This window comes from Sediminicola luteus (assembly GCF_002514735.1).
Lineage (GTDB): Bacteria > Bacteroidota > Bacteroidia > Flavobacteriales > Flavobacteriaceae > HQA918.
Map to the genome: position 1 here is coordinate 519044 of NZ_NBWU01000001.1, position 57671 is coordinate 576714.

Sequence of the window (57671 nt, forward strand, 5' to 3'; positions counted from 1 at the left end):
AGCCTTTGAAAGAACCACCATCTCTTCTGATCAAGCAGATGCCAGCGATATATTCAACAGTTGGAACAAAATGGATTTTGATGGTACCGAACCTCCGAATCGCGCTCGAAATAGTGGAAATTATACCGGGGATTTCTTTTCCTTTGATTCCAACACCAACCAAGTATCAGCAGATTATGTTAGTCGGAGGGGAAGTGTTTATGGCGTAGCCATGTACGACCCAACCGGAAACATCTCCAATGGTATTATTTCATCGACTTTCGGACTTAACGGGGCTCCAGGACAACATGCCGAGGTGGGGTTTATTTTCCGTAAAAAAGACAATGATAATTTCTATGCGTATATCATAGACAACCATACGTACTGTGGAAACCTTCAAAACTATGCCAATGGCGATGGCTACCCAGCCGAAGCCATTATTAAGGTCGAGAATGGGGTAAAAACCATCATGGCCGTTAACACCAATAGTACTAGAAGCGGCACGGCCCCTTACGGTTGGGATGGCAACCGTGGCGATATGTTCGCAGCCTATTACGACGGTCAGGTTATCGACTTTAAAATTGAAATGAACGATGACACCATAAAAATTTCCAGAAAAGGTGGTGGTGGCGATGCCGGAACCGATTGGATTGAAGTGTTCAATATTACCGATACCACCCATGATTCTGGAAGTTATGGTTTTTATGTTCATGAGCAATCTGGTGCCTATTTCCAAAATATTGCTATTGAAAAAAGAAAGCTAAGAGCTTTTAAAAACGTACTTCAAGAACCGCAATGGCGTAATAGTGCCATGCGATTTAACGTAAATCTAGATGATCTTGAAGTAGCAGATTTTAACAATGACACGGATCTTTCGGAAATTTTGACCCGTACGATCAACGAAGACATTCACTACATTGGCTGGGGTACCAATACCAATCAGGCCCAGTTCGAACGTTTTGTATCTCAGAACAACAATAAGGGAACCTTTGTAAATCGAAGCCAAGACAATTATTCGTCATGGATCAATGCCTTGGCCCAGTACATAGCCAGCCAGTATCAAACCGGTACCGTAACCGCCGGAGACTATTTTATCGCAGGCACCTCGGTTGAGATCAATGTTACCCCGCCAGAAATGAAAACCAATACGGCAAACGCAAGTTATCCGAATGGGCGCTGGAAAATCGATCACAATGAAAGCTTCTTCCCCAACGATGCCGGCAAAGTATCTTGGCACGACCAATACTTGGAAGATGTTCCCACTTTGTACGAAAAACCGGGGGAATACACCTTTAGTTTTCAAGACCAGCCAACCACACCGACCAAGCTGTTCTTTCACAGAAGACCTATGGCGCGCTTTACGTTTAATGCCGGTACAGGAGCCATAACCAATGAGTCCTTCGATTTAGACGGAGGAGCAAACAATGGTATTGCCCAATCGGTTTGGAAATGGAAACAAGTCGATGCCAATTCAGAAAACAATTGGAATACGGGGGCTTTTAACTACGCCAGTGCACCAAATGGAGAGTATTTGGTTATGTTGGAAGTACAGGATCATCAAGGTGTTTGGAGTGCCCCCTATTCTATTTTTGTCGAAAAAACGGGCGCTGCACCAACCGGTTCAGATCTTCCCGTGGCTCAATTTACCATGCAACCCGATGAAATGAAAACCTATACGGGCGACAGTATGACCGCTTCCATAATAGACAACTCATACGATCCCTATGGTAGAACCATTGACCAAACCGAATGGACCGTTACCAAACAAACCGTAGACAATAATGGCGATTTAATCGAAACCCAAATTTATACCGGGGCCACAGCCATGACCGATTTCTCTGGTCAAAATACGGAAAGTGCCGATTACTTGGTCCAGTTACGGGTTCGGACAAATACCGGTATCTGGTCGGATCCTTATACTAGAACCTTAACGATCAACCACGATCCTACGCCCCCAACCATTACCGCTTTGCCGGCCGATGGCAGCGTAACTACCAACGATGACATTCAAATAACGGTTAAAGACAACTTTGGAGGAAGTGGATTCGACGTGCATCGCTATCATTTGAGTGCTAATAGTTCACCAGCCGCCAACGATTCGGGCGAATGGAGCTCTTGGAACAATACCAGCAACCCAACATACGCTTTCAGATCCGGGGGTAACGGACAATATATCCATATACAAGGAAGGGATATAGCAGGAAATGTAAAAACATCTTCTTTCGGCCCTTTTAACGTAACCCTGATTTTAGGTGCCGAAGACGACCTTGTCTTAACTAATGAAGACACGGTTACGGCACCAGTCAACGTACTTTTCAACGATGCCTATGATACCAGTGGTACACCCACAGTGAGTATTGTAAGCCAAGGCTCCAAAGGTAACGCTATTGTAAATGGAAGTAACGAGGTTGTTTATACCCCCAATGCCAACGAAAACGGCACAGATACCATTACATATAGAATAGAACAAGCAGGCAGTAGTGCCCAGGCCCAGATAACCGTTTCCATCGAAGCCGTAGATGATCCACCGGTAAGTAACGACGATACTTTTAGTGTAGACGAAGGTGCTAGCTTGAACGAAAATGTGGCTACCAACGATGTAGAACCCGATGGAGACACCTTAGTTTATCATTTGGTAAGCAACCCATCTAATGCAGCTAATTTCACCTTTAACAACGATGGTACCTTTAGTTATGAACACGATGACTCGGAAACCCTTTCCGATAGTTTTACCTATAACTTTGAAGATGCCAACAGCTTTTCTTCAAACGCAACGGTAAGCCTTACCATAAACCCATTAAACGATCTGCCAACAGGGGCCGATGCCTCTTTTGATGCGATTGAGAACATCACCTTTACCGTAGGTAGTTCTCCGTTCAACTTTACCGATGTAGATCCTGGCGATACATTAAAAGGTATACGCATCGTAAGTATCCCCGATAGCGGAAACCTAACCGATACCAATACCTTGGGCAATGGTGCCGTTGTAACCAATCTAGCCAACCTTAGATACGTGCCTGCCACCGATGCCTTTGGAGCGGCCCTAACCAGCTTTACCTTTAAGGTTATCGACCAAGTCGACGGCGAAAGCACCGCTACCTATACCATGACCATTAATATATTGGAAGATACTGATGGTGATGGCGATCCAGACACTACCGATACCGATGACGATGATGACGGTACCCCCGATGTAGACGATGCCTTCCCGAAGGATGACCAAGAGGATACCGATACCGATGGCGATGGTACAGGCGATAATGCCGATACCGATGACGATGATGACGGTACTCCAGATGTAGACGATGCTTTCCCGAAGGATGACCAAGAAGATACCGATACCGATGGTGATGGTACAGGCGACAATGCCGATACCGATGACGATGATGACGGTACCCCAGATGTAGACGATGCCTTCCCGAAGGATGACCAAGAGGATACCGATACCGATGGCGATGGAACCGGTGACAATGCCGATACCGATGATGATAACGATGGTACCCCCGATGTAGACGATGCTTTCCCGAAGGATGACCAAGAGGATACCGATACCGATGGTGATGGTACCGGAGACAATGCCGATACCGATGACGATGATGACGGTACTCCAGATGTAGACGATGCCTTCCCGAAGGATGACCAAGAGGATACCGATACCGATGGCGATGGTACAGGCGACAATGCCGATACCGATGACGATAACGACGGAACTCCAGATGTAGACGATGCCTTCCCGAAGGATGACCAAGAGGATACCGATACCGATGGCGATGGCACCGGCGACAATGCCGATACCGATGACGATAACGACGGAACTCCAGATGTAGACGATGCCTTCCCGAAGGATGACCAAGAAGATACCGATACCGATGGCGATGGTACAGGCGACAATGCCGATACCGATGACGATGATGACGGTACCCCGGATAGCGAGGATGCCTTCCCGAAGGACGACCAAGAAGATACCGATACCGATGGCGATGGTACAGGCGACAATGCCGATACCGATGACGATAATGACGGTACGCCGGATAGCGAAGATGCCTTCCCGAAGGATGACCAAGAGGATACCGATACCGATGGCGATGGTACAGGCGATAATGCCGATACAGATGACGATGATGACGGCACTCCCGATGAGGACGATGCCTTCCCGAAGGATGATCAAGAAGATACCGATACCGATGGTGATGGTACAGGCGACAATGCCGATACAGATGACGATAATGACGGTACTCCCGATATAGATGATGCCTTCCCTAAGGATGACCAAGAGGATACCGATACCGATGGCGATGGTACAGGCGATAATGCCGATACAGATGACGATGATGACGGCACTCCCGATGAGGACGATGCCTTCCCGAAGGACGACCAAGAAGATACCGACACCGATGGTGATGGTACCGGCGACAATGCCGATACCGATGATGATAACGACGGTACTCCCGATGTAGATGATGCCTTCCCTAAGGATGACCAAGAAGATACCGATACCGATGGCGATGGAACCGGTGATAATGCCGATACCGATGACGATAATGACGGTACTCCCGATGTAGATGATGCCTTCCCGAAGGATGACCAAGAAGATACCGATACCGATGGTGATGGAACTGGCGATAATGCCGATTCCGACGACGATAACGATGGTACATCGGATAGCGAGGATGCCTTCCCGAAGGATGATCAGGAGGATACCGATACCGATGGCGATGGAACCGGCGACAATGCCGATACCGACGACGATAACGATGGTACATCGGATAGCGAGGATGCCTTCCCGAAGGATGATCAAGAAGATACCGATACCGATGGCGATGGTACTGGCGACAATGCCGATACCGACGACGATAACGATGGCACATCGGATAGCGAGGATGCCTTCCCGAAGGATGATCAGGAGGATACTGATACCGATGGCGATGGCACCGGTGACAATGCCGATAACGATGATGATAACGACGGTACCCCGGATAGCGAAGATGCCTTCCCGAAGGATGACCAAGAAGATACCGATACCGATGGCGATGGAACCGGTGACAATGCCGATACCGATGATGATAACGATGGTACGCCGGACAGCGACGATGCCTTCCCTCTGGATGCCTCTGAAGATGCCGACGCTGACAATGACGGAACCGGTGATAATGCCGATACGGACGACGATAACGATGGTACTACCGATACCGACACCGATGGGGATAATGTAGGGGATAACGTAGATACCGACGATGACAACGATGGGGTTCCGGATGCTGAGGATGCCTTCCCATTGGATCCCAACGAACATCTCGACACCGATGGTGATGGAACCGGTGATAATGCCGATGCCGACGACGATAACGATGGCTATTCCGATGAAATCGAAATTACCCATGGTACCGATTCCAAAGATCCCGACAGTAACCCCTTGGATACCGACAAGGACGGACAACCCGATAGCGTAGACAACGACGATGATAACGATGGTGTGGCAGATAGTTTGGACGATTTCCCCTTACAAAAGGAACCCAGCCTAAAACCGGCCGAGGCCTTTACGCCCAACGGCGATGGGGTAAACGACTTCTGGGTAATCCCTGGGCTAGACAACTATCCCAATGCCAAAGTTTCGGTCTATAACCGATGGGGACATCAAGTGTTCTCCAAGATCAACTATCGTGGCGACTGGAACGGCACCTTTGAAGGCAAATCCGATAAACTGCCCGCTGGGTCCTACCTCTATGTCATTGAACTCGGACAAGGTAAGGCCCCACAACAGGGATGGCTATTCATTAATTACTAAACCATAACCATGAAAACCAAACATTTCGCCTTTGGCATACTCTATATCCTGACCACCTGGATCATCAGGGCGCAGCAGGACACCAACTATAGTTTCTATAACTATAATATGAACCTGGTCAACCCCGCCTATGCCGGGGTAGACCAACAGACCAAACTCGGACTCAACCTACGTAGCCAATGGGCCAGCGTTCAAGGGGCACCGGAGACCCAAAGCCTTTTCTTTGGCATGCCCGTGGGCAACAACCTTGGGGTGGGCGTCAGCCTGATCAACGACAAGACCTTTGTCGAGGACCAACTGAACATCAATGCCGATTTCTCGTACAAATTACAACTAGGGGCCGCCCATGAGATCTATTTCGGGCTCAAGGCCGGTATACACTCCTACGATGTAAATACCGACGGGTTACAGGTATACGACGTGGTACCCGATCCCTCGCTTACCGACCTAAGTGGCAGACTCACCCCCAACGTAGGTGTGGGGGCCCTGTTGAAGCACGACGATTACTTTGTAAGCTTTTCGGTTCCCAAACTGCTTAAACCCGACAGGGTAGAGTTCCAAGACGGTCAGGCCCGTATGGGTATTGATCGAATACATATGTACCTATCGGCAGGTTATGAATTCTACCTTAGCCCCGCGCTTACCCTTAGGCCTACCACCATGGTAAGGCATGTAGAGAACGCACCCCTATCGGTAGATCTGACACCGGTATTGCAGATCAATGAAAAATTCGACCTCGGTCTTTCGTACCGTTGGGACGAGAGCATGGCTTTTCTGTTCGTGTTCAAGACCGACTGGCTACAGGCAGGCTATGCCTACGAATCGGCATTCGAAAGTCCGGTTCGCAATGCCGAGAACGGCACCCATGAACTGTTGTTTAACATCACTTTTTAGATAAGAACCTCTTTAAGTTCTTCAAGACCTATATAATTCTGTGTTTATTTTGGAAGATGGCAGGAATACCCGTTATGCTGTGGGAGCGTAGCGGGGTTCCTCATTTATAACCCTTTTCAAAATTCAAAATGGAAGATTTCTTGGCCCTGATGATTATCACAGCCGGGAAAACCCTAACCTAAGGCCAAAAAAGCCCTGCATTTCATTTAGGCACTGTACCTCGAAACCCCCACGTACACATTACCGGGCATAAATAAAGCCCCTGCCTTTCTTCAAGACCTTGTACCTTGGGCGGCCTAGGGATCTCGGTGAACCCACTTCCCTCGACATAAAAAAAGCCACGCAATTCTGCCGAGCCATGTACCTTGTGTGGCCCCGAAGCATCGGGGGAACCCACACTTTAGTTTAACCCATAAAAAAACCGCAATCCCGCCGAGTCTTGTACCGTGAATGGCCCAAGAATCTCGGGGAATCCAATCCTTTTGACATAAAAAAGCCACAGATAGCCGCGAAGCTTTGTACCTTGGGTGGCCCCGAAACATCGAGGGAACCCTCACTCCAATTTGGCCCATAAAAAAACCTCGCAAAAGCGAGGTTTAAAGTACCTTGGGTGGGAATCGAACCCACACTCCAAAGGAACTGGATTTTGAATCCAGCGCGTCTACCAATTCCGCCACCAAGGCAACTGGGAGTGCAAAAGTAACCATGTTTTTTTATTTGCAAAACAAAAAAGGGAATAAATTGCGACCCCATCCCAAATAAATGTCTACATTTGCACGGCCTTTCAAAGAAAGGATGGTCGTTAAGATACCCAACAACAATCGATTAAGATGTCTTACAGAGTCCCGGAACCTAAATTTTTTGGCTGTACACAGAGTATGGTCTTAGCTGAAAAAATCGCCATGGCCTACGGTGTTACCCTAGGTAAAGTGAAATTTTCCCGCTATAGCGATGGTGAATTCCAGCCTTCTTTTGAAGAGTCGGTTCGTGGGGCCCGTATCTTTATCATCGGGTCTACCAATCCGAGTTCCGAAAACCTTATGGAAATGTTGTTGATGCTCGATGCGGCCAAAAGGGCTTCTGCACGACATATTACCGCCGTTTTACCTTATTTTGGTTGGGCGCGTCAAGACCGTAAAGACAAACCCCGTGTACCGATTGCTGCCAAAATGGTGGCGAAAATGCTGGAAACCGCTGGGGCTACACGTATCATTACCATGGATTTGCATGCCGATCAAATCCAAGGGTTCTTTGAAAAGCCCGTCGATCATTTATTTGCCTCCACCCTTTTTCTTCCCTATTTAAAGAAATTGGAATTGGATAACCTGACCATAGCATCGCCCGATATGGGGGGATCTAAAAGGGCCTATGCTTATGCCAAGGCTCTGGAGTCTGATGTGGTTATCTGTTACAAACAACGCGCCAAGGCCAATGTGATTTCACATATGGAACTGATTGGCGATGTGCAAGGTAAAAATGTGGTTTTGGTAGACGATATGGTAGATACCGCTGGTACCTTGACCAAGGCTGCCGACCTTATGATGGAAAGGGGCGCCTTAAGTGTTAGGGCGATTACCACCCACGCCTTGTTATCGGGTGAGGCCTATGAGCGTATCGAAAATTCACAACTAAAAGAACTGATCGTAACCGACTCCATTCCGTTACGAAAAGAAAGCGATAAAATAGAAGTATTGAGCTGTGCCAACCTCTTTGCCGATGTTATGCATAGGGTACACAACAACACCTCGATCAGCTCTAAATTTTTAATGTAAATTAATTCACATAAATAGACAAATGAAGTCAATTACAATCAAAGGATCCGTAAGAGAAAGCGTGGGCAAAAAGGCAACTAAGGCCCTACGTAATGCTGAAATGGTCCCTTGCGTGTTATACGGAGGGGAAAAGCCAATGCACTTTTCAGCACCTGAACTAGCTTTTAAAAGCTTGGTGTACACCCCAAACGCGCATACCGTTGTCGTTGATTTGGATAATGGCGAAAAGATCAATGCCGTTTTGCAAGACATTCAGTTCCACCCAGTAACCGACCGTATCTTGCACATCGACTTTTACCAATTGTTCGATGACAAGGCCGTTACCATGGATATTCCTGTTATTTTGGAAGGTAACTCTCCAGGGGTTATGAACGGTGGTAACATGATCTTTAGAAAGCGCAAGCTTAGTGTTAAGGCCCTACCAGGTCAATTGCCAGACAATATCAAAGTTGATATTTCCGAGTTAAAGATAGGTGGTAAAGTGTATGTTGCCGATGTAAAAAGCGAAGACTACACTTTCCTTCACCCAGACAACACCGTAATCGTACAGGTGAAAACCTCTAGGAATGCCGTGGCGCAGACCGATGAAGAAGAAGAGGAAACCGAAGCTGCTGCCGAATAAGCAGAAATCGTATAGTTTTAAAAGCATCCCGCCCGAAAGGGTTTTGGGATGCTTTTGTATTTTTGGCCCAAACCGTATGTAACCCCTCCGAAGACCGACCCACTTTTGGGCCCCGGAAGGCAACCAATACCGAAGCTTATGGGCATTTGGAAAAGACTATTTGGCAAACCTAAAACACTACTTACCGAAAACGACCCCATGAAAAAATTCTTGATCGTTGGCCTCGGCAATATCGGGGCCGAATATGCAGAAACCCGACACAATATCGGCTTCAAGGTACTCGACCAATTGGCAAAAAAGGAAGACTTGAGCTTTGCCACCCAAAAACTAGGCGACCTCACCACTTTTAAAATAAAAGGAAGAACCGCATTGTTACTTAAGCCCAGCACCTATATGAACCGTAGCGGCAAGGCCATTAAATTTTGGTTGGACAAGGAGAAAATCCCCATGGAAAACCTCTTAGTCATTACCGACGACATCAACCTACCTTTTGGTACCATTCGCATTAAGGGTAAAGGAAGCGATGGGGGCCATAACGGACTTAAAGACACCCAACTTTTCTTGAACACTACCAAATACAACCGATTTAGGTTTGGCGTGGGGGCCGATTTTAGCCAAGGAAGACAGGTAGACTATGTTTTAGGCGCCTGGAACCCTGAAGAGGAAGCAGCCATTCCAGAACGCCTTGAACGGGCCTCTGAAGTGATAAAATCATTTATGTTGGCCGGTATGGCCCGTACCATGAACCAGTATAACAATACCTGACTTGTAAGGACGAGGTTCGAAGTACGAAGTTGGAGGTACGAGGAATGTATGAGGTTCGAAGTTTGTACTTCACAAAAGAAACCTTAAACATTGTAAACCAGACAACCTATCTAATTCACTCGGAACTCGAAAACAGCCGATTTAGACTTGTTACCTGCCGAGTCTTTGGTCTGTACCTGCCAAAAATAAGTTGTGCCGGTATTAACAACGGCCTTATACTCTACCGCGTTAGGCCCAATGGCAACCAGAAGGTTTTGGGGTGGGTCTTGGGTATCAAGAAACACATCCAACCCTATTATATCGTTATCAACATCCCCAGCTTTCCAACGCAATATAACCTCATTATTGGCATCGCGGCTCACTGCACTACCCGATTTAGGATAAACGGCACTGGCCGGAAATGGTATCCGATTCTCGGTAACCGCTCCTTCATTGAAGAAAAACCATTTTTCACTAATAGCCGTTTCCGTGACCTCTTGATTTTTTGAAGTAACCGTCCACTCGTAGCCAGCCCCTTTTTTAAGATCCAAACTAGCCGAGGTGGTTGAGACCGTGGTTTTCTGGGTATCGAAATTATTTTGAAGGTTGGTAACCACCAACTCGTAAGAATCGGTATTGGCGGCCGTATTCCATTGAAAAGTTACCCTTGAGGTAATGTCGGAAACATCCTCACCCGTAGTACACTCCGAATTAGAAGCCGGAAACACAAGCGTCGCTGCAGATGGTGGTTGTGGCGGTGGTGGGTCGTCTTTACCACACCCAAAGGCCAAAAGCACCAATACCATGTATATTTTTACCTTATGTCTTATCATTGCCTTACCACTTTAAATAGCTTATCAACCAATTCCGATTTAACCTTTACCACATACATCCCTTTGGGTAAATGGCCCATGGGCAAAGGCAAGGCCAGACTTTCTGCCGTCATTTCCTTGGAAAGGACCAACTTGCCCGAAAGTGCATATACCTGAACCATTACCTTACCGGTACCGGAAGGCCCGAACAAGGTTGTGGCATCGGAAACGGGATTGGGTGCCAAAATAGGCTCCGTACCCTTAAAATAGGCCTTTTCAAATATGCCCTGGCAACTTAGGTCGGTATGCACCTTAACCAAGTTATAACCATCTTTTAAAGCCACCACTGCTTCTTTTCCACTGATTTCGGAAACGACCTGGCCATTCAACGAAATATAATAAATACCCGCCCCATCGAGCTGTAGGTCAAGGGTGCCCCCGTCCGCACTTAAATTGGTCAGTACACTTAACTCTTCGGGTTGGGTAACCACCAGTTCGAAACAACTGGCCTCGTAGGTATCGGCCCCATTGGTACCCGTGATACACAAGGTATAGGTACCTGCATTCAATTGATCCAAGTTTACCGTCTGGGTAAAATCGGTCTGGGTCGTATTGCCGTCCAAACTTAGACTGGCCGTATAGGCCATAGCGCTTGCTGCCTGTATACTAATGGCTCCATTATTAGCCGAAAAACAGGTTTCATTAGACACATTGATCGTAAAATGATCGTTGGCATAACGGAAGACCTGACAGCCATTTACATCGACCTCGGCACCATCAGGGGTACCTAAACAAAGATCATCGCCATTATCCAAAACCCCATCGTTATCGGCATCGGGCGCCAATTCGCCTTCTACACAAAACTGCAACCCAAAACCATTCAAGGCACCCCCATCATTGGTTTCTTGATCTTTTACCTCCAGCACCCAAGTACCTTTGGTAAGCTCGCCCTGCAAGACCGATAACAAACCACTCGGTTTTACCTCCCCACTAATGGCCGGGTTGTCAGAACATACGATATCCAACCCACTATCGGTGAATACCGCATTAACATCAGCCGCTTCCGGGCAATTGCCGTTTAACAAGGTTACCTGGGTTCCTATGGGGGATGTAAGGGTTATCAAGAGGTCGGCCACATAGGTGTGATCGAGATCCACGGTTACCTTGATATCGGATATGGGCAGGTTCTGGGCAACATTCACATACGAACGAACCGTTGGGGTTCCGGTGGGCCTTATGGTCAGGGGTAAATCGGAAGCACTGTTCTGAAAACAACTGATTACAATGGTAGTAAACGTATTGGCGGCACCGAAAACCCCTTCCCCACAAGCGTTTTTGGGCTTGACCCGCCAAAAATATTGGGTCTGGGCCTCTAATTCATTGGGGGAATAAAAAGAGACATTAACGGTTTCTTCAGCGACCAAATCGGTAAAGGCCGCATCTTTGGCCAATTGCACCTCGTATTCCGTATAAATGGGATTGGCTTCCCATTCCAATCTTGGCAAAAGGGACACATCGGTGGCATTATCTGCCGGTAATAGTAGGTTAACATCACTAAAATTGGCGTCGAGCACCTTAATTTGTATGGGAATCTCTTCGGTAACCGTTGCCGATACGGCTCTTACGGTAATATCGTATACCCCAGGAGTCACATTTACAGTATTGCCCAAAGTTAGATTTACGGGCGTATTGGTCGTGTTGGCCATGGCCGGACTAAAGACGGCACTCATATTGGCCGGAAGCCCTACTACCTCAAAATTACTGGTCTCCGAAAAACCACTACCGGTTACATAATTGAAAGAAACCACAATATCGTCGGGCTGGCAACTCTCATGTGCCAAGGCATCGAACTCCAGGGTTACCGCTGCTTCGTTTATTACGAAATCGGCGGCATTGACCGCTAAAAATATACCGTTATGCGCCTTGACCATAAATCGGGCCTGGGTAGCGGCCATCCCAGGTAATTGTACTTGGTACGAACCGTTATTGGGCACATTGGAGGCCAATTGGGTATCAAAGGTCTGACCACCATCCAAGGACAAATAAATATCTACCCCACTGGTATTGACCTGACCTTGATCGGTACCGGCCACATCCCATTGTACCACGACCAAATCACCGGTATCAAAGCTTGTGGCCTCTGACTGTGAGCTTACCCGAAACGGACCGGCATTGGCATCTACGGTTACTACGACTTGGTCGCCTACCACCTGACCCCCTCCAGCAGCGTTATCGCGCAAGGTCACGGAGAAATCGAACTCCCGGGCTATGGTTGAAACCGTTTCCCAAGCCGTCCCTACCCCGGGATCGGTTTGGTTGAGTTCGCCCGCCAAGATGCGTTCCATTTTAGGAAAATACCGTTGCGGGGAAGTATTGGGCGGCAGTGATCTGAAATTGGCCCCTGCCGTGTTCTCGGGCCCAAAGGCCGATTTGGGCACCAAACCACTATTGATCTGTTCCCAAGTATAGGTAAGTACATCTCCTGAATCTATATCACTGCCCGTAGCCGTTAACACAAAGGCGGTTCCGGCCGGAATGGTATGATCGGTACCCCCATTGACCAGGGGCGGGTTATTAGTCAAAGGCGTAGTTTGGGCACAACTGGTGGTCGCCAAATAATCGGTCATTTGAGAGATGGAGACATAATGGAAATAGTCGTCGCCATTCGGGGCCACGTCGTGGCCACCGGTAATTCCGGCATAACCCATAATAGTGGAACCACTACCGGGCTCTACCTGAACCCCGGTACCTTCCGAATCGAAAGACCAGGTATGGTTGGCACCGAACTGATGTCCCAGCTCATGGGCAAAGAAATCGATATCGAAAATATCGCCTTGGGGCGAAGAGCCCGAAGTATAGGCACTTCCTTTTTTACCATCTTGACAAATAGAACCGATAAATCCGGCATTACCATCGTCAGAACCTTGAAGCAACACTTGACCTACATCATAATTATCGGCACCGATTTTTTCATCGATCGTGTTTTGGGCCGCATTATTGTAGGGCGAAGTCGTATACGGATCGGTACCCGCATCGGTATAGATCAATTGGTCGTTGTTGGCTACGAGTTCCAAGCGTACGGCCAAATCGGTCTCAAACACCTCGTTTACCCGGGTAAGGGTGGTATTTATGGCCGCCATGGCCCCTGCCACGGTACCCCCATGAAAAGTGGTATATTCCCCAGAGGCAGAAAGTGCGATCCTATAGGTACGTAAGGTTTGGTCATCTACCTTGGCACCACTCTCGCCTTTTTTACGGCCCAAGCTTGCATTTTTTTGAAATGCCTTGGAGGCCGTGGTCTTACACACAAAACCATCGGACCTAAGGCTTTTTGCTTCCCGGTCATAGAGCACATAGGTGCCGGGTACGGAACCCATTTTGGCCACGAAGGTGTTTTTATCTTGGCTAACATCTATGATCATGGCATCCAATCCCGAAGGGGAAACACTGAAGCGTACCCGTTTTCCAGAACCATCCAGAGCCCATCCGGAATAGGATCGGATCTGCGGGAATTTGGCCTGCAATTCGGGGGCCATAACCGAGGTTTCGCGGACAGAAAAACGCTGGAGTACCCCAGCCATATCCGGAAACTCTACAACCGTTGTCGCCTTAGACCCACGGGTGGTCCTTAAATGGGTTACGAATGCTTGTTCGTCGAGCTGATACACTTGCCCTTCGGACAATTGAAGTTTCATTTTTACCGCTTCATCTTGCCCTCCCAAACTGCGTAGGTTCTGCCAAGGCACCGATTGGGCTTGGATCATTAAAACCATAAAAAAGAGAGATGAAAATAATACGGTACGTAATTTTTCTTGCATAAGTCTGGTTTATGACCGGTTCTCAAATGTAATATTAATATACTAGGCTTCCTATTGATAACAATTATTTTAACCATCACCCTACCCCATCGCAAGAATGGGCCCCAGCCCGGTTTAACTCATTTTAGCATCGCTACATACCCGCGAATACGGAAATTGCCATACCTTTGCCCACAAAGACGGTTACTTTAATATAGCCCGGTGAGAACGGTTAACAACATTTCCCAATACGACAAAAAAAAACCTACGGCCATTACCATTGGCACTTTCGACGGGGTACATATTGGACACCAAAAGATATTGGAACGCCTCATAAATGATGCCAAAACTAAAGATAGGGCCTCGGCGGTACTTACCTTCTTTCCGCATCCGCGTATGGTGTTACAGCAAGATTCCGACATTAAATTACTGAATACCTTAGCCGAAAAGCAGCAAATACTGGAGCGTATGGGCTTGGATTTTCTAATCGTTCACCCCTTTACCAAAGCCTTTTCACGACTTACCGCCACCGAATACGTACGCGATGTTTTGGTGAACGGGCTTCAGGCCAAAAAGGTCACCATTGGGTACGACCATAGGTTTGGGCGCAACCGTACGGCGGACATCAATGATCTGGTCGGTTTTGGCGATATGTACGACTTTGAGGTGGAACAGATAGATGCCCAGGAAATCGATGCGGTAAGCATTAGTTCCACCAAAATACGTAGGGCCCTTTCTGAAGGTGATATTCGAACGGCCAACACTTATCTAGGATATCCGTACATGCTTAGCGGCACCATTCGAAAAGGTAAGGGCATAGGCAGGCAACTGGCCTTTCCGACGGCCAATATCGAAATTGCGGAATCCTACAAACTCATTCCGCGCAACGGGGCCTACGTAGTACGTTCCACCATCGATGGCAATACCGTGTTCGGTATGATGAATATCGGTACCAACCCCACGGTAAAGCCCGATAACCCACAGACCATAGAAGTACATTATTTAGACCTGGATCGCGATCTTTACGACTGCGATGTTCAGGTAGAACTACTCCATTGGCTTAGGGAAGAACAAAAATTCGACTCGGTCGATCTTCTAAAGGAACAGTTACATGCCGATAGGGCCAAGGCCCGAAGCCTGATCGCCGACCTATGATCCGAAATTTCCTATTTAAGCCCATAGACAATACCCCCTTGTTGGTTTTCAGGGTGTTTTTTGGCATTTTGGTCGCCTTGGAGTGTTATGGGGCCATCTTAACCGGATGGGTACGCCGCACCTTGGTAGCACCCCAGTTCACCTTTACCTTTATCGGGTTCGAGTGGTTGGCGCCCTTGGCCGGCCCACAGATGTATGTTTATTTTCTTATTATGGGATCGCTTGGGGTCTGTATCGCCTTGGGGTATCGCTATAGGATAACCTCCTTGTTGTTCGCCTTCATGTGGACCGGCGTTTACCTGCTGCAAAAAACCTCATACAACAACCATTATTACCTTTTGGTATTGCTCTCGTTTATGATGGCCTTGGTACCCGCCCACCATGGGCTTTCGCTCGATGCCAAAAGAAACCCGGCCATAAACAAAACCCAAATGTTCGCCTTGTACAAATGGCTTATCGTGGGTCAAGTATTTATTGTGTTTACTTATGGGGCCATTGCAAAAATGTACCCCGATTGGCTAGACCTTACCTTTATCAAAATACTAATGCAGGGCAAGAAAAACCTACCCATAATCGGCGCCTGGTTGCAGTACCCTTGGGCCCATAAGATTATGTGTTGGTATGGTATTTTGTTCGACCTATTGGTGATTCCCGCCTTGCTTTATGGACCCACTCGAAAACTGGCCTTTATCAGCGCGATTTTCTTCCACCTCTTTAACTCCATTGTGTTCCAGGTGGGAATTTTCCCTTACCTCTCGCTGGCCTTTAGCCTGTTCTTTTTCGAACCCCGCACCATTAGAAAACTATTTGCCAAAAACCGGAAGGCCTTTGCCCCCATTGCCGTAGCAGCCCCAAAAAACGCCCAGCTTTTCATGGGCTTCGTTGGACTCTATTTTCTAATTCAGATAGGCCTCCCCTTACGTCACCATTATTGGCCCGGCGATGTACTCTGGACCGAAGAAGGCCATCGTATGAGCTGGCGTATGATGCTACGTAGCAAATACGGTAGTACGCAGTTCAGGATATTTGATAACCAGACCCAAGAAGCCCTAACGCACAAACCGCTAGACCATCTTACCCAAAAACAATGGCGTAGGGTAAAGACCTACCCCGACTTTATGTGGCAATACGCCCAATATCTAAAAAAGCACTACGCCCAACAAGGCCTGGATGTGGCGATATATGTCGATAGTAAACTCAGTGTAAACGGACGTTTGGCCAAGCCCTATATCGATCCTTATACCGATTTGACCGCGGTATCCTGGAAGCACTTGGCACACAACGAATGGATTTTGGACGAAGAAAAGACCACCGCCGCTTCCAAACCAAACGGAAAGCACTAAATTTGCCCCTTAAATACAAAGCGCATGTTACAATTACAGCACATTCGTGAAAACAAAGACGCGATTGTGGAAGCCCTTCAAAAAAGGAATTTGGAGGCTGGCCCACTTTTGGAAAAGGTAATGCAATGGGACGAAACCCGGCGTTCGGTGCAGACCGAATTGGATAATACCCAGGCCGAGTCCAATAAGCTTTCGAAAGAAATCGGCATGCTCTTTAAATCTGGGAAGCCCCAAGAGGCCAATGCCCTAAAAGAACAGACCGCCACCTTAAAGGAACGTGGCAAGCGCCTATCGGAAGACCTGAACAAGGCCGCTTCGAAACTGCAAGAGCTGTTGTACCAAATACCAAACGTACCCCATGCCACTGTGCCTGCCGGAAATAGTGAGGACGATAACGAAGAGATCTATCGCGAAGGGGACATTCCTACCTTGTTCGAAGGTGCCCTCCCCCATTGGGAACTGGCCCAGAAATACGATCTGATCGATTTTGAACTCGGCGCCAAGATCAGCGGGGCCGGTTTTCCGGTATATAAAGGAAAAGGGGCCAAACTACAACGCGCCTTGATCTCGTATTTTTTGGACAAGAATACCGCCGCCGGTTATACCGAACTACAAGTACCCTTGATGATCAATGAAGCCTCGGGTTATGGTACCGGCCAATTACCCGATAAAGAAGGGCAGATGTACCATGTAACGGCCGACGACCTGTATTTGATTCCTACCTCAGAGGTTCCCGTTACCAATATTTATCGCGACCGTATCCTTACCGAAAAGGACTTCCCTATAAAACACACCGCCTTCACCCCTTGTTTTAGGAGGGAAGCCGGAAGCTACGGGGCCCACGTACGCGGATTGAACCGCCTGCACCAATTTGATAAGGTAGAGATCGTACGGGTAGAAAAACCAGAAAACTCCTATGACGCCCTAGACGATATGGTTGCCCATGTAAAGGGTATTATGCAAGAGTTGAAGCTACCCTATCGCATCTTACGCTTATGTGGTGGCGATTTGGGCTTTACCTCGGCCCTAACCTTCGATTTTGAATTGTTTTCTACCGCACAGGACCGCTGGTTGGAAATCAGTTCGGTCTCCAATTTCGAAACTTTTCAGGCCAACCGTCTTAAACTTAGGTTTAGCGATGCCAATGGCAAAAAACAATTGGCCCATACCCTAAACGGTAGTTCATTGGCCCTGCCACGGGTACTGGCCGGAATATTGGAAAACTACCAAACCCCCGATAGTATACAAATACCGGAGGTTTTGGTGCCCTATACCGGATTCGACCGTATCGATTAACAATATACCTAGACAATAAAAACGATGAGGCCCGGACATGCTCCGGGCCTTTCTTTGTAATAACCTTAACATAGTTTTCGTTCTACAATGGTATATTTGGATAAAGCAAGCTTGTGAAGTATTGGCCATTGGTATTGTTCTTTTTGATAACGTCCCAGCTCATGGGACAAGACGATTTTTTGGCCAAGCAATACGTAAAAGAGGGCAACTTTGAAAAGGCAGTGGTCTTTTACGAGCGGCTCACCAAAAAGCAACCCAATAGACACGATTATACCGAAGGCCTTATACAATGCTACCAACAATTGGAACGCTACCAAGAATCGGAAGCCTTGTTAAAAGGACTTTTGGAGCGCCCCAGGCCCTATCCGGCCTTTCATATTGAATTGGGGTACAATTATGCCTTACAAAACAAACAGCAAGAAGCCGAGGCCCAATACCAATTGGCCGTAAACGCCGTAAGGCAACGCCCGAACCATGGGTACGGACTCGGGGTGCGTTTCCAGAAATATGCCTTATTAGATTGGGCGCTTCAGGCCTACCAATTGGCCATGGAAGGCAACCCAGACTTAGACTACAACCTTCAAATGGCACGTATTTATGGAGAACAGGGACATATTGGCCAAATGTACGATAGCTACCTTCAGCTTTTGGAAAACGGAAAAACCTCCCAGGCCAAGGTTTTGCGCCAAATCGAAGGCTTTATCAACGACGACCCCGAAAACGGGAACAACCAGCTCTTGCGAAAGTCTATCTTAAAACGGCTTCAAAAAGACCCCAACCCACTCTGGAACGAATTACTCTCATGGCTTTTTGTACAACAGAACCAATTCAAACAAGCCTTTATTCAAGAAAAGGCCCTTTACAAACGTAGTTCTGAAAAATCATTGGCCCGCATAGAGAATTTGGGTCGGCACAGTTTTTCCGTTAAGGAATTTGCCATCGCCCATGACATTTTCGAATTCATGGCCAAAGAAGCCAATGACGTGCCTACCACCCTTAGGGCCCAACTAACCCTGCTCCAAATAGACGGCATCCAAAACGGGGACAAAAGTATAGCCAAGCGTGCCGATCAATTCGAGAAAATGATGGCCACCTATGGCTACCAAGCCGCCACCCTGGATCTGCAATTGGCCTATGCCAAATTCCTGACCTTTACCCAAGACAAACCCGAGCTGGCCTCAAGAATCTTAAAAAAATGTTTGAAGTTACCACTAGACCGCTACACAAAGGCCAAGGTTAAAATGGGATTGGGCGACATTCTAGTATATGACCAACGTTTTAATCAGGCCCTAATACAGTATTCGCAAGTGCAGAAAAACCTGAAAAACGATGTCATGGGTCAAAATGCCCGGTTTAAGGTGGCCCAAACCAGTTTTTATAAAGGCGATTTCGATTGGGCCTTGGAACAACTTAAGGTGCTACGGGGCTCGGCCTCACAGCTCATAGCCAACGACGCCATGCAACTTAGTCTTTTAATTTCGGACAATGTGTTTATGGACTCTACCCAAACGGCCCTAAAAACCTATGCCCGTGCCGACCTTTTGGCGTACCAGAACGAAAATGACAAGGCCATTGTCTTGCTACAGACCATCATGGACGAACACCAAGGTAAATCCATCGAAGATGAAGCCCTGTTAAAACAAGCTAAGCTATACGAAATGCAAGGGAAATTTGACCAAGCCCGCCTAAACTATATGAAAATTGCGGAATTCTTCCCTTGGGATATTTTGGCCGATGATGCCAACTATGCCCTCGGCCAATTATATGAACACCAGCTTAAGGACACCGAAAAAGCCAAAGCCTGTTACGAAAAGATAATTTACGACTACCAAGACAGCTATTATTTTCCCCTAGCCCGAAAGCATTTTAGACGATTACGGGGCGACTTGGTCAATTGACCCTACCTAAAAGTATTCCCTCCGTTTCTCGCTTAGAATGCCGACCTTTGCATTTACATCCAACCGCATGGATCGCTAAACCCATTTATGCCCAAGCTCTTAGAGCCTATTTAAATTTTGTTTTGAGAATTTGTTATAGGCCATTTTATTGCCAATTGAGGCGTGAAAAACGGAGTTTGGCAGCGCCAAATGAGTATTTTCATAACAAAAAGTGGTGATAAAAGAGCCATAACAAAACTGAAGGATAAAACTTAAACAGGTTCTTAATAGCCCGGCTTTTTGCAACTTTTGACTTTTGACAAATATGTACATATACAACGTTACCATTAACATAGACGACAGCGTACACGACCAGTGGCTAGACTGGATGCGTAAGACCCATATACCCGATATGTTGGGTACGGGCAAATTTTCCGAAGCCAAAATGTGTAAGGTATTGGTAGAGGAAGATATGGGTGGTACCACTTATTCCGTTCAATACCGCACCAAAAACAAAGCCACCTTAGAGCGGTACTATGTAGAAGATGCACCAAGGTTACGGCAAGAGGGGCTAAAGCTTTTCGCCGATAAGTTCGTGGCCTTTCGTACCGAGCTCGAAATCATAGACGAGCAATAGGTCAAGTTTAACAAGGGTCGCAGGACGAAGTTGGAAACACGAAGTTTTCAGCTATTCCTAAAGTGCCCCATAGTTTTACCCTCGATGTTCGAGCCATGGGATATAAGAAAAAACACAAATCCTTTAAAAAGAAGCCTACGGGTGACCGCACCTTCGAAAAAGACCCTGTGAAGGCCAAAAAGCATTTGGGCCAGCATTTTCTGAAAGATGAAGGTATCGCCAAACGTATTGCCGACACGCTAAGCCTCGATGGGTATCGCAAGGTGTTGGAAATCGGCCCTGGTACCGGGGTACTTACCAAATATCTTCTCGAACAAGAGATAGACTTGCTGGCATTAGATCTTGACACCGAATCCATCGCTTACCTTAAACAGTTCTTTGTTCTGGAAAAAGGCAAGGATTTTCACCCCAAAAGTAGTTTCCAAGTTTTGGAAGCCGATTTCCTTAAGGAAGACCTCCGTACCCATTTTGGGCAAGAACCTTTTGCCATAACCGGGAATTTCCCTTATAACATCTCTACCCAGATCGTGTTTAAAATGCTCGATTATAAAGAACAGGTGCCCGAGTTTACAGGCATGTTCCAAAAAGAGGTGGCGCAACGTATATGTGCTCCGCATGGCAATAAAACCTATGGCATACTCTCGGTATTGACCCAAGCCTATTACGAGGCCGAATACCTGTTTACCGTACTACCTAGCGTATTTTCGCCCCCACCGAAGGTAGATTCTGGGGTATTACGTTTAAAAAGGCGCGACAATCTGGACATCGGTTGTGACCCCAAGCGATTTACCCAAGTGGTAAAGCTGGCCTTTAACCAACGTAGAAAGACGCTTCGTAACAGTTTAAAAACCTTGGGCCTCCCTAAAAGTCTCACAGAAGATACTATCTTTGACCGGCGTCCGGAACAGATATCCGTTCCGGAATTCATCGCCTTGGTCAAGAAGATAGAAGATGGTACCGTTTAAACTCAGCAAAGAACTCATCAGTGAGATCCAGACGCTCATCGTAGCGCGTCAGGACGGGCAGTTACAGGCTATGCTCGAAGATGTGCACTATGCCGATGTGGCCGAGATCGTTAATGGTATCGACCATATTAAACAGGCCACTTACCTAATCAAATTACTCGATAGCGATAAAACCTCCGATGTACTTACCGAACTCGACGACGATCTAAGGGAAGCCATTTTAAAAAGGCTATCGGTCAAAGAAATCGCCGATGAGCTCGAGGAACTCGATACGGATGATGCTGCCGATATCGTGGCCGAACTGCCACCGGAACGGGCCAAAAAGGTAATCTCGCATATTGAAGATAAGGAGCACGCCAAAGATATCATAGAACTGCTCCGTTACGATGAAGACACCGCGGGTGGACTTATGGCCAAAGAGTTGGTGCAGGTAAACGAGAATTGGAACGTGCTTACCTGTGTCAAGGAAATGCGGGCCCAAGCTGAAAACGTTACCCGGGTACACAGCATCTATGTGGTTGACGACGAAGGCAGGCTTAAAGGGCGCTTATCCCTAAAAGACCTATTGACCACCTCTACCAAAACCCATATCAAAGACGTCTATATCTCCAACGTAGACTATGTAGATGTGAACACCAAAGATGAGGAAGTGGCCAAAGTAATGTCTAAGTATGACTTGGAGGCCATACCCGTAGTTGATGAGATGGGCCGTCTGGTAGGCCGCATTACCATTGACGATATCGTAGACGTAATTAAGGAAGAAGCCGAAAAAGATTATCAGTTGGCGGCAGGTATCTCGCAAGACGTAGAGGCCGATGACAGCATTTTGGAACTCACCCGGGCCCGATTGCCCTGGTTGATCTTAGGCCTATTCGGGGGCTTGGGGGCCGTATTCATTATGCAGGATTACGAAGAGTTTATGAGTAATCCCGAATTGCAGGATCTATTCTTCTTTACCCCCTTAATTGCGGCTATGGCCGGAAACGTTGGGGTACAGTCTTCGGCCATTATCGTACAAGGTCTGGCCAACGACATCGTAAAAGGTAGCCTCTGGAACCGCTTATTGAAAGAGGTAGGCCTTAGTCTGATCAACGGCTTGGCCTTGGCCGTATTGGTATTGGCTTTTGGGTATATCATGAACTACGACATCAGTTTTAGCCTCACGGTTGCCGTAGCCTTGATCTGTGTGATCATCGTAGCGGCCTTGATCGGCACCTTCGTTCCCATTGTACTAGATAAAAGAGGTATAGATCCCGCTATCGCCACCGGGCCGTTCATTACCACCAGCAACGACATTTTCGGTATTTTCCTTTTCTTTTATATTGCTAAACTGATCTTACATTTTTAAAGGCATAATCTTAGTATACAAAGAATAAGACACCTTATAAATCCCCTTGGTCATGACTCCGATTTCCCTTCTCGATAAACATGCCGGGTTTACCAAAACCTGGCATCCCCACCGTATTGCTAAAGTCAACGACATGCAAGTGTTATTGGCCAAACTGCAGGGCGAATTCGTTTGGCATAGCCATGCCGAAGAAGACGAACTCTTCCAAGTTTTAAAAGGTACCCTGTATATGCAGTTCCGCGATCGTACCGAAGTCGTGCGCGAAGGCGAATTGATCGTGGTACCCAAAGGGGTGGAACATTGCCCCATGACCCAAAATGATGAAGTTGTAGAGGTCATGCTTTTCGAAAAAATGGGTATTGCCCATACCGGGGAAGTACAACACGAGAAAACCGTAACCGATTATCCTGAGATCTGATCTATGCGCGTACTTCATTTAGATACCAATCATGAGTGCCTTTGGGAGGGCTTGGCCCAATTGGGTTGTTCCAACGAAGCCGATTATACCGGAAACCGGGAAGCCATCTTGAATAAAATAGCCGCCTACGAAGGAATAATTATCCGCAGTCGGCTTCGCTTGGACCGTGAATTCTTAGACCGGGCCAAAAACCTTAGATTTATAGGTCGTGTTGGGGCCGGACTCGAGAATATAGATACCGCATATGCGGCCGAAAAAGGTGTTTTTCTAGCCTCGGCCCCAGAGGGAAACCGCAATGCCGTTGGGGAACATACCTTGGGTATGCTTTTAGCCTTGTTCAACAAACTACATACCGCCGACCAAGAAGTCCGCCAAGGGATTTGGGAACGCGAAGGCAACCGTGGCTTAGAGCTCGATGGCAAAACCGTGGGCATTATCGGCTATGGTAATATGGGCAAGGCCTTTGCCAAAAAACTACAGGGTTTTGATGTTGATGTACTCTGTTACGATATTTTGGATGGCGTTGGCGATGAAATGGCCAAGCAAGTCTCCCTTTCGGAGTTTCAGGAAAAAATAGATGTACTCAGTTTACATACCCCCCAGACCCCTCTGACCCTCGGAATGATCAATGCCGATTTCATTTCTGGCTTTCGTAAGCCCTTTTGGTTTTTGAATACGGCCAGGGGTAAAAGTGTGGTAACCGCAGACTTGGTAACGGCCTTAAAATCGGGGCAGGTTTTAGGGGCAGGGCTCGATGTGTTGGAATATGAGAAAACCTCGTTTGAGCATCTCTTTGAAAATGATCAAATGCCGGCCGCCTTCCAATATTTGATTCAGGCACCCAATGTACTACTAAATCCACATGTGGCCGGCTGGACCATTGAAAGTAAAGTAAAATTGGCCCAGACTATAGTAGCCAAGGTAGCCCTCCATTTTAAGTTAAGCTAACCACAAATACAGTCTTAGCCTCCGTTCGCACATAGAAACCCATCATTTCCCGGGTTTTGATTATCTTGAAGCGTTAATCAATACACTATGGAAAAACGTGTTACCGGCATAGGCGGCATATTCTTTAAGACCAAAGACCCCAACGCCACCAAATCTTGGTACAAAAAACATTTGGGACTGGACACCAATGACTATGGCTGCACCTTTACCTGGAAAGACGAAAACGGAAAGGACTGCCTAACCCAATGGAGTCCTTTTACACAAGACTCCGAATATTTTGCCCCCAGCCCCAAAGGGTTTATGATCAATTATAGGGTACATGATTTAGAAAACCTCTTAAAAGTTTTGGAAAAAGAAGGGGTTACCGTTGTGGGTGAAATGGAAACCTATGACTACGGAAAATTTGGCTGGATCCTTGATCCCGATGGCCATAAACTGGAGTTATGGGAACCTGTGGACAGTGCCCTATTGTGAACCGAAATTTATTGTTATTTTTAACTGTTCAACATAAAAAATTCATTTAAACCGAATAAAAACCAATCAAGATGTCAGACGAAGAAAAAAAAGATTTAGGCGATAAGGCCAAAGAAGCCGCACAAGAAGCTGCCGACAAGGCCAAAGAATTTGCCCAAGAGGCCAAAGAAGAAGCCAAGGAATTTGCCGAAGGCGCCAAAGAAACCGCTAAAGAGTTTACCGATAACCTAAAAGAGGCTACCAACAGTGGTGATAACAAAAAGATCCTGGCTGGAATTTTAGCGATTTTCCTAGGCTCCCTGGGTGTTCATAAATTTATTCTTGGATACCAAAAAGAAGGTTTTATTTTGCTAGGTGCAACGATTTTAGCCTATGCCACAACTTGCTTGGCAATCGGTTTCCTTCTAGTTTGGATACCTTATGTAATTGGAATCGTAGAAGGTATCATCTACCTTACCAAATCCGATGAGGAGTTCTACAACACCTACCAAGCTGGTAAAAAACCTTGGTTCTAAACCAAGTAAAAGATCAAAAAGACCAACCGGGCCCAAAGCCCGGTTTTTTTGCCTTTACACCATCGCAATATTACAATGAAAAAACGAACGGTTCTACCCCTCAAAGAATTGCATTGGCCCCAAGTAGTCCGTATATACCAAGCTGGGTTAGACACGGATATGGCCTCTTTTGAGACCCAAACCCCTAGTTGGAACCAATGGCATGTTTCGCACCATATCTTTGCCAGATTGGTCTGTACGGCCCACGAAGTAATTATGGATTAGGCCGGAAGAGAAACACGCTTTATATGGAGCAGCGTGGCGATTCACTAAAAATGATTAGGGCAAATAATCATCTTTACCACTTATGGACCCGAAAGGATAATAGTCCAAAGGCAACATATCACCTACCCGCCTAAGTCCAAATTTATCCGCAAAAACGATTTTATCCCAAGGGCTATGGTTACCATAAGCATCAATTTCAAAACGGGCAGATCTATCTTTCACGGTTACCAGGGAGTTATCGCCAAAAATATCCCTTATATAGAATTGCAATTCCTTAAAACTATACAAAGTTTTACCTGCTACCTCCTCCTTGATTATAAATCGCCCAGGGGGTACCAAGCCAGTTTTTCCATAGAACGTATACCCCAATTCGTGCGTGGTTCCATTTCGGATAGACCTCATAATCCTTGGCAAAGAATTGAGATAGCTTCTCTTTCTGGCCCGATTTTTTTTAGGGGTAATGTTAGGTAATTCGGTAAAGAAGGAGTTGCCATTCAGATATACTTGAGAAGCTCGCAAGCCTTCTGCCGCCTTATAGTCAAACTTAAATTGGATTCGAAATTCCTTTATGCGAAAACTAACCAAATAGCCCAAGTACTGATTTTCGACCAAAATGGGTTCATTAGAAAAGGCGACCAATGTAGAATCGCTTCGATTAAATCGAAGTTTTATCGCATACTCGTTTTTTATCCGACTTTTACGCCCTCCTTTCCCCTGACCTAAAAACTCCTTTTTAAAATGCTTCATTTTTCGCTCCCGACTCCAAGTATCATCAAAAACGACAACCTCGTTTAGATTTAATTGATCTTCCTTCAAGTATATATGGGTTATACCACCCAAGGCCGAATCATCTACTTTGAAGGTGGTATAACCTACATAGGAAACTAAAAGCGGTGTGTTGATCTTCTCTTTGGACTCTATTTGAAAAAAGCCATTTTCATCGGTCGTAGTGCCAATTGAGGTGCCATCGAAATAAACAGATGCCCCTATAATTGTGTCTTTGGTTATTTCATCAAAAACATAACCAGAATAGGATTGGGCCTGAATGCTAACAAAGCACAATAAACAAAATAGGAAAAACAAAGGACGCATAATTGAATGAGTTGGTTATGACTAATATAATGATTTGCATCTACTTAACTCCCCCTCAAAATCAATTTTATTACAAGAGTTGCTGTCTTATTTTAACCTGCCATTCGATTTCCAAGGAAAATAACTCAAGGGCAACATATCTCCTATACGTGTTTCACCAAATTGCCCGTAAAATGTAATCTGATCCCAAGGGGTGTGGATCCCATAAAAATCGACCTGAAAGCTTTGCCCCGGTTTTTTGTTCTGCCATTGCGAAATATGGCCTTCTGAATCTTGAATATAAAAAGTCTTCGGTTTGGCCAATAGTTTTGAATTATCCGCAATACCATACCCGCCAAAAACAACGCTAGGTGCCACTGCCGGGGCTTTTAAATCATAAAATAAGCGATACCCGATTTCTTCTAGCGATCCATTTTTGGCCGCCCGCATAAAGCGTGATAATGAGCTGTTATATACCTTTACCCTTCTTTTTTTAATGCTACCCCGATCGGCCAAGGTTTCCTTAAAAAACGAACTACCGCGCCATTTAACCTGGGTACCATATAATTCATTATCATCGGACAAATACGGATGGGGCTCTAATTTTACACTGAACTCTACTAAATTATAGGTGATGTCATAGCCTAAATAGTCATTCTGTATATGAATCTGATCATCGGCATACGCATATAAAATGGAGTCATTTTTATCGTAACGCAGTTGTATAACCTCCGGATTTTTAATGGTACTTTGCCTACCTGCTTTGGTCCTACCCAAAAACTCCCTTCGAAAATACTTCCATTTCTTCTTAGCCTGCCAATCATCGTGTACCAGAATCACCTCGGTTAGATTTACCTGAGTCGGTTTTAAATAAATATGGGTTATGCCGCCTCGGGTAGCGGAAGCTATCGTAAATGGTGAATACCCCATAAAAGTAGCCATCAGCGGGGCATTGATCTCCCCATCGACCGCTATTTGAAAATAACCTTTTTCATCGGTAATGGTACCCAAGGTGGTACCATCAAAATATACCGAAACCCCTAGCAAGGGTTCTTTGGTATTGTTATCGTATATAAAACCGGTGTAGGTCTGGGCTTGGATACCATACAAAAAGCCAATCCCAAAGAACAGCACAAGACCTAATCGCATAAAAAGAAGTGTTGGTCACACGAAGATACACATAACCAACTACTTATCGCCTTCATTGAATTTACGCTCCAACTCGGCTTGGAATTCTTCCATTACCGGACGTACCGTACTGTCGGGAAGATCGGAGATCTTTAGATATAAAAGTCCGTCTATGGCATTATTGAACAAGGGATCTACATTAAAAGCCACCAATTTTCCGTTTTGCTTAATGTATTTTTTGATCAATACCGGTAAACGCAGGTTTCCGGGTTCTACCTCATTAATAAGCTTATCGAATTTATTAAGATCGGCCTTGGTCTCATCGAAAATGAATTCTTTATCGGCATCTTTCAACTTTACCTTGAATTCCTTTTTTGGCCGTACATATTGGGCCACGTACGGATCCCAAAAATTGGATTTCATAAACTCGATCATCAAACTCTTGGAAAAGTTCGAGAATTGGTTACTGATACTCACCCCCCCTATCAGGTATTTATACTCCGGAAAACGTAGGGTGGTATGCACAATGCCTTTCCATAACAAAAAGAGCGGCATGGGTTTTTGCTGGTAGTCTTTACATATATAGGCCCGGCCCAATTCTATGGACTTGCGCATCATTTCGTGTAACTCGGGCTCGAAACGGAACAGGTCTTGCAGATAGAAACCATCGATTCCGTATTTTTTATAGATATCGGCCCCAAAGCCCATACGGTAGGCACCCACCACACATTTGTTCACATCGTCCCACAAAAACAAATGACGATAGTATTGATCAAAGGCATCGAGATCTATGGCCTTGTTGGTGCCTTCACCTATGGCCCTAAAGGTTACCTCGCGTTGTACCCCTATCTCTTTAATGATATGCGGAATATCTTTGGTCTGGGCCAAAAACACCTCGTAGTTTTTACTGGCCAACAAACGGCATTCTTTCTTTCGTAAACCGGCAATATCTTTTTCCAATAATTCTTGGGCCACACCGGATGCGATCATTTTGGGGGCTTTCGGAATTTTTAAGGACTGAGGCACCTTATCGATCAAACGTTCTTTTTCGAACACATTCGATAAGATGTAAGTCTTTTTACGCAGCAATTCGGTGAAATCTTCCAGGGTTTCTTGCTCTTCCTGCGCCTTTACGGAAATGGGTTGGCCAATACGTACATTAATAGGCCTATTGCGTTGGCTGATCAGTTCAGAGGGTAACTTGGCCGTGCGCAGGGCATCGTCAATTTTAGACAAGCGATAAAAAAGCCTACTGTTCTTTGCGTGGAAATAAATGGGCACTACTGGTACCTTGGCCTTACGAATGAGTTTTAAGGCCGCTTCTTCCCAGGGTTTGTCAACAATTAATTTACCCTCTTTAAAGGTAGACACCTCCCCCGCCGGAAAAATGCCCAAAGGTTTACCATCGGCCAAATGGCGCATGGCGCTCTTAAACCCGGCGATGCTGTTTTTGGCATCTTTATGGTTCTCGAACGGATTTACCGGCATAATGTACGGTGCCAGTGGGTTGATGCGTTGCAATAAAAAATTGGCAATAATCTTGTAATCGGTGCGGTGCTCCAACATCAGTTTTAGCAACAACACCCCATCTATACCTCCTAAGGGATGATTGGAAATGGTAATAAAACTGCCTTCCTTCGGTAAGCGTTTTAGGTCTTCTTCCGGAATCTCAAAACTGATTTCGTAATCGGTAAGTACTTTATTTAAAAAGTCTGGCCCGCTGAGATCCTTATGCTTGTCGTAAAAAGAATTCATATTGGAGATGCGGGTGACTTTTAACAGGATCCATCCTAAAAAAGTACCCAATACCCCAAGCTTGTCAAGTTTTATGGCAGCCGCGATTTCCTTGGCGGTTACAAGACCCATACACATAGAATTGGTACGGGTAAATATAGCCAAAAAGTTCAAAGAAGGACTGTACGATTCCTCCTTCGTACCCAATAATTTTTACTTGATTACCAACTGAACGGTCTCTTTTGATCTTTGTTCTAAAAGCACCTCATGTCCATTTTGCAGACTTTCAAGGGCTTGGGTATTAAAATGGCGAATGGTATACAGGCTAACCCCTTCATGACAGACCACCTTAAACCGACCCTTGAGTTTGTCTAGCAATTCCGGAAAACCTCCGAACTTGTTCTCTAAACAAACCGAAAAACTAATAGCAGAATTTTGTATCAACTCGACCTTCATTCGGTGTTCGTGGAACAATTTGAACAAATCGCTTATGTTGTCCTCAACGATAAAAGAGAAATCCAAAGAAGATAACTTCATCAAAATTTGATCTCGCTTTACGATAAAGCAAGGCACCAAAGGCTGAATGCCATCGCACTTACAAACCTTGGTTCCGGCACCTTCCGGATTTACGAAAGACTTTACATGTAACGGGATCTCTTTGCGCTGCAAAGGCTGTAACGTTTTCGGGTGAATAACCGAAGCCCCATAGAAAGCCAGCTCTATGGCCTCTCGGTACGAAATGTTCTCCAAAAGTTGGGTGTCTTCAAAATAGCGGGGATCGGCATTGAGTACCCCCGGAACATCTTTCCAAATGGTAACCTCGGTAGCATTGAGACAGTACCCTAATATGGCCGCGGTATAATCGGAACCTTCACGCCCTAGAGTGGTGGTAAAGTTATTGCCGTCGCTACCCAAAAAGCCTTGGGTGATGTTCAGCACCTTGGTATTGACCTTTTCATTGATCCGAACCTGTGTGGCTTGCCAATCGACCTTGGCATCGCGATAGGTGGTGTCGGTCTTGATCAATTCGCGCACATCTACCCAATGGTTCTCTATACCATGTTCGTTTAAGAATGCACTTAATATAGTAGTGGATATCAATTCGCCGTACCCCACTACCTGATCGTACACAAAATTGTATTTGGGCGATTTATTCCAGGCCAAAAAACCTTCGACCTCGGCAAAAAGTTCTTTTATCTTAGTATACACCGGATGCTGCTGCGATTCGAACAAGTCGTCCATAATAGGTTTGTGAAAATCACGAACCACCTGAACAGCCCCTTTCAAGGCATTTCTATCTTCGAAATATGCTTTGACTACGGCCTCCATGGCATTGGTGGTCTTACCCATGGCAGACACGACCAACATGGTATTTTCATGACCGGTATAGCCCAAAACTTTGGCTAGGTTTCTTACGGCGTCGGCATCTTTTACCGAGGCACCACCAAATTTGAATATTCTCATGTATGCTGTAAAAATCTTTCTATTCCTTGGGCATCTAAATGCACAACGTCCCAGTCACGCATAACATTTGCCCCTTTTTGTTCGTAAAACTTTATGGCGGGTTCGTTCCAATCGAGTACCTCCCAACTGATCCGCTTCACCCCAAGACCATGGCCATATTTCACCACTTGGGTCAGCAGGGCATCGCCCACACCCTTACCCCGCATGCATTGGGTAACGATTAGATCCTCTAAATGAATGACAGGTCCCTTCCAGGTGGAGTAGCGCGGATATACCAAGGCGATACCCACAACGCCCTCTGCTGCCTCGGCAACGAAACAAGTGAATTTGGGTTCGGCTCCGAAACCGTCGTTCTCCAAATCGGCCACGGTGACCTCAACGGCATTGTCCTCCTTTTCGAAGACCGCCAATTCTACGATCAATTCCCGTACCCTAACCATATCGGCCTTTTCGGCCTTGCGAATTTGAAATTCCATAATTGTTACAAATAAAACACAAAGTTATATTACTTTAAAAACTATCGTCTCCGAAAACGTTGTAGTTTCACAAAATAAACGATCTTTGTGGACGTTTAAACACCTAAACGATACATGGAGAAGCGAAATCAGACCCTAGGGGAGTTCATTATCGAAAACCAGAACTCCTTTGCCTATTCTACAGGCGAACTTTCGAAACTCATCAATGCCATACGATTAGCTGCAAAAGTAGTGAACCACGAGGTAAACAAAGCCGGATTGGTCGATATACTTGGTGCCGTTGGCGATACCAATATACAAGGCGAAGACCAACAAAAGTTGGATGTATTGGCCAATGAAAAGTTTATCCAAACCCTACGTAAACGTGAAATTGTCTGTGGAATCGCTTCGGAAGAAGAGGATAGCTATATCAGTATTAACAGCAGCGATGAGAACCATCAGAACAAATACGTGGTATTAATCGATCCACTCGATGGTTCTTCGAATATCGATGTCAATGTTTCCGTAGGTACTATTTTCTCTATCTATCGCCGGGTAACCAAGGTAGGTACCCCTGTAACCATGGAAGACTTTTTACAACCCGGAAAAAACCAAGTCGCCGCGGGTTATGTGGTGTATGGCACCTCGACCATGTTGGTCTATACGACCGGACATGGCGTAAACGGATTTACCCTAAACCCGGCCATTGGTACCTTTTACCTGTCGCACCCCGATATGCGTTTCCCGAAAGCTGGTAAAATCTATTCGGTAAACGAGGGGAACTACATCCATTTTCCCCAAGGGGTAAAAGATTACATCAAGTATTGCCAAATGGAGGAAGGTAACCGCCCTTATACCTCGCGTTATATTGGATCGTTGGTCTCCGATTTCCACCGGAATATGATCAAAGGGGGCATTTATATGTATCCGAAGAGCAGCAAGGCCAACAATGGTAAGTTGCGCCTACTCTACGAATGTAACCCTATGGCCTTTTTGGCCGAACAGGCCCAAGGCAAAGCCAGTGATGGCCATAACCGTATTCTCGATATTCAACCCACCGAACTACACCAAAGAGTGCCCTTTTTCTGTGGTAGCCGCTTAATGGTTGAAAAAGTAGAGGAGTTTATCGCCGAAGCGGAGCAATAGCCCTTATACAAACTAGGGTTCGTTTCCGGGACTTCATTTATCTTCTAGGTATTCCAATCGTCTTAATATCGTACGCGCATGCCCAAGACTCAATACCAAGTCTACGTAATCGAACTCTCTAAACGGGTATTTACCGAAAGTGCCAAATTCCGAAAGGCCAACCCCCAATTCAATGGGGTACTGCAATGCTTGTATGTGGGTATGAGCAGTAAACCACCCAAAACACGTTTTGAACAACATAAAACAGGGTATAGAAACCAAAAGGGACATAATTTGGCCTCGCCTTTGGTCCAAAATTACGGGATGTACCTACGGCCCAGCTTATATAACCATATCGCCCCCGTTGCCACGCGAAGTGCAGCCCTGCGTCTGGAAGAAAGCCTGGCGTTGAGCCTAAGACGGCAGGGTTATGCGGTGTGGTATAATTGAGTAATCAGATGTAAGATACTAGACCGCTTCGCTATGAGATTCGAGATGAACGACCTCAATGCAAATTCTTTTTATTGAAAACACCATCATCTATATACGACGTCTATATAAAAGCTTGGCTTAGATTTTCTACTTACCCACTCGTCCATAGTTTTCTCTCTATAGAAGAAGTGCTTTGCGGTTGCCAATTTTGTGGATATTGCAAAATATTTGCTGTTTTCATCTTGTTTCTCGCTCTTCAGCCATTGGATGGTTACAGCCACTTCTTTCTGTTCCTTTTCCAAAAAAATATCAAAAGGAGACAAATCCACCTTGTACCACCCCAAAAATCCATCTTTTATCTGAAAAACGATATCTCTAGTATTTAACAGTTTTCCAGGACGTTTTCCCTCTATGGCATAAACATTCATACGAAACGTAACCGATTTAAACTGATTGGATGTAATATTAAAATTTAAGGCCTCTACATGGCAATCCCTTTTTACGGGTATCCTTACTCCCATTTCCTTACTCAAACGATCGTCAATATCTTTTTCATAATACGAGTAGAAGTTCTGATGCATCAAGCCTAGTCCTTTGCCTTTACGCCCTAACTTTTTCGCTATGGGCTTTTTGTACTTGACCACCACTCCTTTTAATTGCGTAGGAAGCGGTTCTAGTACTATAACGGCCGTTCCCTGAATTAATACCGATAGTGGAATCTTTTTGGTTGCGTACCCAATATGGGAAAAGACAACAGTATCAGTAGGAACGATATTTTCGTTCAATCGTAATTTGAAAACTCCTTTTTCACTGGAAACGGTGCCTACTCCTTTACCCGCAACACCGAGGTTAACGAAGGCCAAGGGAGCTTTGCTCTGGTCATTCAAAACCTTTCCTGAAATAGTTTCTTGGGAAAACATTGGTATCACCAGTATAAACAGGAAGAAGAAAAATATTTGGCGCATGATGTCGGTTTAAGCTTCTCCCCAAAAATAATCGCCCCTTTTCAAGTAAGAAGCAACAAAACGTTAATTAAGAAGACCTTAACGACACAAATCCAGACCTGTCAGGTTTTGGAAACCTGACAGGTCTAAAAGTGCTGGGCAACAAAAAACCCGAAGCCAATCTCTGACTTCGGGTCCTGTATATTATTCGCAAGGCGAGGGTTTATTTCCCCATCAAATATTGAAAATCTTCAAAATCAATCATTCCGGTAAAAATCTTAATGGCCTTATGTACCACCTGATCTACATTGTCTTTACTGTAACCCAGACCTAGGGCGTAACGTTTTACCAAACCAATCTCGTTCTCATCGAATTTATGGTCGGCAAATACGATCTTGAACAAATCAAAAATGCGCTCCAATCGCTTTTCGGCACTAATGGCCGGATCAATCGGGTATTTTTTATCAGAATCCATAATCGATTTGAATTCATGGGCCGTAACCCCAAGCTTTCGGGCAAAACGATCTAAAATCTCGCTTTCCTTATCGGTAATTACCCCATCGGCCTTTGCTAAGGTGGCTATGGCGGCAAAATGGGCCACATTACGCTTGTGCTCCCCATGTTTGTACGCATCTACGATAGACATGTTTCTCTTTTTAAGTATTCGGTGCACAAATATAGGCCTTCTTTCAAGATTTAAAGGAATGGCCCTTAAGATTGTTCGTCCATTACCCACTTTTTTACGTTAAGTTCGAAATCGATGCGTTTTTTACATTTTTGATTCACCCCAAAACCCAGTTTCACTAAATCTTTGCCCTATAAAAATTGAATTAATCTTATGGGCAAACAACGTATATTTTACCTGGATAACCTTCGTGTTTTATTAACCGTTTTGGTCGTCGCACACCATTGGGCCATCGCCAACGGAGCACCGGGCGATGCCTATTACCAGGACACTTCGGTTAGTTTGGTAGAAAGCATCATTTTAGGGTTGTTCATAGCTACCAACCAGGCCTATTTTATGGGCTTCTTTTTCTTTCTATCGGCCTTTTTTACCCCAAAATCCTTGGCACGGAAAGGAAAACAATTGTTCTTTTTGGATCGCTTAAAGCGTTTGGGGATCCCCTTGTTGGTATACAGTTTTATATTGGAGCCCCTACTTAAATTTTGGCTGGGTAGTTCAACAGGCCAAATATTAGCAGGCTTCAGTAGTTATTGGGCTTCCGGTAAAGGTTTTGGTACCGGCCCCTTATGGTTTGTGGCCGTCTTGCTCATTTTCGATTGTTGCTATGCCTTCTTAGGTTCCGGTTTATTGAATCGTCTGAAGCCCAAATCTCGAACCATACGCGTCATAATCGGTTTACTGACCCTAATCCTTATCACTTTTGTAGTCCGTATGTATTTCCCTGTGGGGGAATGGGTAAGCCCACTCGGGTTTCAACCGGCGCACCTCCCCCAATATATCTTGTGTTATCTCAGTGGTATATGGGTACAACAGCATGGAGTCTTAGACACCTGGTCTGGCAAAGCCTATTTCAAAAACCTAATTATGGCTACGGCCTTGGCCCTTATCGTTTTTCCTTTACTTTTTGTAATTCCTGGAAAACTAGAGGATCACGCCGACTATATGGGCGGCTTTACACCTTACTCCTTTTTCTATGTAGTATGGGAACAGCTTTTCGCCTTTTTTACCATACTCGGCTTATTGGGTTGGTTTAAAACACGGTTCAACGAACAGCCGCCTTGGCTAAGGTCCGTGGCCCAACACAGTTATATTATCTACATAATCCATGGATTTGTTTTGGCCGGACTATCATTGGCTTTGCATAATTACACCGGGATGGCTTTTCAAAAATTCGTGCTTTTTCTAGTACCCGCCTTGCTCATCTGTTACTTTTTAGGTAAGTTGATACGACTGATACCTGTCGTAAAACGGATTGTGTAAATGTATGACCATGTAGATTTTGGGTTACGGATATTGGCCTTGGCCACTTTATTGTTTTGGAGTATCCTTATTGGATATGCCGAACCGCGGAGTGCCAGAAAATGGATTTTGTTACAGTTCTTTCTTTGCCTAATAGCGTATATTTTGGTGTATTACCCACCAGTAAGGGCAATATCTTGGGTATTTCAACCCCTGTTCCTATTCTCCGTGGCCTTACCTTTTTCCTTTTGGCTGGTTACCAAAAGTATGTTCCGTGACGATTTTCAATGGCGAGTCAAATACCTTTGGTGGTATACCCTACCCATTTTGCAGTGGTTCGCATTCACTTTCCATAAGCGGTTGCACGATCTCTCGCCACACCTCAACATTTTGCCCTACCTTATTTCAATAGTATTTATGCTATTGGCCATTTACGAAAGTATACAAAACCAACATGATGATTTAATTGACAGTAGACGAAGAAACAGGGTCATTGCCGTGGTGTATTCTTCCGTACTTGGTATAATATCTCTCTTTCTGTATTTTACCGGAGACCCTATTAACCTCGCTTCCTGGGCCTCGAACACCCTCCTATTGGGCACCCCGTTCTTTTGTTCTTTATTTTTTTGGCCCCAGCTCAATTATATTCCCTTGTACCCCGGCCAGGCTAAATTGACCAAGGAAACCGCTAGTCCCAACGATAGGATTCAACAACGTATTTTAGATAAACTAGAAACCGGTTTCGTTCAGGATAAGTTGTATTGCACGGAAAGTATGACCATTGGCCGCTTGGCAGAACAGCTCCAAGAAAAGGAATACCTGTTGCGCAAAGCTATAAATCAGGGCCTAGGTTATCGGAATTTTAACGATTACCTGAATCAATTGAGAATTGAGGAAGCCCAAAGGATTATGGCGGCACATAGGGCCAAAGAACTTACCTTTCAAGAAATGGCCTATAAGTTGGGCTATCAATCTACGGCCACCTTCAATAGGGCCTTTAAAAAAAGTACGGGCCTTACGCCAACAGCATACGTAAAGCAAGTCTAGACACTGTCGATATTTCGTTAAAACCAACACGATTTACACGGCTTATTATCGCGAATCGTTTCTCAGTGCATTAAAATCACGATTATAGCGTGAAGCCCTGTATATTTGCAAAAATCCTCTTTCCGTGCATCGATCTATCGTAGACCGTTTTACCGAAAACAACTTTTGGCCCAAACTCACCGAAAAATTAGGTTCGGATGGGGAAAAACTGGCCCTAAAAGGACTTGTCGGCTCTTCACTATCGTTTGTTATCGCACGTCTTTTTGAAGATAGCGAACAGCCTTTTGTGCTTATTTTTAACGACAAGGAAGAAGCTGCCTACTACCTCAATGACCTAGAACAGCTTTTGGGCGATGACCAAGTTTTGTTCTACCCGGGCAGCTATAGACGCCCCTATCAAATCGAGGAAACCGACAATGCCAATGTGCTGCTGCGCTCCGAGGTTTTGAATCGTATCAATTCGCGTCGAAAACCTGCTTTGATCGTTACCTATCCCGATGCCCTTTTCGAAAAGGTGGTTACCCGAAAAGAACTCGACAAAAACACCCTAAAACTTAAAGTGGGCGATACCCTTTCGCTCGACTTTTTGAACGAGGTACTTTTCGAATACCGTTTTCAACGGGTCGATTTTGTGACCGAACCCGGGGAATTCTCTGTTCGAGGTGGTATTGTGGATGTGTTCTCTTTTTCGTCGGACACTCCATACCGTATCGAGTTTTTTGGGGATGAGGTAGATAGTATTCGGAGTTTTGACGTGGAAAGCCAACTTTCGGACCAACCCGTCAAAAAGACGACCATTATCCCGAATATAGAAGACAAGGCGGTGGCCGAGACCCGCGTATCCTTCTTGAAATATATCGCTGCACATAGTCGGGTTTTCGTTAAGGATATCGATGTGGTTCAAGGTCGAATGGATGGACTTTTCGCCAAGGCCCAAGAAGCTTTTGTGAAACTGTCTACCGATATTAAACATGCCGAACCTCGAGACCTTTTCCTGGACGGGCAACAACTGACCGGCGAGTTACAAGAATTCTTTGTGGCCGAGGTTGGTACCAAACCCCAATGGGCCCAAAGCGAATACCGCTACCTCACCACGCCCCAACCGGCTTTCAATAAAAAATTCGACCTGCTAATCGAAGACCTGAACGGCAACCACAGTAAAGGGTTCACCAACTATATTTTTTGTGCCACCCCCCAGCAGGCCCAACGTTTCCACGATATTTTCGACGAGATCGAAGAAGAGGTTCATTACCAAACCTTGGTCTTTCCCTTGTATCAGGGTTTTGTGGCCCCCGAACTGAAAATGGTATGCTATACCGATCACCAGGTTTTTGAACGTTACCATAAATTCCATCTGAAAAATGGCTACGCCAAAAAGCAGGCCATCACCCTAAAAGAGTTGAACAAACTGGAAGTGGGCGATTATGTAACCCATATCGACCATGGGATAGGTAAATTCGGCGGACTCCAAAAAATAGATGTGGAGGGTAAAAAGCAGGAGGCCATTAAACTGGTATATGGCGACCGCGATATTCTCTATGTGAGCATACACTCCCTGCATAAAATCTCTAAATACAGTGGCAAGGACGGCAAAGCCCCAAAAATATTCAAACTAGGCTCGGCGGCTTGGAAAAAACTGAAGCAAAAGACCAAATCACGGGTTAAGAAAATCGCTTTCGACCTGATCAGTGTCTATGCCAAACGCCGTTTGAAAAAAGGCTATCAATACCAACCCGACTCTTACCTGCAGCACGAACTGGAGGCCTCTTTTATCTATGAAGACACTCCCGATCAAGGCAAGGCTACGGCAGATGTCAAGAAGGATATGGAGAGCCCCCTACCCATGGATCGTCTTATTTGTGGCGATGTGGGCTTCGGTAAGACCGAGGTAGCCATACGGGCCGCCTTTAAGGCCGTAGATAACGGAAAACAGGTCGCCATTTTGGTACCCACTACGGTATTGGCCTTTCAACATGCGCGCTCGTTCCGGAAACGTTTACAGGAAATGCCAGTAACCGTCGATTATCTCAACCGCTTTAGAACGGCCAAGGAAAAACGCCAGGTATTGGAAGGGGTGGCCAATGGTAAAATCGATATCGTAATCGGCACCCATCAGCTAGTAAATAAAAACGTAGCCTTCAAAGACTTGGGCTTATTGATCGTAGACGAGGAGCAGAAATTCGGCGTGGCCGTAAAAGACAAACTCAAATCGATCAAGGTTGATGTAGATGTGCTTACCCTTACTGCCACCCCCATACCACGTACCTTACAGTTCAGCCTGATGGCCGCCCGCGACCTTTCGGTCATTAAAACACCGCCGCCAAACCGGTATCCCATTGAAAGTAGGGTGGTACGTTTTAATGAAGAAATCATTCGCGATGCGGTTAGCTACGAAATACAGCGGGGCGGACAGGTTTTCTTTATCCATAACCGTATCGAAAACTTGAAAGAAGTGGCGGGCATGATCCAACGCTTGGTACCCGATGCCAAGATCGGGGTGGGTCACGGCCAAATGGAGGGTAAAAAACTCGAAGAACTGATGCTCAACTTTATGGATGGGCATTTCGATGTACTGGTCTCTACTACCATTGTAGAAAGCGGACTCGATATTACCAATGCCAATACCATCTTTATCAACAATGCCAATAATTTCGGACTGAGCGACCTGCACCAAATGCGGGGCCGTGTGGGGCGTAGCAACAAAAAGGCCTTCTGCTATTTTATTGCCCCACCCTATGATATGATGACCGCCGATGCCCGTAAACGTATTCAGGCACTGGAACAGTTTACCGAATTGGGCAGTGGCTTCAATATCGCCATGAAAGACCTAGAGATCCGTGGTGCTGGCGATCTTTTAGGGGGCGAGCAAAGTGGTTTTATCAATGAAATCGGGTTCGAAACCTATCAAAAAATATTGAATGAGGCCATTGAGGAACTTAAGGAAAATGAGTTCAAAGAGTTATACGAAGATCAGGAACAAGGGCCAAAACCTTTTGTAAAGGAAACCCAACTCGATACCGATTTTGAACTGTTGTTCCCCGATGCCTACATCAACAATATCACCGAAAGGTTAAGCCTGTACACCGATCTGAACAATATTTCGGATGAATCCGGACTGGAAACCTTTGAAAAACAGCTCGAAGATCGCTTCGGACGCCTACCCCAAGAAGCCCTTGACCTATTGGATTCGGTTCGATTAAAATGGCTGGCCAACGCCATGGGCTTAGAGAAGTTGGTACTCAAAAAAGGACGTATGATCGGGTATTTTGTATCGGACCAAGAGTCACATTTCTACCAAAGTGATACCTTTACCCATATTTTACGGTTCGTGCAATCGCATCCGGACCGTTGTAAAATGAAAGAAAAAGAAACCCGTAACGGCCTTAGGCTATTGCTAAGTTTCGATAACATAAAAGCTATTTCAACCGCCTTGGCAGCCTTAACCCCCTTGGTACCGGCTCCAACCCAAAAACAAACAACACTATGATCATTGAACCTAGGACCAGAGGATTTATTTGTTTGACCGCACATCCCGATGGTTGTGCCACCAATGTAAAGGAGCAGATCGACCATATTACATCGAAAGGTACTTTCGAAGGGCCTAAAAAAGTATTGGTTCTCGGTGCCTCTACCGGATTTGGATTGGCTTCGCGTATTACCGCTGCCTTTGGTACCGGTGCTGCCACCTTAGGGGTGTTTTTTGAAAAACCTCCCAAAGAAGGTAAGACCTCATCACCCGGCTGGTACAACAGTGCCGCCTTTGAAAATGAGGCCCATGCTGCCGGACTCTATGCCAAAAGCATTAATGGCGATGCCTTTTCGAAGGAAATCAAGGAAAAGACCCTAAATACCATTAAAGAAGATTTGGGCCAGGTAGATTTGGTAGTATATAGCTTGGCTGCACCTATGCGCGTGCATCCCGAGACCGGGGTTCGCCATAAGTCGGTATTAAAACCTATTGGTGGCGTTTATGAAAACAAAACCGTTGACTTCCATACCGGGGTGGTCTCCGATATAAAAATAGAACCTTGCGGGGAAGGCGATATCGAAAATACCGTGGCCGTTATGGGTGGCGAAGATTGGGAACTTTGGATAGATGCCCTTATGGAAGCCGATCTATTGGCACCAGGAGCCCAAACCGTGGCCTATTCGTATATTGGCCCGGCCCTGACCGAGCCTATTTATAGAAAAGGTACCATTGGCCGGGCCAAAGACCATTTAGAGGCCACCGCAGGTAAACTGATGCAAAAAATGGAAAGCCTAAACGGAAAAGCCTATGTTTCGGTAAACAAGGCCTTGGTTACCCAAGCCAGTTCGGCCATACCGGTAATTCCGCTTTATATTTCCCTTTTGTTCAAGATCATGAAGGAAAAGGGTATACACGAAGGTTGTATAGAACAAATGCAACGCCTGTTCTACGATCGTATGTACAACCCCGATGGTTTGGCCTTGGATGAGGCCGGAAGGATTCGGGTAGACGATTGGGAAATGCGTGAAGACGTACAATCCCAGATCGCTGAACTTTGGGAACAGGCCGAAACCGAAACCTTGGCCGAGATAGGCGATCTTCAAGGTTATAAAGACGAGTTCTTTAAACTGTTCGGTTTTCATTTCGATGCGGTAGACTATACGGCAGACACCAATGAAATGGTGGCCGTACCGGGCTTAGTGGAATAGATTTTATGGGGTGCCCAAGTAATTTTGGGCACCCTACTCCCTTCTTCACATGTTAAAACCGTTCGAATACCGAGGTTTAAGTCGGTAGCTTACCCTATATTTAAACCTATGAAAAGAACACTTGGCCTTTTGGCCCTCCTTTGTGTATGCCTCGGTTGGGGACAACGCACTTTAAGCGGAACCTTGAGCCCGGCCGAACAATTCAATTGGCTGCTGTTATACCGTATCGCCCCTAGCGAACAGGTGTACCTAATAGATACCGAGGTTAAAGATGGTAAGTTCAGTTTCGAAATGCCCGAGGCTAGCATAGCTGGTACCTACCGGGTGGTCTATGCCGTACCACAAGATGAATTCTATTTCGATGTAATCTATACCGGTAAGGAAGATGTTGAAATCGATTTTAGTTTTGAGGAAGGTTTGCAGATCATACAATCGGAAGAAAACAAAAACCTCTACGGCTATCTTGGCGCTGTACTTAATTTAGAAAGTAAGGTGAATGAAAAACTGGAAGTAGGCGCCACCACCTTGGACCCCGAAGTACAGTCGTTCTTCGATTCAATGGCCGGTCTACAGGCCGAGTTTGAAGCAGACACCCAAGGCGAATACGCCCACGATTTCGTAAATTTCAACAAACCGTTCCTACCCAAGGCCAAATTGACCGATAGCGAATACCAAGCGGCCAAACAGGCCCATATACTCCATCAATTAGATTTTTCAAACACCAAATTACAGGCCTCTACTTTTTTAACCGACAAAGCCCTAGCCTATAGCCTTATGGCTACACCCCTTACCGGAATGAGCCGCAATGAGGCCGAGTTGACCATTCAAAAGAACCTGCTCGATATCGAAGCCAAGTTGCCCGAAACCATTGATGTCGGGTTCAAAGCCAGACTGTTCTACGATATCTGGAAACAAATGGATAAAATACCTTTGAACTCGGTCAGTGATTTTATCTACAACACCTATCTGGAACCTCTCCCGGACAAAACGAGCTTTAATAATATCAAAAAGGCCATTTCAGAAAAAATGCGTTTGCGGATCGGAGCCCAAGCCCCTGAGTTATATTGGAGAAGTGGGGATGAATCTTTCCGGCTGGGAGATCTTACTGGGGCCGAACGTTACGTATTGGCCTTTTGGAGTAGTAGCTGTTCGCATTGTTTGGTCGAGATGCCGAAACTTCAGGAAAAAATAGCGGGGTACCCCAATACCATTTTCTTGGCCGTTGGCCTCGAAGACCCGGAGAATAAGTGGGCCGAAGAAATCCAAAAACTACCCGGATTTACCCATGCCATGGCACCCGGAAAATGGGAAAGTGAGGCCGCAAAAGATTATGCCATTCAAGGTACCCCCAGTTTTATCGTATTGGATGCAAAAAAGCGAATCGAAGCCAAACCCGAAGATCTAGAAGGCCTATTTCAAGTGCTCAATGGCACATAGCCGGCGACAAACCTAAATTTGTTTTAAGAATTGGGAACACTCAAATTATTGCTCACCTTAAACCCTTGCATTAGGGTCAGGGCCAGAACTAGGGTAGAACTCAACCCCATAATACCTACGGTAAAAATTACCATACCGGTGCCTATTTCTTGACTACCGACATAAGACGCCAAAAGCTCGTCTAAAAAAGTCGGACTAATCTCAGTGGCATACACCCAAAAAAACAAAGTGAATAAAAAGGTGGCCGTACTTCCCATACCCAAACCGGCAGCAAATCCGTTGGTATAAGTAAAATTCGGGAAAGTGACCCGTTTAAAATGTCGCATCCCAAAATACATACCCGCGCCCAAGATCATACCATTGAACAAACTAAAACCCGGGGCCAAATGCAGATCTACCGCCGATAATGCCAAAAAATACAGAATCAACACCAAGGCAATCAAGGCCCCATAACGAAACATCAAACTATTTTCCATACCTCCCAATATTTATTCCCTATTAAGTTGGGGAAAATATAGGAGAAATGCAAGAATTACATCACCTAAAGCATTGTTTACCCGCGGCTTAAACCAAGAACTCTATCCTAGACCACACCCCTATTCCAGACCGGTACTTTTAAAAACCGGCTAATCATGACCATATCACTCAGCAAATAGTCTTTATCGCCATGATTGAGCAAATTAATACGTTCTCCGGTATCCGTAACCAAATTGAGCTCGTAACAATAGTATCCGCCAGAAGAATTCCCAGCCACAAATTTTTGTAATACCTGAAGGGCATAGGCCTCTTGAAAAGATCTTTTTTTAGCATCCACCACCATGATCCGCTTTCTGATGTAAAAGTAAGCTTTGGCCCCAGTGGCGAGTACCAAAAACAGCCCGACCAACATAAAGGGCCCGCCAGAGGTAAAGAACAATTTCCCGATATCCATAAAACCGATATCCCCTTTGGTCTGCATCCATTCTACCAAGCCCCAGACAAACCAATTGAGTCCGACCAAGAAAAATCCCCAAGCCATAAACTTCATTTTAGAACTGGAAACGATGGTAAAGCCCCTACTTGTTTTCTTGAGCCGTTCACTTAAAAAGTTGCTACCGCCACTAGAAATGGCAACCCATGATATTGCCTGGCCAATGGCATCGGAGCTAGGGTCTTCGTAATGGAAGGTTATTTGCCGATTTTGGGCAGCGTTCTTCTTACGGTTCAGCCATATACCAGACAGAAACATACCTCCGAACATAAAAATAAAAACAACGAACATACCACCCAGTTTAAGCCCTAAGAAGCGTTCTTTGGTCAGCACAATACCGTGAACCCGGACTTGGGTTTCGAGTTTACGTATTTCGTTAAGGTCTCGGGTACTGGGTTGGGCCAAGTTGAGTAAAGAATCCAATACCACCACCTTTGCTTCGTGGGTGGCCTTTCGGCTGGCATAATCTTCATATTTGTCTTGGATTTCGGGAAACACTACAAAAATTAGTAGCCCCAAAGGAATAATCACTACTAGCCAACCTAGGTTAAGGTTCATTTTTCGCATAGGTACATTTTGGAACAAGGAAAGCATAGGCCTTGCCTTACTCTAATTAACCACATTTTAACCTAGGTATTGTGCATTGAAATCAAAATAAAAGCCGCATGGGACAGCGGCTTCTTTTTATGCGAAAAAGTAAGTATAAACCCTTAAGATTACAGGGTTTTTAAATCTTTAATGGTCTTAAAGGCCATATCTACCTGTTCGTCGTTTACCAAAATGGTAAATTCATTAGTAGTAGATATTACCTCGTATAAAACTATACCCTCCCACGCCAAGCGTTGGAAAATGAAATAGTATATCCCTGGAACAGAGACGTTTTCGGCTGGTAATTTTACGGTAATACTCGAAAGATTGTCTACCTTTTGGGTACAGCGTTCGCCTTGGAACAACTCTTGCACCGTACCTTCCATGGTACTACTTACCACAATATTAAGCTCGTTTACCCCACGGGAAGAGGTATAAAAAACATCTTTGTTTTTATTCACTTCGTTAAGCAAAAGGCTCTGGTTTTCGAGTATGGATTCGGAAATCAAAAAGGTAAAATCGGCCAGATTACTGCGTACGGTAATCTCACCAATATTCTTCAGTACCTTAACGATTCGATGGGTGGCCCGGAATTCGAGGTCATCGGACAAACGTTTCAAGGCCATAACAATGGCCCCATTACGTACCTCTTTACCCAATTCTTCCTCAATCTCGGGTTTTACCATGCGCGATAAGGAAGTGAGGTTGATAATACCTTGGGCCAAGGCCGATTGTAAAAATGGTTTTTTGCGGATGTACTGTTCCACGACTGCAGAAATAGTCTTCATGATGTTTGGCGTAGCGCAAACCTTCCCCCACCTTAGAAAGACATGCCGGTTGTGAACTAAAGCAGGAGCATCTTTTAAATACCCCCAGAATTGACAGGTCAAATCTAACAACTTGTTTCAAATAAAACAAATTTATCAGCCACTTAACTATCCTAGGGTGATTTCGTTAAAAAGGACTAAAGGCATCGTCCCTATGTTCTATGGTAAAACCGCTTTGGGTCTTTACCACCAAAACGATATCGAAACGAACCTCAACATCGGCATCGGCGGCGAGTACGTAAGCATCCATAACCCGGATAATGGCCTTTCTTTTGGCCGGGGAAACCATTTGGTTCCAATCGGCCACCATGGCCTCGGTTCGGGTCTTGACCTCAACGGCTACCCAAACACCTTCATCCTCCATAATCAAATCGATTTCTTCACGTTGGTATCTTTGGTTTTTTACACGAAGTCTGTACCCCAAATTTTGTAAAAACTCCAAGGCCCGTGCTTCACCCCACTTTCCTAAATTATCGAGTTGTCCCATAAATCTAGACCGAAACTTTTTTAATGGTGTAGTTAAATTCGTGCAAAATTGACAAATTCGACGAATACCATGTATTTCATCGAAAAAATATGCGTTTTAACGTCTGTAAACGTTTACACATCGTACTTTAGAAGGAGATTAACAAAAAGTGCCGGATCGTTTGGAGGTTCCTGAACCGAATTTACCCTCCCGATCCTTATGGTTAACTCCCCAAATCTTGACCCTGGTAAACCATACGCAACCTATGGAGTTTTTTGTTAACTGTAATGCCTCTCCCCTGGACCCCCAGACCGGGCCTTTAGATGCATCGCAAGTAGCGCATTTATATCGCCGTTTGGGCTTTAGCACAGATACAGCGACTATTAATGCGGGAGTAGGACAGACTGCCAACACCCTTGTGGATAACCTTATTGGCCAAGCGCAGGCCATGGCACCCATGACCCCACCCGAGTGGGCCACTTGGAACAATGCCAGTTATCCGGCAGATGATGCCGCTGCAGGGGATTTAAAAAGGAGCCAAATTGCCGATTGGAAACTACAGTATACACGTCAAATGCTGTCCAATAACCTAAGGGACCGTATTAGTTTCTTTTGGAGCAATCATTTCGTTACCCAATTGCAAGTGTACAATTGTCCGGCCTATTTACATGGCTATACCAATTGTTTACAGCGTAATGCCCTGGGCAATTTTAAAACCTTTACCTCAGAAATCGGACTTACCGATGCCATGTTGTACTATCTCGATGGGGTGTACAATACCGGTAACAACCCGAACGAGAACTACGCCCGTGAACTGTACGAATTGTTCACCCTTGGTGAAGGTCAGGGTTATACCGAAGAAGACATTATAGAAACCGCCAAGGCCATTAGTGGTTATGTAGAACGCGGGGAAGAAGGTTGTAGTCCCGTGAGCTTCGATGCCACTAGGTTCAATACCGAGAACAAGACCATTTTCGGACAAACCGGAAATTGGGGTTACGACGATGTAATCGATATACTTTTCGAACAGCGTGGTGATCGTATTGCCTATTATATCTGTAGAAAGCTTTATGAGTTCTTCGTACACCCTGATGCTGTAGAAGGCAATGCCCCTAACATCATTCAAGGCTTGGCCGATACCTTTACCGCCAATAATTTTGAACTGGCCCCGGTACTTTCACAGCTATTTAAAAGCCAACATTTTTTTGACGATGATGCGGTTGGGGTGATTATAAAAAGCCCTTTTGATCTTTTCCTTCAAATTTTTAAGGAAACCGGGTTTCCGACCGACGATAGTTTGGTGAATAGTGCCATCAATGCGTCGCGCCTTTTGGGACAACAATTATTTGATCCCGTAGAAGTGGAAGGTTGGCAACGTAACCGAACCTGGATCAACACCAACTTTATGATCGGACGCTGGTTAACGGCCGAAATGGTTATAGACCTGTTTTTCCAAACCGATCAAGAACAATTCAGGGCCCTGGCCGAAGCCGCAGTTGGACCAGCCAATACTGGTACCAGTAACCCTAGGCTGGTTACCGAGGCCCTTGTGAACAAATTTTTGCCGAAAGGCTTATTGACCGAGCAAGACCTGCTCAATGCGTTGGATACTTTTATGGTGGACACCGTACCGGAAAACTATTATGGATTGGATTTTATCGATGGTGGTCTGGGCTATTGGATGCTTAACACCAGCGATGCCGCACCTACCCAAGTGTACCTATTACTGCAACACTTGGCCCGTCAACCTGAATTCCAACTTAAATAAGCCTATCATGTGTACCCATCATATACCCGTTAACAAACAAGAAGCCCACGATAACGAACATAAAATCTGGAGCCGTCGCTCATTTTTACAAGCTTTGGGCATTGCCGGATCTGGATCTATTATGCTCGGATCCAACCTCGTATCGGCCTCGGCCCCATCACCACTTACGGCTGCCATTGCCGCCGCCGAAACCGATAATATACTGGTACTGATCCGCCTAAACGGGGGTAACGACGGTTTAAGTACCGTTATTCCCATACAACAATACGATACCTACGCCAATGCCCGCCCCAACATCTATATTCCTGAGAGTAAGATTTTACGATTGACCGACGATTTCGGTGTGCCTTCTTATATGGATTCCTTAGAGGCCATGTGGGGAGACGGACAGTTTAAGGCCGTACATGGGGTAGGTTACGAAGGCCAAAGCCTATCGCATTTTACCGGTACCGATATATTCGCAAACACCGATCTAACCACCACCGGATTCTCAGGAGAGAACACCGGCTGGATGGGCAGACATTTCGAAAACCTTTATCCCGATTATCTGATCAATCCGCCCGAAGCCCCAGCAGCGATTCAGATCGGGCAATACGGTAGTATGGTATTTCAGGGAGAAGAGACCAACTATGCCTTTGTGACCTCGAATATCGATCAATTGGAAGAAATCGCAGAAACCGGCTTGCAGTATAGCCTAGACCCGGCCCTATTTGATAATTGTATGTATGGCGATCAACTTCATTTTTTACGGGGAACCGCCAATACTACCTATGAATATTCGGGTAAAATACACGAAGCCTACGAACGTGGGCGTAACGAAGTAGAGTACCAAGACAATTATTTTGCCCGTCAGTTGGCCCTTTTGGCCCGGTTGATCAAAGGCAATTTGGGCACCAAGGTCTATATGATCTCCATGGGTGGATTCGATACCCATGGTAACCAACCTTTGGCCCACGAACGTTTGATGACCAATCTTTCGGTAGCCGTAAAGGATTTTTACGACGACCTTACCTTTACCGAACAAGACAATAAGGTGTTAAGTATGACCTTTTCGGAGTTCGGACGCCGGATCTTTGAAAACGGATCTAATGGTACCGACCACGGTAAGGCCGCCCCTACCCTTTTCTTTGGTTCCGGATTGAATGGAAGTGCTTTTGTAGGCGACCACCCAGCCTTGGAAAACCCTGACGGAAGAGGAAATTTGGCCCATACTATGGACTTCAGGGACCTCTACGCCACCGTAATGGCCGAATGGCTCTGTATACCCATACCCTTGGTAGAACAACATCTGCTTGGACACCCCTATATGCCAGTGAACCTTGGTTTTAATTGTAGCGGTACCGAATTCCCGGACATTGCCTATTCCAATGATCCGCCTACACCGCCAACCCCAACGGATCCGGGTGAGGGTAATGGAGAAAACCCGTTGCCCACGATTCCCGACGATATTTTAAACGGCATTGTCCATAAACCTTTTTATCCCAACACTAGCGGACAACCCATGATTTCTTTGACCATGCCGGCCACGGCCCATGTCGATATACAATTGTTCAATATCCTCGGACAAAATCTGGGGTCTATTTTCAATCAAATCGTAACCGAAGATCCCAACGGCATCGATATCGATGTACAGGCCAGGGTTTCGCGCCCCTTGGCCCCCGGTAAATACATCTATAGAATTCAAGTGCAAGACAAAAAAATGAGCAAGGCCATTATGGTCTCTTAACCTACTTTTTACTGCTCCCAAAGCCCCTGTGAAACCTACTTGTGCGTCGGTAAAGCGGGGGCTTTACTTTTTAATCCGATCTAAAAACGCATATATTTAGGCAGTGGAACCAACAACCTCTCTATTGCCTTGAAATACATTTATATGCCCGTATTTCTTTTTGTTGTTCTTGTAGGTACACTTCAGGCCCAGGAACAAAGTCCCGAAACCATTAACATGGATGGGTTTTGGCAGGCTCATGGCGATATGGACAAAAGAAAAGCCCAAGGTCTTTTAGACACGGTCTATTTCGAACACTATTTCAAAACGTTGGACCTGGCCCCGCATTTTAAGGATGATGCCCCTTTTATCCTTGATTTTTATAAAAATACCGCCTATTCCTTTTATTACAATGGTATACTTCCGGAAGAAACCATCAAACTATATTCCCTTTTCTTTGAAACCTATGCCTACCTAGAACCCAAACTATCCGATTCCTTAAAACAGGCCATGCTTAACAAAAGGTCTTTCGCCCATGGCATTAAGGCCAGATGTCATGCCCAATTGCAACAAATAGAGCTGGCCGAAGCGGAACATCAGAAGAATCTGATCCTGATGCAGGACGAAAAATCCATTTATCAAGCCTCTACTTTGGCCAATTATGGTTACTTCTTACTCTATCGCAAAAAAGATACGGCCGCAGCCAAAACCTATTACGACAAGAGTTACGAATTTACCCAACAGTATTTTCCCGAACATGATTATTTAGGTGCTATACAAGATCATTTAGCGGACTACTATTTTGTTACCGGGAACAAAGAAAAAGCTAAAGAAATCTACTTAAACAACTATAGCTTTTATTGCCCCGAAACAGCATCTAAATCCGATTCAATCACCCCTTTTGACCTCCCTAAATTTATAGAAACGGGTACACGTTTAATCGAAACCAATCTTAGTCTGGGAGTTATTACCAACAACGCACAGATTTTAAATCACTTAGAACATCATGTTAAAGGAACTAACGTAAAACCAGAATTCAGGTTAAAAGTGGCTTTTGCCAAGGCTCAATGGCTAACGGTACAAGGAAAAGCACACGAAAGCCGTACACAAATGCTATTGGCCCGAAAGCTATCCGACAGTATCACCCAAGCCACTGAAACCCACCAACGCATACTACGATCGGCCTACCATACCGTTATATTGAATCGGTTACGTCATAGCCATCAAATCGAAAAAAACCAAAAAGAAACCAAAATACAAAACCAAAACCTCCGCTTTTCCATCTTGGTAATCTTGGCCTTATCGGCCATAGGCTTTTTGGTTTCCTTGGTCTTACGAAGGCGTCAGCATCTGGTCAATGCCCGTAACGAACAGGTAATGGCCGAACAATCGTTAAAATTAACCGCCTTAAAAAACCAACAGTTGGAAATGGAGGTAACCGCTAAAGAACGTGATCTCTCCGACTTTGCCCTTAACCTCAGCCAAAACCAAGAGTGGGCCAAACAACTGGCCCTAAAAATCGATGCCTTGAAAGCCACTCGTGGCCGGGAACGCAAAAAGAATTTAGACGCCTTGGAAAAGGATATTAGAAATAAAGTGGCCCACGATACCGAAACCAAAGCCTTTTTCCATAGACTCGATAAACTGAGCCATGGATTTTACGATACACTCCAAAACAAATATCCCGATCTAAGTAAAAACGACATTCGCTTGTGCTCACTGATCCGACTGAAACTAACCAGTATGCAAATCGCCAACCTTCAAAATATAACCGTGGCCTCGGTGAATACCAACCGTTACCGTTTACGTAAAAAACTCGGATTGGATAAGCACCGCGATCTCGACCGGTTTATACAGGATTTATAAAGTAGGGGCATTTCCCTAAATTACATTTTGCACAAGGGTTTCTCCAATTTTAATGCATAGGTGAATACGCCGTTCACCCCGATCCTCTCCCGTGGGAAAGGGGGATTTTAATTAGTACTAAAATTATCACAACTTACGATTACCGAAAAAACATCCTCAATAACAGTACTTTTAGGTCTTTGGCCTAGATTTGACTTTTGACATTATACATTAGCCGGCGGATTCCCTATTTTTGCCCGAAAATCGGAATATCATGGCCCAGTCACCCAAACGTTACACCTTAACAGCAGCGCTACCTTATACCAATGGCCCCATACATATCGGTCATTTGGCCGGGGTATATGTGCCTGCCGATATCTATGCCCGATACCTTAGGGGTAAGGGAAAAGATGTAGCCTTTATCTGTGGTAGTGACGAACATGGGGTAGCCATACCCATGAAAGCCAAAAAAGAAGGGGTGGGCCCACAGGATATTATCGATAAGTACCATGCCCTAATCAAAAAATCGTTTGCCGATTTTGGGATTACCTTTGACAACTATAGCCGTACCTCGGCCCCTATTCACCACCAAACGGCCGGTGACTTCTTTAAAAAACTATACGAACAAGGCGATTTTATAGAAGAGACCACGGCCCAGCTATACGATGCCGAAGCCGACCAGTTTTTGGCCGACCGTTTTGTTACGGGTACCTGCCCTAAATGCGGACACGAAGAGGCCTATGGGGATCAGTGCGAAAATTGTGGTAGCTCGTTGAACGCTACCGATCTGATCAACCCCAAATCGACCTTAAGTGGGGCCACGCCAGTGTTGAAAGAAACAAAACATTGGTTTTTACCCTTGGATCGTCATGAAGATTTTCTAAAGGAATGGATCCTAGACGGACATAAAAATGATTGGAAACCCAATGTGTATGGCCAATGCAAATCGTGGATCGACGACGGGTTGAAACCCCGGGCGGTGACCCGTGATCTAGACTGGGGTATTCCCGTTCCGGTTCCCGGTGGCGAAGGCAAAGTATTATACGTCTGGTTCGATGCCCCGATCGGGTACATCTCATCTACCAAAGAATGGGCCGAACGCGAGGGCAAGGATTGGGAACCTTTTTGGAAAGATGAAGCCACCGAATTGATACATTTTATCGGTAAGGACAATATCGTTTTCCATTGTATCATTTTCCCTTCAATCTTAAAAGCCCATGGCGGATACATACTTCCCAAAAACGTGCCGGCCAATGAATTCTTGAATTTGGAAGGCAACAAATTGTCCACTTCCAAGAACTGGGCGGTTTGGTTGCATGAATACCTAGAGGAGTTTCCGGACCAACAAGATGTATTGCGCTATACCCTAACGGCCAATGCCCCCGAGACCAAGGACAACGATTTTACTTGGAAAGATTTCCAGGCCCGGAACAATAACGAATTAGTGGCCATTTTTGGCAACTTTATCAATCGGGTAACCGTACTTACCCATAAGTATTACGATGGGGTGATTCCCGAAGCCGGACAGTTACAGACCGTGGATCAAGAGGCTTTGGCCGCCCTTAAAAAATTCCCGGAGACTATTTCACAATCGGTAGATCGCTACCGTTTTCGTGAGGCTTCCCAAGAGTTGATGAACTTGGCCCGCTTGGGTAATAAATACCTGGCCGATGAAGAGCCTTGGAAGAAGATAAAGATCGATGCCGAACGCACCCAGACCATTATGTATACGGCCTTGCAGATCGCCACGGCCCTTGCGGTTCTATCGGAGCCCTTTTTACCCTTTACCTCGACCAAACTAAAGCGAATCTTGAACCAAGATGGCTTAAGTTGGGGCGATATAGCCACTACGGATGTATTATTACCAAGCGGACATACCATTAATGCCAGTGAGCACTTATTCAGTAAAATCGAAGATGCTGCCATTCAGGCCCAACTCGATAAGCTGGAAGCCACCAAAAAAGCGAATGAGGCCGAAAACAAGGCCGTAGCCCCGCAAAAAGATACCATTAGCTTTGACGACTTTACCAAACTCGATCTTCGGGTGGGTACCATTCTAGAAGCCGAAAAGATGCCCAAGGCAAAAAAACTACTGGTTTTAAAGGTAGATACCGGCATCGATACCCGCACCATTGTTTCGGGTATAGCCGAAAGCTTTGCCCCGGAAGACATCGTAGGAAAACAAGTGACCGTTTTAGTAAACCTGGCCCCGAGAAAATTACGCGGGGTGGCCAGTGAGGGTATGATACTAATGACCGAAAATGCCGAAGGTAAACTGGTCTTCGTTAACCCAGACGAGGCCGGTGTGGGGAATGGGGAAGGAATCGCGTAGAAAATCTGCAGATTAGGCGGTTTTTCGGAATGGGGAAACCCAGACTAACTTGTCTTACCTACTACATATCAGGGTTTTGATTTAATTCTTTATCTTTAAGCAAAACCTACCAACATGAGATTTATTAGCTTTTGTGCCCTATTCCTAGGGCTACATATGGGTATATGGGCCCAAAACACAAAAACCATTTACGGTCGCATTACCGACCAGGATATACCCAAATCGGGTGTTAGCGTACAAGTTCAAAATAGCGAACGGGGTACTACCAGTGATGCCGAAGGTAAATATAGTATTAGCGCGGCCGAAGGAGATGTTCTGGTTTTTTCCCATATCGGTTATGTATCCAAAGAAATCCAAATCGAAGATGTTACCCAAGTGCTCAATGTATCACTATCCCCTGAAATCACCGAACTAGACGATGTTACCGTAGAGGCCCAACGCCTAAATCTACAGGAACAGTTGGCCCTAGAATACGACAGCAATCCTTCTTTGATCAAAACGGCCTATGGTATTTTTGATAAACGTTCGGCCGGTTACTCTTTACGCATATTGGAAGAGCGGCATATCAACAAATCAGCCTTAACCCTAGCCGATGTCATTAACGGGAAATTTGCCGGGGTATCCTCGTTTTGTAACACCGTTACGGGGTATATTGTTTCCAGAATGCGGCCTATGCCCACCATATTCAACCAAGGTTTACCCATTTATGATATTGATGGACAGATTCTAACCAGTTTGCCCTGCGGTTTGATTGCACCAGCCAATATCATACGTATTGCCGTAATACCTTCAACAGCGGGCACAAATCGATATGGTTCGATTGCCTCTAACGGGGTAATCATTATCAACACCAATCGCTACGGACGTTATAAACCCAAACCAGCCGAAACCAGTTATACGGCCACCTATGCCCAAGATGCCCGGCCCTATGTGTCAACAGCCAATTACACCACAACGAAATCTTTACAAAAGTTGGCCGATCCCGATAGCGCCTTTACTGCACTCACCAAGGATGTTATGGGGTATTGCCCCAATTATCATTTCGCTTTGGATCAGTCGCTTTTATTTGCCAAACATTGGAACCGTCCCGATTTGGCCCTAAAAGTGTTGGACAAAACGGATGCCCTGTTCCAGACCAACCCTGAGGCCCTAAAGGCCAAGGCCTATTTGTTAGAAGAATATGGATTCATGGACGAGGCTCACGAAACCTATAAAAGCATTTACCGATTACGCCCGCAATACCTGCAATCGCAACTCGATATGGCCCAAAGCTATTTGACCGTAAACGAGCCCGAAAAGGCCATGGATCTGTATATGCGACATAAGTATTTGGTATCCGAAGGCTTGTTCAAAACAGATTCAACCGGTCAAAGCTCCATAATTTCAACAGATTACACCAACCTTATGGAGCGTTATGAATGGAACAACGGCCTGCATTTAAAAACTACCAAAACAAAGACCAAAACCACAGCTTCCAATGCCCGCTGGGTCTTAAGTTGGAACGATGGTGAAGCGGAATTCGATGTGGAATTCGTTAATCCGAAGGGCAAAACCTATGTATGGTCACACAGTCTGGATGGCAATCCCGATCAAATTCGTTACGAAAAAGAACTGGGGCTTTCGGCCACATCGGAAACCATTGATGGCACCTTACCCGGTACGTGGCAAGTAAACATCACCTATTTGGGCAATAAAAAACTGACCCCAACCTATTTTAAACTAATCGAATACACGGACTATGGTACGCCCTGGCAAGAGAAAACCAGTCAACATTTCCGATTGATCGAAAAAGGGACCAAATATAGGCTAACACGATTGACTATAACCCAAACCCCTGCAGGAAATACCGGAGGACAATAAAAATCCGACCGGGCATACCACGGCCGGATCTTTTTGAACAACTTGGTTTGGTCTTATAAAATGTTTTTGTAGACCTTGCCGTCTTTCATAATCAAGAGTAGGTTCTCTTGTGGCTTGGTCAGTATTTTAATATCTTGTAAGGGGTTGCCATTTATCAATAAAATATCGGCCATGGCACCTTCTTGGATCAGCCCGATCTTTCCATAAGGGTTTCGCGGTCCGCTCAAGGCCAATAAACGGGCCGAATTCGAAGTGGCCTGCCGTAAAATATCAATGGGCTCGAACCATTGGGTACGAAGCGCGAATTCGTTGTTGATCTCTTTTAATTTTTCGGGATCGGTTATCACATCGGTACCGAAAGCTATGTTTTGGAAATTGAGTTTCTTGGCCGCTTTGAACATTCCGTCTATACCATCGAATGCTTCATCGTGTTTGTTCTTTTGGTCGTCGGTATACCCTGCCGGATGGTAGGTGTACACCAAAACTTGGGGCGATAACCAGACATCGTGTTCCATCATTAGCCTAAAGGTTTCTTCCGATAATAGATTGCCATGTTCTATGGACCTTACCCCATTCTTGATGGCCCTTTGGGCCCCTTTGTCGTTGTAAACATGGGACATTACATAGGTACCCCAATCGGCCGCAGCCTGTACCGCAGCCTGTATTTCTTGGTCGGTATATTGGGTTACGTCCAAGGGATCGGCAAATGACCCGGTACCACCGCCGACACTTATTTTAATCTGGGAAGCACCGCGACGTAAGGCTTCACGGGTTGCCTTAAGCACTTCGGGCACCCCATCGGCCAATTGCACCATATCGTACTTCATCAAGGTACTGGGCTCATAGGAAATCATGGCCGAAACCTGTGCATCCGTCCTGTGATCGGAATGGCCAGAGGTCTGCGAAATCATCGGACCCGAGGGAAATACCCGTGGACCTTCTACGATTCCCCTGTCTATGGCTTTTTTTAGCGAAAAACTATTCCCGCTGGCATCCCGGACGGTTGTAAACCCATGCATAAGATAGGTCTTAGCCGTTTGGGTGGCCACATAGCCGAAATAAAACGGATCGGCGTTCAAGGTTTCCGGTATCGACATTTGAAACATTAAATGGGCGTGTGCATCTATAAAACCAGGGGTTAGGGTTGCACCCTGGGCATCAATAATCTTGGCTCCTTTAGGTGCCTTTAGGCCAATACCGATCTTTTTGATCAAATTGCCTTCGACCAATACACTTTGCCCCTTCTGCAAGGTTTCGCTGGTACCATCGAAAATATTCGCATTCCGTATCAATGTTACTTCTTGGGCCATGACCGAAAACGTGCCGATCGACAAGGTAAAAAGCACCAGACCCAGTACTAGTTTATTTTTCATAGCATGTTGTATTTGATTATTAATCAAAGAACAATAGCCAGTGAATACCTGGCTATTAGGACCAATTCAAAAATAGATTATGAAACAACGAGGGTCAATCCACTAAAGTTGACACTTTAGTTAAAAGTTGGGTTAATCGAGCCAACCCAATTCCTTGGCTCTTATAACGGCTTTTACCCTGTTTTTTACCCCCAGTTCCCTAAAAGTCAAATACAGGTATTTTTTTACCGACTCCGGTGAGAGGTACATAGCCTCGGCAATTTCTGAATTATTGGAGCCTTTACTTACCATTTCCAAGATCTTTCGATCCCTTTCCTTTAATCCGGTAGTTCGCCGGGAAATTTCTTTAATCGGGCTAAAAGCGTTTAGCGCCTGAACCACTTCTTTATAATGCGGTCGTTGGTCTTTGTTAGGTTTTAATCGGGCCAACAGTTGCCCGATCTTTGGTCCATATTCGGTATAGATCATAACGTCTTCCATACCTGCGGTCAATTCCAAACACTGTTGTAACACCCCTAAGGCTTTTTCATCTTCACCTGAAGACGCCCAATTTAGGGTTCGGCATAAAAGTAATTGTACGTACAACGGCCTATGTATATCAGCACTACACATGGCCCCAAGCTTTTCGAACCATTCGAAATACGCTTCAATATGCCTGGGATCTGAAGATGGGGCCCACAATTTTAGCATGGTAATCTGCGGAAAATAGTGCCTTAACATACGAATCTCGACGGGTGGTTCCTGGGGGTTTTCGGCATATAAACGCCATGCTGTTTCCCAATCCCCTTTTTGGATCATGATCTCCATCTTCAAATACCCATTCAATCGATAGAGCATTTCCACATTACGGAGAC

The 57671-nt window shown here is 45.5% G+C and carries 44 protein-coding genes and 1 tRNA gene (2 of these 45 running past the window's edge); 29 read left to right on the forward strand and 16 right to left on the reverse strand.

The features are described 5' to 3' along the window. Positions 1 to 5764: the 3' portion of a T9SS type B sorting domain-containing protein gene (locus tag B7P33_RS08995; RefSeq protein WP_097441639.1), read on the forward strand. The gene continues 212 nt to the left of window position 1, outside the view; the window shows 5764 of its 5976 coding nt (coding positions 213–5976); its start codon lies beyond the left edge, outside the window; its stop codon occupies positions 5762 to 5764. 9 nt (positions 5765 to 5773) lie between these two features. Then, positions 5774 to 6658: a PorP/SprF family type IX secretion system membrane protein gene (locus B7P33_RS09000; RefSeq protein ID WP_097441640.1), complete on the forward strand. Its 885-nt coding sequence runs from the start codon at positions 5774 to 5776 to the stop codon at positions 6656 to 6658. A gap of 602 nt (positions 6659 to 7260) precedes the next feature. On the opposite strand, the gene B7P33_RS09005 is transcribed toward B7P33_RS09000, so the two are convergent. Further along, positions 7261 to 7341: transfer RNA gene (locus B7P33_RS09005), tRNA-Leu, on the reverse strand. 147 nt (positions 7342 to 7488) lie between these two features. On the opposite strand from B7P33_RS09005, the gene B7P33_RS09010 reads away from it, so the two are divergent. From B7P33_RS09010 to pth, 3 genes are all read left to right on the forward strand, one after another. Further along, a complete protein-coding gene (locus B7P33_RS09010; protein WP_097441641.1) occupies positions 7489 to 8430 on the forward strand; it encodes a ribose-phosphate pyrophosphokinase in 942 nt (313 codons plus the stop codon). 22 nt (positions 8431 to 8452) lie between these two features. Next, entirely contained in the window at positions 8453 to 9052 is a 600-nt protein-coding gene (locus tag B7P33_RS09015) for a 50S ribosomal protein L25/general stress protein Ctc (protein WP_097441642.1), read from the forward strand. Positions 9053 to 9190: 138 nt separating this feature from the next. After that, positions 9191 to 9817, forward strand: coding sequence for an aminoacyl-tRNA hydrolase (gene pth / locus B7P33_RS09020; protein ID WP_245871735.1), 627 nt, complete (start codon positions 9191 to 9193; stop codon positions 9815 to 9817). A 110-nt stretch (positions 9818 to 9927) separates the two neighbouring features. Here pth and B7P33_RS09025 read toward each other — a convergent pair whose 3' ends face one another. Then, positions 9928 to 10629 carry a fibronectin type III domain-containing protein gene (locus B7P33_RS09025; RefSeq protein WP_097441643.1) on the reverse strand — a complete coding sequence of 234 codons (702 nt, stop codon included), beginning with the start codon at positions 10627 to 10629 and terminating at the stop codon, positions 9928 to 9930. After that, a complete protein-coding gene (locus B7P33_RS09030; RefSeq protein WP_097441644.1) occupies positions 10626 to 14426 on the reverse strand; it encodes a reprolysin-like metallopeptidase in 3801 nt (1266 codons plus the stop codon). Before B7P33_RS09030 ends, B7P33_RS09025 begins: the two co-directional genes overlap by 4 nt. A 201-nt stretch (positions 14427 to 14627) precedes the next feature. Here B7P33_RS09030 and B7P33_RS09035 point away from each other — a divergent pair, with 201 nt between their 5' ends. From B7P33_RS09035 to B7P33_RS09090, 12 genes are all read left to right on the forward strand, one after another. Continuing rightward, on the forward strand, positions 14628 to 15560 hold the full coding sequence (locus B7P33_RS09035) for a bifunctional riboflavin kinase/FAD synthetase (RefSeq protein ID WP_097441645.1): 933 nt from the start codon (positions 14628 to 14630) through the stop codon (positions 15558 to 15560). Continuing rightward, positions 15557 to 16903, forward strand: a complete 1347-nt coding sequence (locus tag B7P33_RS09040; protein WP_097441646.1) for an HTTM domain-containing protein — start codon at positions 15557 to 15559, stop codon at positions 16901 to 16903. The genes B7P33_RS09035 and B7P33_RS09040 overlap by 4 nt, the downstream gene beginning before the upstream one ends. Positions 16904 to 16927: 24 nt before the next feature. After that, positions 16928 to 18199 (forward strand): serine--tRNA ligase, encoded by a 1272-nt coding sequence (gene serS, locus B7P33_RS09045; RefSeq protein ID WP_097441647.1) that lies wholly within the window; start codon positions 16928 to 16930, stop codon positions 18197 to 18199. A gap of 113 nt (positions 18200 to 18312) precedes the next feature. After that, complete coding sequence (locus B7P33_RS09050; protein WP_317042827.1) at positions 18313 to 20097, forward strand: tetratricopeptide repeat protein; 1785 nt, start codon at positions 18313 to 18315, stop codon at positions 20095 to 20097. A gap of 304 nt (positions 20098 to 20401) precedes the next feature. Further along, on the forward strand, positions 20402 to 20713 hold the full coding sequence (locus tag B7P33_RS09055) for a DUF4286 family protein (RefSeq protein ID WP_097441649.1): 312 nt from the start codon (positions 20402 to 20404) through the stop codon (positions 20711 to 20713). A gap of 95 nt (positions 20714 to 20808) precedes the next feature. Continuing rightward, a complete protein-coding gene (gene rsmA / locus B7P33_RS09060; protein WP_097441650.1) occupies positions 20809 to 21678 on the forward strand; it encodes a 16S rRNA (adenine(1518)-N(6)/adenine(1519)-N(6))-dimethyltransferase RsmA in 870 nt (289 codons plus the stop codon). Next, complete coding sequence (gene mgtE / locus B7P33_RS09065) at positions 21665 to 23026, forward strand: magnesium transporter (protein ID WP_097441651.1); 1362 nt, start codon at positions 21665 to 21667, stop codon at positions 23024 to 23026. The genes rsmA and mgtE overlap by 14 nt, the downstream gene beginning before the upstream one ends. A 52-nt stretch (positions 23027 to 23078) precedes the next feature. Next, the gene (locus B7P33_RS09070; protein WP_097441652.1) at positions 23079 to 23444 is read left to right on the forward strand and encodes a cupin domain-containing protein; all 366 of its coding nucleotides are present in this window, start codon (positions 23079 to 23081) and stop codon (positions 23442 to 23444) included. A gap of 3 nt (positions 23445 to 23447) precedes the next feature. Then, the gene (locus B7P33_RS09075) at positions 23448 to 24392 is read left to right on the forward strand and encodes a 2-hydroxyacid dehydrogenase (RefSeq protein WP_097441653.1); all 945 of its coding nucleotides are present in this window, start codon (positions 23448 to 23450) and stop codon (positions 24390 to 24392) included. Between the two features lie 87 nt (positions 24393 to 24479). After that, complete coding sequence (locus B7P33_RS09080; protein ID WP_097441654.1) at positions 24480 to 24866, forward strand: VOC family protein; 387 nt, start codon at positions 24480 to 24482, stop codon at positions 24864 to 24866. 71 nt (positions 24867 to 24937) lie between these two features. Next, on the forward strand, positions 24938 to 25381 hold the full coding sequence (locus B7P33_RS09085) for a TM2 domain-containing protein (RefSeq protein WP_097441655.1): 444 nt from the start codon (positions 24938 to 24940) through the stop codon (positions 25379 to 25381). Positions 25382 to 25456: 75 nt separating this feature from the next. Then, entirely contained in the window at positions 25457 to 25645 is a 189-nt protein-coding gene (locus tag B7P33_RS09090; protein WP_097441656.1) for a hypothetical protein, read from the forward strand. A gap of 54 nt (positions 25646 to 25699) precedes the next feature. On the opposite strand, the gene B7P33_RS09095 is transcribed toward B7P33_RS09090, so the two are convergent. From B7P33_RS09095 to B7P33_RS09115, 5 genes are all read right to left on the reverse strand, one after another. Then, entirely contained in the window at positions 25700 to 26737 is a 1038-nt protein-coding gene (locus tag B7P33_RS09095) for a carboxypeptidase-like regulatory domain-containing protein (protein WP_097441657.1), read from the reverse strand. An 87-nt stretch (positions 26738 to 26824) separates the two neighbouring features. Continuing rightward, positions 26825 to 27865, reverse strand: a complete 1041-nt coding sequence (locus B7P33_RS09100; RefSeq protein WP_097441658.1) for a carboxypeptidase-like regulatory domain-containing protein — start codon at positions 27863 to 27865, stop codon at positions 26825 to 26827. Positions 27866 to 27904: 39 nt separating this feature from the next. Then, positions 27905 to 29710 carry a GNAT family N-acyltransferase gene (locus B7P33_RS09105; protein ID WP_097442293.1) on the reverse strand — a complete coding sequence of 602 codons (1806 nt, stop codon included), beginning with the start codon at positions 29708 to 29710 and terminating at the stop codon, positions 27905 to 27907. Positions 29711 to 29791: 81 nt separating this feature from the next. Continuing rightward, positions 29792 to 31042 carry an aspartate kinase gene (locus tag B7P33_RS09110; protein ID WP_097441659.1) on the reverse strand — a complete coding sequence of 417 codons (1251 nt, stop codon included), beginning with the start codon at positions 31040 to 31042 and terminating at the stop codon, positions 29792 to 29794. Beyond that, positions 31039 to 31518: a GNAT family N-acetyltransferase gene (locus B7P33_RS09115; protein ID WP_097441660.1), complete on the reverse strand. Its 480-nt coding sequence runs from the start codon at positions 31516 to 31518 to the stop codon at positions 31039 to 31041. Before B7P33_RS09115 ends, B7P33_RS09110 begins: the two co-directional genes overlap by 4 nt. 114 nt (positions 31519 to 31632) lie before the next feature. Between B7P33_RS09115 and fbp the strand changes: the two genes are divergently transcribed. Beyond that, the gene (fbp, locus tag B7P33_RS09120; RefSeq protein WP_097441661.1) at positions 31633 to 32643 is read left to right on the forward strand and encodes a class 1 fructose-bisphosphatase; all 1011 of its coding nucleotides are present in this window, start codon (positions 31633 to 31635) and stop codon (positions 32641 to 32643) included. Positions 32644 to 32721: 78 nt separating this feature from the next. Beyond that, a complete protein-coding gene (locus tag B7P33_RS09125) occupies positions 32722 to 33072 on the forward strand; it encodes a ribose-5-phosphate isomerase (protein WP_097441662.1) in 351 nt (116 codons plus the stop codon). Between the two features lie 86 nt (positions 33073 to 33158). Here the strand turns inward: B7P33_RS09125 and B7P33_RS09130 are convergent, their stop codons facing one another. Both B7P33_RS09130 and B7P33_RS09135 read right to left on the reverse strand, forming a co-directional pair. Next, positions 33159 to 34019, reverse strand: coding sequence for a carboxypeptidase-like regulatory domain-containing protein (locus B7P33_RS09130; protein ID WP_097441663.1), 861 nt, complete (start codon positions 34017 to 34019; stop codon positions 33159 to 33161). Between the two features lie 202 nt (positions 34020 to 34221). Beyond that, on the reverse strand, positions 34222 to 34644 hold the full coding sequence (locus B7P33_RS09135) for a tellurite resistance TerB family protein (RefSeq protein WP_097441664.1): 423 nt from the start codon (positions 34642 to 34644) through the stop codon (positions 34222 to 34224). A gap of 192 nt (positions 34645 to 34836) precedes the next feature. Between B7P33_RS09135 and B7P33_RS09140 the strand changes: the two genes are divergently transcribed. The 5 genes from B7P33_RS09140 to B7P33_RS09160 all read left to right on the forward strand — a co-directional run bounded on the left by B7P33_RS09140 (position 34837) and on the right by B7P33_RS09160 (position 43083). After that, positions 34837 to 35943, forward strand: coding sequence for an acyltransferase family protein (locus B7P33_RS09140; protein WP_097441665.1), 1107 nt, complete (start codon positions 34837 to 34839; stop codon positions 35941 to 35943). Continuing rightward, positions 35944 to 36969, forward strand: a complete 1026-nt coding sequence (locus B7P33_RS09145) for a helix-turn-helix domain-containing protein (protein ID WP_097441666.1) — start codon at positions 35944 to 35946, stop codon at positions 36967 to 36969. A 124-nt stretch (positions 36970 to 37093) separates the two neighbouring features. After that, positions 37094 to 40456 carry a transcription-repair coupling factor gene (mfd, locus tag B7P33_RS09150; RefSeq protein ID WP_097441667.1) on the forward strand — a complete coding sequence of 1121 codons (3363 nt, stop codon included), beginning with the start codon at positions 37094 to 37096 and terminating at the stop codon, positions 40454 to 40456. After that, positions 40453 to 41646: an enoyl-ACP reductase FabV gene (gene fabV / locus B7P33_RS09155; protein ID WP_097441668.1), complete on the forward strand. Its 1194-nt coding sequence runs from the start codon at positions 40453 to 40455 to the stop codon at positions 41644 to 41646. The genes mfd and fabV overlap by 4 nt, the downstream gene beginning before the upstream one ends. A gap of 108 nt (positions 41647 to 41754) precedes the next feature. Beyond that, the gene (locus B7P33_RS09160) at positions 41755 to 43083 is read left to right on the forward strand and encodes a TlpA family protein disulfide reductase (RefSeq protein ID WP_097441669.1); all 1329 of its coding nucleotides are present in this window, start codon (positions 41755 to 41757) and stop codon (positions 43081 to 43083) included. 23 nt (positions 43084 to 43106) lie between these two features. Here the strand turns inward: B7P33_RS09160 and B7P33_RS09165 are convergent, their stop codons facing one another. The 4 genes from B7P33_RS09165 to B7P33_RS09180 all read right to left on the reverse strand — a co-directional run bounded on the left by B7P33_RS09165 (position 43107) and on the right by B7P33_RS09180 (position 45955). Continuing rightward, entirely contained in the window at positions 43107 to 43559 is a 453-nt protein-coding gene (locus B7P33_RS09165) for a DUF4199 domain-containing protein (protein WP_097441670.1), read from the reverse strand. A gap of 107 nt (positions 43560 to 43666) precedes the next feature. Next, the gene (locus tag B7P33_RS09170) at positions 43667 to 44620 is read right to left on the reverse strand and encodes a hypothetical protein (RefSeq protein WP_141402430.1); all 954 of its coding nucleotides are present in this window, start codon (positions 44618 to 44620) and stop codon (positions 43667 to 43669) included. 149 nt (positions 44621 to 44769) lie between these two features. Next, positions 44770 to 45429: an aspartate kinase gene (locus B7P33_RS09175; RefSeq protein ID WP_097441672.1), complete on the reverse strand. Its 660-nt coding sequence runs from the start codon at positions 45427 to 45429 to the stop codon at positions 44770 to 44772. Positions 45430 to 45595: 166 nt separating this feature from the next. Continuing rightward, positions 45596 to 45955: a YraN family protein gene (locus tag B7P33_RS09180; RefSeq protein WP_097441673.1), complete on the reverse strand. Its 360-nt coding sequence runs from the start codon at positions 45953 to 45955 to the stop codon at positions 45596 to 45598. A gap of 244 nt (positions 45956 to 46199) precedes the next feature. Between B7P33_RS09180 and B7P33_RS09185 the strand changes: the two genes are divergently transcribed. The 5 genes from B7P33_RS09185 (at position 46200) to B7P33_RS09205 (ending at position 55444) form a co-directional block, all read left to right on the forward strand. Next, positions 46200 to 47702: a DUF1800 domain-containing protein gene (locus tag B7P33_RS09185; protein WP_097442294.1), complete on the forward strand. Its 1503-nt coding sequence runs from the start codon at positions 46200 to 46202 to the stop codon at positions 47700 to 47702. A 7-nt stretch (positions 47703 to 47709) separates the two neighbouring features. After that, positions 47710 to 49428 carry a DUF1501 domain-containing protein gene (locus B7P33_RS09190; protein ID WP_097441674.1) on the forward strand — a complete coding sequence of 573 codons (1719 nt, stop codon included), beginning with the start codon at positions 47710 to 47712 and terminating at the stop codon, positions 49426 to 49428. Positions 49429 to 49572: 144 nt separating this feature from the next. After that, positions 49573 to 51273, forward strand: a complete 1701-nt coding sequence (locus B7P33_RS09195) for a helix-turn-helix transcriptional regulator (protein ID WP_097441675.1) — start codon at positions 49573 to 49575, stop codon at positions 51271 to 51273. Between the two features lie 253 nt (positions 51274 to 51526). Continuing rightward, positions 51527 to 53584 carry a methionine--tRNA ligase gene (gene metG, locus B7P33_RS09200; RefSeq protein ID WP_097441676.1) on the forward strand — a complete coding sequence of 686 codons (2058 nt, stop codon included), beginning with the start codon at positions 51527 to 51529 and terminating at the stop codon, positions 53582 to 53584. 114 nt (positions 53585 to 53698) lie between these two features. After that, a complete protein-coding gene (locus B7P33_RS09205; RefSeq protein ID WP_097441677.1) occupies positions 53699 to 55444 on the forward strand; it encodes a carboxypeptidase-like regulatory domain-containing protein in 1746 nt (581 codons plus the stop codon). A gap of 53 nt (positions 55445 to 55497) precedes the next feature. Here B7P33_RS09205 and B7P33_RS09210 read toward each other — a convergent pair whose 3' ends face one another. After that, entirely contained in the window at positions 55498 to 56817 is a 1320-nt protein-coding gene (locus B7P33_RS09210) for a metal-dependent hydrolase family protein (RefSeq protein WP_097441678.1), read from the reverse strand. 132 nt (positions 56818 to 56949) lie between these two features. After that, positions 56950 to 57671: the 3' portion of a helix-turn-helix transcriptional regulator gene (locus B7P33_RS09215; protein ID WP_097441679.1), read on the reverse strand. It continues 1918 nt past the right edge of the window; only the last 722 of its 2640 coding nucleotides appear in the window; its start codon lies off the right edge, out of view — the gene reads right to left on this strand; its stop codon occupies positions 56950 to 56952.

What these genes read in the sequence shown, in the direction of transcription:
- B7P33_RS09115 (WP_097441660.1), bottom strand. Translation starts at nt 31,518, where the DNA reads ATGGAATTTCAAATTCGCAAGGCCGAAAAGGCCGATATGGTTAGGGTA.
- B7P33_RS09195 (WP_097441675.1), top strand. Translation starts at nt 49,573, where the DNA reads ATGCCCGTATTTCTTTTTGTTGTTCTTGTAGGTACACTTCAGGCCCAG.
- metG (WP_097441676.1), top strand. Translation starts at nt 51,527, where the DNA reads ATGGCCCAGTCACCCAAACGTTACACCTTAACAGCAGCGCTACCTTAT.
- B7P33_RS09130 (WP_097441663.1), bottom strand. Translation starts at nt 34,019, where the DNA reads ATGCGCCAAATATTTTTCTTCTTCCTGTTTATACTGGTGATACCAATG.
- B7P33_RS09040 (WP_097441646.1), top strand. Translation starts at nt 15,557, where the DNA reads ATGATCCGAAATTTCCTATTTAAGCCCATAGACAATACCCCCTTGTTG.
- B7P33_RS09160 (WP_097441669.1), top strand. Translation starts at nt 41,755, where the DNA reads ATGAAAAGAACACTTGGCCTTTTGGCCCTCCTTTGTGTATGCCTCGGT.
- B7P33_RS09100 (WP_097441658.1), bottom strand. Translation starts at nt 27,865, where the DNA reads ATGCGATTAGGTCTTGTGCTGTTCTTTGGGATTGGCTTTTTGTATGGT.
- B7P33_RS09185 (WP_097442294.1), top strand. Translation starts at nt 46,200, where the DNA reads ATGGAGTTTTTTGTTAACTGTAATGCCTCTCCCCTGGACCCCCAGACC.
- B7P33_RS09180 (WP_097441673.1), bottom strand. Translation starts at nt 45,955, where the DNA reads ATGGGACAACTCGATAATTTAGGAAAGTGGGGTGAAGCACGGGCCTTG.
- B7P33_RS09110 (WP_097441659.1), bottom strand. Translation starts at nt 31,042, where the DNA reads ATGAGAATATTCAAATTTGGTGGTGCCTCGGTAAAAGATGCCGACGCC.
- B7P33_RS09140 (WP_097441665.1), top strand. Translation starts at nt 34,837, where the DNA reads ATGGGCAAACAACGTATATTTTACCTGGATAACCTTCGTGTTTTATTA.
- B7P33_RS09030 (WP_097441644.1), bottom strand. Translation starts at nt 14,426, where the DNA reads ATGCAAGAAAAATTACGTACCGTATTATTTTCATCTCTCTTTTTTATG.
- B7P33_RS09095 (WP_097441657.1), bottom strand. Translation starts at nt 26,737, where the DNA reads ATGCGTCCTTTGTTTTTCCTATTTTGTTTATTGTGCTTTGTTAGCATT.
- serS (WP_097441647.1), top strand. Translation starts at nt 16,928, where the DNA reads ATGTTACAATTACAGCACATTCGTGAAAACAAAGACGCGATTGTGGAA.
- B7P33_RS09105 (WP_097442293.1), bottom strand. Translation starts at nt 29,710, where the DNA reads ATGGGTCTTGTAACCGCCAAGGAAATCGCGGCTGCCATAAAACTTGAC.
- B7P33_RS09210 (WP_097441678.1), bottom strand. Translation starts at nt 56,817, where the DNA reads ATGAAAAATAAACTAGTACTGGGTCTGGTGCTTTTTACCTTGTCGATC.
- B7P33_RS09165 (WP_097441670.1), bottom strand. Translation starts at nt 43,559, where the DNA reads ATGGAAAATAGTTTGATGTTTCGTTATGGGGCCTTGATTGCCTTGGTG.
- fabV (WP_097441668.1), top strand. Translation starts at nt 40,453, where the DNA reads ATGATCATTGAACCTAGGACCAGAGGATTTATTTGTTTGACCGCACAT.
- B7P33_RS09070 (WP_097441652.1), top strand. Translation starts at nt 23,079, where the DNA reads ATGACTCCGATTTCCCTTCTCGATAAACATGCCGGGTTTACCAAAACC.
- B7P33_RS09085 (WP_097441655.1), top strand. Translation starts at nt 24,938, where the DNA reads ATGTCAGACGAAGAAAAAAAAGATTTAGGCGATAAGGCCAAAGAAGCC.
- B7P33_RS09010 (WP_097441641.1), top strand. Translation starts at nt 7,489, where the DNA reads ATGTCTTACAGAGTCCCGGAACCTAAATTTTTTGGCTGTACACAGAGT.
- B7P33_RS09190 (WP_097441674.1), top strand. Translation starts at nt 47,710, where the DNA reads ATGTGTACCCATCATATACCCGTTAACAAACAAGAAGCCCACGATAAC.
- B7P33_RS09125 (WP_097441662.1), top strand. Translation starts at nt 32,722, where the DNA reads ATGCCCAAGACTCAATACCAAGTCTACGTAATCGAACTCTCTAAACGG.
- B7P33_RS09075 (WP_097441653.1), top strand. Translation starts at nt 23,448, where the DNA reads ATGCGCGTACTTCATTTAGATACCAATCATGAGTGCCTTTGGGAGGGC.
- rsmA (WP_097441650.1), top strand. Translation starts at nt 20,809, where the DNA reads ATGGGATATAAGAAAAAACACAAATCCTTTAAAAAGAAGCCTACGGGT.
- mgtE (WP_097441651.1), top strand. Translation starts at nt 21,665, where the DNA reads ATGGTACCGTTTAAACTCAGCAAAGAACTCATCAGTGAGATCCAGACG.
- pth (WP_245871735.1), top strand. Translation starts at nt 9,191, where the DNA reads ATGGGCATTTGGAAAAGACTATTTGGCAAACCTAAAACACTACTTACC.
- B7P33_RS09135 (WP_097441664.1), bottom strand. Translation starts at nt 34,644, where the DNA reads ATGTCTATCGTAGATGCGTACAAACATGGGGAGCACAAGCGTAATGTG.
- B7P33_RS09080 (WP_097441654.1), top strand. Translation starts at nt 24,480, where the DNA reads ATGGAAAAACGTGTTACCGGCATAGGCGGCATATTCTTTAAGACCAAA.
- B7P33_RS09145 (WP_097441666.1), top strand. Translation starts at nt 35,944, where the DNA reads ATGTATGACCATGTAGATTTTGGGTTACGGATATTGGCCTTGGCCACT.
- fbp (WP_097441661.1), top strand. Translation starts at nt 31,633, where the DNA reads ATGGAGAAGCGAAATCAGACCCTAGGGGAGTTCATTATCGAAAACCAG.
- B7P33_RS09055 (WP_097441649.1), top strand. Translation starts at nt 20,402, where the DNA reads ATGTACATATACAACGTTACCATTAACATAGACGACAGCGTACACGAC.
- B7P33_RS09205 (WP_097441677.1), top strand. Translation starts at nt 53,699, where the DNA reads ATGAGATTTATTAGCTTTTGTGCCCTATTCCTAGGGCTACATATGGGT.
- B7P33_RS09175 (WP_097441672.1), bottom strand. Translation starts at nt 45,429, where the DNA reads ATGAAGACTATTTCTGCAGTCGTGGAACAGTACATCCGCAAAAAACCA.
- B7P33_RS09170 (WP_141402430.1), bottom strand. Translation starts at nt 44,620, where the DNA reads ATGCGAAAAATGAACCTTAACCTAGGTTGGCTAGTAGTGATTATTCCT.
- B7P33_RS09025 (WP_097441643.1), bottom strand. Translation starts at nt 10,629, where the DNA reads ATGATAAGACATAAGGTAAAAATATACATGGTATTGGTGCTTTTGGCC.
- B7P33_RS09015 (WP_097441642.1), top strand. Translation starts at nt 8,453, where the DNA reads ATGAAGTCAATTACAATCAAAGGATCCGTAAGAGAAAGCGTGGGCAAA.
- B7P33_RS09000 (WP_097441640.1), top strand. Translation starts at nt 5,774, where the DNA reads ATGAAAACCAAACATTTCGCCTTTGGCATACTCTATATCCTGACCACC.
- B7P33_RS09090 (WP_097441656.1), top strand. Translation starts at nt 25,457, where the DNA reads ATGAAAAAACGAACGGTTCTACCCCTCAAAGAATTGCATTGGCCCCAA.